Here is a 57,671-nt window from a genome sequence, read left to right on the forward strand (position 1 = left end):
CCCGGCCGCCAACAACCGAACCGGGACCATTCACCTCGGCTTAAACGCCACCCCCCACGCTCCCCGCCATTTCGCCGACCTCACACCGCGAGATGGGCTCCAGCCGCTCCCGCCATCCGAACAGCTCGGACAACGCGCGAATTCTCTCGCCGAGATCCACCCAACCGGCTTCGTTCTCTTCCCGAACCGCGGGCGCACAGCTCCATCCACGCGGCGTCGACCACAGCGTCAAAATGCACCGATTCCACCTCACCCGCCCCCAACGCCGCGGCTCGCTCAGCGCGATCCACTTTCCTGGTCCCAACGCCACGGCCCGCGCATGCCGGTAACGCCGACGCGCGGCATCGCCATCCGCGTGCAGGATCGGGAATCGGCGCAGGTCGGCAAAGCGAATCCGAGCATCGGTCGCCATCACGAAATGGGGCTGGCGATCGCGGGGATCGGGCAAATCCGGAAAGGCCACACAACGGAATCGAGGCCCTAGAACACGCAAGCAATCGCGCCGAAACCAGGCCAAACGATCGTTGGATGCAGCCAGAACCCAGGCTGCCCCCTCGAAATCGCCGAGTTCGTCCCGGAAGCGTCGCGCCAACGTCTGACGATTCTCTCTCAAGTCGTCCACCCGCAGTAGGTTCCATGGCGAAAGCAGACTCGGCTGAACCCATAGTTCGCCGGCCTCGCCATACCAACAGGTCACATTTGACGCCGTGGCCTGCAGCCGGGCCTTCATCCGCGCGGCCGGGTGAACCGACATGCCGCGATAGGCTTCCAAACAGTCGCCAATCTTCGTGGGTCGAGCCGGAAGCCAGTACAGCGGCTGCAGGCCGTCTCCCTCCCAGCAAAGCCCCGGAAAAGGGCTCGGACCCGCGAGACGCCGCAATGCCCGAATCGGTGGAGCTCGCTCGAACGGGGTCTGAAGGAACACCAACGGGCGGGACGGTTCGCGAATGCGAATCCGGTTCAGATCCTTCAAGTCGATACCGATTACCGGACGATGGGAACCGGGCCGAACATCCCTGCATCGCTTCAATACCGAAAGCCAGGATGGTGCCGAGCGGGAAGGCATCACCACCTCAAAGGCGTCGAGCCCCCAATCCCAGGGAAACAAAGGCACGCGCACATCGAGTTGAACCCAAGCGAAACGATGGAGCGCCAGCCGCATATCCAAAGGATTCATCAGGTCAGCGGCCATTGATCGACTCCTTGCGCGGCGCACCACAGATCGCGCGGTTCGGGGATCGACAGCGGGCGGGTGTCCCAGTCGGGTGGAATCGGCAGGCGATCGCAGGTATGGGCGTAGAAAAAGAAACAGCGATCCTTGCCGCGCTCGGCCATCGCACGCAGGTCCTGATCGGCCGTCACCGAACACGCGTAGAGGAAGAGCCGGTAGGCTGGCTCGAACCGCTTGATCTGGACGTAATACGCCGTTTGATCGGGAATCCACGAGCCACCGCGGATCAGGGCCGGCGTCCAGCGCGAAGCGAGGTATTTCCAGACCAACAGCCAACCACCGAGAGATCGCGCGCCGTAGGGCAAGCCGACCCTTCGGCCCTCGATGCGTGCTTTCGAGATGCCTTTCAACCAACGGCGCTCGGTCTCGCTCATGTCGCGACCCAGTATTTCCGCTTCGAAGGGCCAGTAGATCCAAGCGCCCGGGGCTACCCGATCGGTTTGAATGTCGCGACCGCGCAGTAGCGGTCGCAATCGGTCACGCGGCACCATCGCCGGAGGCCTTTCAAAGGTGAACAGGCGCTTGGCACCAGTCACGATCCCACGGCGGGCGCGAAACCCGAGTTCCCCGAGCGTCGGCCAGTGGCTCCTGCGGCAAAACCCTTCACGAGCCTCGGGTTCCAGGTGCCACATGCCGAATCGATCGCCCAACTCGCGCTGTGGAAGCGAAAACGAACGGGTGCTCGCCTTCTCGTGAAGCTCGACCGCAATCCGGTGACCGGCTTCCGCACCGCAGCGGCTGACCCCCAGCGCCAGCGGAAAGGTATCGGCGCGGAACACCACACCCTGATCCAAGCCGTAATCGAACAGGTACTCGATGCGACAACGATCTTGAAGATAGGCGCGCAAACCCGCGCCGTATTTGGCCTGAAGCATTTTGGACGGCAACAGGAAACCCAGGTGTCCCCGCGGCCCCAGCAGCCCCAGGCAGGCCGCGGCGAAGTACAGGCTGGCATCGGTCTGGCCTTCGAGCGAGAGCCCCGGAGGACAGGGAAGCCGCGCCACCATGGCCTGCTTGTCCGGCGTCTGCAGCTTGCCGGCGGCGACCCACGGCGGATTGCCGAAGATCAAGTCGAAACCACCCGCCAGCATCGCATCGCTGAACACGACGTGCAGCGATTTCTCCGGCTCGGGAACCGGTTTCGGCACACGGCGGCGCGCTCCGGGTTCCAAACCCGGCAACGATTTCTGGTCGAGCCGCGTCCGCATTCGCCGGCGCGCGTCGCGATGCCGGCACCCTACCAGAAAACCCGCCAGTTCCTGTTCCAATCGATGGATGTGCCTGAGCCTGGCGGTTCGCTGGAGTCCGTCACTGGCTGGGAAGGATGCCCGTAAACGCGCCAGTTGGCCGTACTTGGGCCATTTCTTCAGAACCTCCGGCGCGACCGGCAAGTGGGCGTTGAGGAAGTCGCCCGGGCGAAGGTGGTGTTGCAGGTTGGGCAACACGGGCGCAGCCGACGGTTCGGAGACCTCCAGGTCCTGAATCATGTTGAGCCAGAGGCGAACCTCGGTCAGCCGCACCGCCATCGGGTTGATGTCGATCCCGTAGAGATTGCGGGTGACGATGTCCCGCTTCAAGGCATAGAGCTTGCCGTTGTAGCGCTGATCCTGGGGCGCGAGATCCAACCGATGTCGCAGCAGCACCTGAAAGGCGGCCACGAGGTAGGTCCCACTCCCACAGCTCGGGTCCAACACGCGGACGGCCTTCAATACCTCGAGCCGAGAACCCGGATCGGACATCTCGGGCCGCATGGCCAGCCAGGCCGCGAATCCGGCCTCCACCTGCTTCTCCGCCAGGTGTCCTGGTGTGTAGAACGTGCCTTGGGCCTTACGATCCCGTTCCACGAGCAGGTTTTCGAATACCGCGCCCAACACTTCGGGGCTGATGCCCGCAATGCGGCGCTCGGCCCGCGCCTCGAACAGTGAAAAGGAGTATTGGGTCGCCAGCATGTCCATGAGAGCCGTACACCAATCGTTGGGAATGGCCGGCAAGGCCTCCGGATGAAAACGGAACAGGCCGCCACCCAACCGCGGCAGGCATCCCAAGGAAAACGCTTCCGCCACCCGCACCCCCTCGAGCCGGGCGAACAGGGGTTTGAGGAAGGCCTGCACGATCGAGAGCGACCTGACGCGACAGCGCGCCATGTGGGTTTCCAGATAAAAGGGATCGAAATTGAGCCAACCCTTGCGCTGCACGAACATCAGAAAGATCAGCTTCAGGACCAGATCGACCAGGGCCAGGTGCATCTGTCCGTTCGACGGCCGCAACTGTTGCAGGTAGTCGCGCAGGCTGCGAAAAAAGGAGGCCCCTTGGGTTTCGCGTTGCAGCAACAGGAACAGACGTTCGAGCGACGCGGAGCTGGGTCGGCGCAGGCAGCCCAACACGTCGCGATCGTAGCGACTCAAGTGGGAAAAGTTGAGTTCCAAATGGTGGAAGGCGGATGCTTCGGACTTTCCTTTCCGCCAGAAGACCAAATGGGCGTTGGCGCTGCGGTGATGTACGACATTGATCACCGCGCAAGTGAAATCACGATCGTTTCGAAGGGCCCGTATGCCTTTGGCCAAATGGGTGTAGGCATCCTTGGGGGTCTGCTCCGAAACCAAGATCTCGAACAGGACACACACCGGGGTAGGGCGAAAGAGAATCCGGAAAACCTGATCCGCCAAAAAACCGGGCAGTCGAAGCAAGCCAAAATCCTCGGGATCGAGGCTCAACCAGGGGTCGGTATCTTCACCAAACAAAAAACGGCTCTGAAGGCCGAGTTCCTTTTCTCGCATGTCATCACCATGCGAGGCCTGACCCTGGCATTCTAACAAAGAAAATCGATCAAAAAACTTTTTAATGACACCGTGCAAACCCAGAAGACTCGACAGTCCTAAACAAAAACATGAAAGCCATTGGTTCCAGCAAAGTACCAAACCACCACCTGACGATTCAGCCTCGCAACCTCTCACTTTTCTTCACAAAGCACGTTTCCGAAAAGCTCACAGACATCACCCAAGCGCCTTTTCCGGCGGACCCCGACGAATGTTGACCGCAAGACCAAATGGAGCGACAATGCGAAGGACGCGTTCTCTCCATATCTTCGCGCATCCCAATCAGGGGCCCCATACTCGCTACACGGAGACCCTTCCATGTGTCCCAAAATCAGATTCTTTGCCATTTTTCTAAGTCTTATCGCCGGCATCTCCCCCGCGTTTGCCGGACTCATTGTCCTAAAGAATGGGAAGAAAATCCCATGTAAGGGACCTTATGAAGTCGATGGTGCCTTTCTCGTCTACCAGGATCTCAAAGGCCAGCAATTCCGCATTCCCACCAAAATCGTGAATCTGGACGCCTCCGAGAGGGATTTCGAACCCGGAAAAAAGAAGGAAGAAGTCGGCGAGACCCTGTTCAAGGCGGAACCGCTGATCAAGGAACGGGAAGATGTCGATCTCTACGAAGCGGCGAAAAAATCCAATCGGGACCCGGTGAGCGAGGGCGGCCAGGACATGGTCATCGACGAAGCCAAAATGCGACAACAGTATTACAAGCGCGATCGCGGGTCGACCAGCCTGGTCGATCACTGGGCGATCGATCGCTTCTACTACGCGGTCAAGCACAACGACGTCAACGATGTGGCCTTCTTGTTGGGCGAGGGCGTTCCGCCGGACGGGCCGATCTACAAACAGCAGGGCAAGCTTCCTCCCTTGTTGATTGCGGCCCGCAAAGGGTACAAGACGATCGTGAAAATGCTTCTGGCGGCGGATGTCCGGCTCGAGGTCGCCGATGACGAGGGCAACACCCCACTGAACCTCGCCGCCCGGGAAATGACGCAGACCCACACCTCCATCTCGATGATGTTGTTGGCGAAGGGCGCCAAGGCCAACACCACCAACCGCGATTTGGAGACGCCGCTCTATTTCGCGCTGCACAGCAACAACAGCAGGTTGCTCTATGCGCTCACGCGCAACGGCGCGCCCATCGACGAACCCGACCACACGGGTATCTACCCCCTGATGCGTGCCATCAAGCACTTGGACGTGAAAGCCTCCAAGATCCTGCTCGACGCGGGTGCATCCATCAAGATTTCGGATTCCAAGGGCAACACGCCCTTCGTCGAGGCACTGCGGCTGGACAGCATTCCCATCATGGAGCTGTTGATCAAAGCCGGCGCCACCGAAAACTACAAAGCCGACCAGAGCAGGGAGCTCGTCAACCTGGCGTTGAGTGGGAACAGCGCCAACAGTGCCGCCTATCTCATGGAAAAACTGAACGTCAAAAATATCCCCAACAAAAACGAGCACCTTTCCCGAGCGGTGTCGAGCAATCGTTTGGAGATGGCTCTGTTTCTGATCGAAAAAGGTGCCCCGGCCTCGGGTACCGGCATTTCCGGAGAACCGCTGCTCATCGAGGCGGCACGTGCGGGTCACCTCAACATGGTCAAGCTGCTGATCGACAGGGGCGCCGATCCCTATGTCAAAAGCAAAAAGGGGGTCACGGCCTATACCGAAGCAGGCGGCACGCAGCGCGACGACATTCGCACCTTTCTGCGACAGGTTTACCAAAGCAAAACATCGGAGAAAAAATAACCGAGCGAATTTCACCACCGTCACAACGCCACGCGCCGATCCTCGTCGATCGGCACAACACCGCGGACCATATATATGTATTCACCGATCCATCGAACCAACTCAGGGGCCTCTGAAGTGCACATGCAGATAGCAGAGGTTCGCATTGACTGAAGCCTACGTCGTCTCTCCCCACTCGATCGCGGGGGCACGTTCGGAAAACCAGGACTGTTTCGCCCATTTCGAAACCCCGTACGGTTCGCTATTCATCGTCTGCGACGGATTCGGCGGGCCTCGGCGCGGCAGATTGGCCTCGATGGAGACGGTCGAGGCCTACCCCGAGCACCTCAAGCAGGCCCACGGCCACGGCATGATGGCCCTGGAAGCCCTGCAATGGGCGACCGCCGAGATCAACGAGAGGATTTTCGAAAAAAGCACCTCGGGCCTGACGGAATTCGAGGGCATGGGAACCACGGTGGTGCTGGGCCTGGAAACGGAAGCCGGCATTTGGATCGGCCATATCGGCGACAGCCGCGCCTATCATTGGACCGGTAGCCAGCTCGTGCCCCTCACGCGCGACCACAGTGAACTGGCCGATCTGATCTATTCCGGAGATCTGAACGTCGCCGGCGCGCTTCACCACCCGAGAGCCGGGGTACTGACCCAGGCGATCGGAGCGGAGGAAGACGGCGCCCTGGAGCTGGCCAAACAACCGATTCGATTGCGCGCGGGCGAAAGTCTCATGTTGTGTAGCGACGGCTTGTCGGGATTCGTGGAAGACGAGGTCATCGCCGGTGAAATGGCACAGATCACGGATCAGGGACAGGCCGCCCGGCACCTGGTTCGCCTGGCCCTGGCCCACGGCAGCGACGACAACATCACGGTCCTCTGCATTCACAATCCCGGTTCCAAGAAGCGAAGAAAGAGCGCCCTTCCCCACATAGACACCACACCCGACGACACATCCACGTCACCCTCGTGGAACGATTCCGACAGCTTCATCGCCAGCCAGGTCCAGGCGCGGGGATCGCGTGCCGCGTCGTCCGGCTCCCACCCGAGTGCCCACCCGTCACCGGAACCCGGTGACGCCGGCCGCGTGACCACGGTCTCCGCCAAACGAGCCGAGCCGATCGCGGAGGAGAAACCCAAGTGGCGCATTCCCTTGTGGGTCTACCCGACGGCCCTGTTGGTGGCCATGATCTTCACGGCCCTCCACTTTCGCAACATGGTGCAGATCAAGCCGTACGTACCGCCGCCCGAACCGGAGACCATCGCGGGTGAGCCGCCCACGGAGGTCGACGATCCCAAAAGCTACCCCTGGCAGGTGACGGAGTGCGAACGCGGTTTCGCCACCCAGGCGCGACAGATGCTCGGCGACGTGGAACAGGGTTTCCGCGATTCGGCGACGATGGCACTGTCAAGGGAGCTCGAATTGGGCGAACGGCTGGCCAAGCGCGCGGCCCAGGAATACGCGGGCCGGCTCGACACCGATGCGAACCTGGTCGCCTACGTGAACAAGCTGGGCACGTCCCTGGCCGCGGATCTCGGCGACCACCCCTACACCTTCGAGTTCCACGTGATCGACGACGAACGGCTCAACGCCTTCGCCCTGCCCGGTGGCCACATCTACCTCTTTACCGGTCTGCTGGAACACCTGGTGGAAAACGAGGCGCAACTGGCCTTCGTGCTCTGCCACGAGATGGTCCACATCCAAAAACGCCACACGGTGGCCCTGCTGCGCCTGTTCGAAAACCTGCCGGGTGAAGAAGACGGCGTGACGGCCTTTTTTCAATCGCTCCTCAACCTACCCTTTTCCATCACCCACGAGGCCGAGGCGGATCGTTACGCCCTGCTCACCCTGATTCGCGCCGATTATTCGCCCTACCAATCGGTTTTGCTGCTCGAGAAGTGGCAGCGACGGAATCAGGGCACGGCGTCGCAGAACCCATCTTCCTCCTCCAACATTCTGGACGTGCTCCTGCGTGAGGCCGGCGACCTTCTGGAAACCCACCCCGATCTCGACTTCCGCGCCTGCGAGCTGAGAAACCACACGCTGCAACTGCAAAAGCAGAATCGAACCAGCCTGAACTACGTGGGCCAGTCGAACTACCGCAATCGGATTCCCAAATCGGAGCTGATGTACTAGCCCCGAGAGACCTCGGCAGCAGAGCGCAGGATCGGGCGAACGAGGAACGGAACCTTTGGCCATCCGGAACCACCGAGCCGCGGAGAACGCGGAGCCGGGCCGACCGCCAAACCCCCACCAGCTTTCGTCCCGGAATTCGCCAAGATTTCCAGGGTCTACGCGGGATCGGGTATAATGAGCCACATTCACTTTTTCTCAATCTCTCAAAGTCGTCGATGGCTGCCACGACCTGGCCAGCCGACACGCAATCCGGAGGAAAACCATGACTTGGCTCGTTCCATGTTTCCATGTCCTACTACTATTTGGAGAGCCCACCATCTCGCTTCAGGGCAACCGCATCGTCGACCTGTCCCACGATTTCTCCGAGAAGACCCTGTATTGGCCTACCGCCCAGACCTTTACCCTCCAAGAAGATTTCAAGGGAACCACCGACAAGGGGTTCCACTACGAAGCCAACACCTTCAAGGCGGCCGAGCACGGCGGTACCCACCTGGATGCACCGAACCATTTCGCGGCCGGCCGTTGGAGTTCGGAACAGATTCCGCTCGACCGCCTGATCGGCGCGGCCGTGGTCATCGACGTGCGTGACAAATGCGCCGAAAACCGCGATTACCAGGTACAGACATCGGATTTCGAAGCCTGGGAAAAGAAGAACGGCCGCCTGCCGAAGGGCGTCATCGTGTTGCTCCATACCGGCATGGGCAAACATTGGCCCGATGCCGAGCGCTATCTGGGTACGGCCGAGCGCGGCCCGCAAGCCGTGCCCAAGCTCCACTTCCCCGGCCTGCACCCCCAGGCCGCCGAGTGGCTGGTGACACATCGATCGATTCACGCGATCGGGCTGGACACCCCCAGCATCGACTACGGCCAATCCACGTTGTTCGAAAGCCATCAAATCTTGTTCAAAGCCAACATTCCGGCGTTCGAAAACGTGGCCAACCTGGATCAACTACCTGCCAAGGGTGCATCGGTCATCGCACTGCCGATGAAAATCAAGGGTGGCTCGGGCGGTCCCCTGCGGATCATCGCCTTGCTCCCCTGATCGCGCGATATCTCCTGCCGCGTCTCGTGACCAAATCGTTCGGAACCCACCAATTCCTGGTGATTGGGGCCTGAATGATGTAGAGTGTTGAGCGGCCGTCACGAGACCGGCAGTCTTTCACGCGTCGTTAACGAGGTCTGATCAATGGTCGGCAAACGCCGAAAGCCCAATGTAAAAATCATTTTTCCCAGTACCCTGACCAGTTTTTCGATGGTGTTCGGTTTCATCGCGATCCTTCTGGCCGCCAACGACCAGATCGTCAAGGCCTGTTACATCATGATGCTTTCCATCCTGATGGATGGGCTGGACGGCAAGGTGGCGCGTATGACCAATACCGCCAGCGAGTTCGGAATCCAATACGATTCGCTCTCGGACCTCGTCGCATTCGGCGTGACGCCCTGTTTCATCTACGCGCGCTACTTTCTTCACGATCAGGGCTTCGACAAGCTGTTCTACCTGCTGCCGATGATGTTCCTGGTGTGTGGTGCCATTCGGTTGGCCCGCTTCAACATCACCGCCTCGATCTACGGCAAGACGCACTTCACCGGCCTGCCCATTCCGGCCGCGGCCTTCATGGTCGCCATGTGGCCGCCGTTCCTGAATTGGGTGCCCTCGTCGGAATTCCTGGCGGGTTTGGGCATGACGGAAAGGCTGACGCGCGAAAACCTGTTTCAATTCTCGATGGGCCTGATGATCGTACTCAGTTGGAGCATGATCTCGACCATCAAATTCGATACGCCAGGCGGGTTCTGGTTCCGTAAGTTCAAGACCAAATCGCTGAATTATCTGGTGATCATCGCATTTCTGGCCTTGATCCCCATGTTCCACTTCTCCTTTTTCTGCGTCGCAATCAGCGCTTATTATTTGACGTCCATGTTTGGCAGAGCGCTCTACGATCGAATCAGAAAAACCGAGGAAACGACGGCGATCATCGAATAAGCCGCCGCACGCGAGGCATGCGGCGCAAAGCATACCCTTTCCCCGACCGACCGCGGGGTTTCATCGAGAGGAGGATCTATGTCGGATTGGATTGCTGGCCAACGATGTGCGAGTCAAGGCGAGCCCACTCTCGGCCTGGGAATCGTCAAGGACGTCGGGGTTCGAAACATCACGGTACTGTTCCCCGCCACCTCGACCCAACGCATTTATGCCCGAAACAAGGCCCCGCTGAAGCGGGTCAGTTTCGAGCCGGGTGACGAGGTTCGCGACAACCAGGGCAACAGCTTTCTCGTTGCCGAGGTCAAAGAACAGAACGGGATCTTGTTCTACCTCGGCGCCGAACACGAGATCCTCCCCGAAACGGAACTGGATCACTCCCTGGTCTACAGCCGCCCCGACGAACAACTCCTCGCCGGCCAGATCTTCAAGCCCAAGGAATTCGACCTGCGCGTCAACGCCTGGGAGATCCGCAGCCGCAGCCTTTCCTCTCCATCGCGCGGCTTCATCGGCGCCCGCATCGAACTGGTACCGCACCAGCTCTACATCGCTCAGGAAGTGGCGCGCCGCTACAACCCGCGCGTCTTGCTTTCGGACGAAGTCGGACTGGGCAAGACGATCGAAGCCGGCCTGATCTTCCACCAGATGTGGATCACGGGCCGAGCTCGACGGGTGCTGTGCCTGGTGCCCAAGAACCTGGTCAACCAGTGGCTGACCGAGCTGTACCGCAAGTTCAACATTCTGTTCAACATCATGACGGCCGGCCACGCGCGGGAAATCGAAAAGACCCATCCGGGCATGAACCCCTACCTGACCCAGCAGTGCATCATTCAGAGCATCGACGAGGTCAGCAGCAAACCGCAGATGCAGGAACAGGTCACCCAGGCCGAGTGGGACCTGGTCATCGTCGACGAAGCCCATCATCTGTATTGGTCGCGCGACGTGGTTTCCGAAGAGTACAGCGTGGTTCAGTCGCTGTCCAAGAGCTGCGGGGCCCTGCTGTTGTTGACGGCCACGCCGCGTCAGCTGGGCCTGGAAAGCCACTTCGGCCGCCTGAAACTGCTGGATCACGACCGATTCGACAAATTCGAGGCATTTGCCGAAGAAGTGGATCTCTACACCGATCTGGCCGACATCGCCGATCACGTGCTGGAACACCGCCGCGAGGGCCTCACCCGACAAATCGAGGCGTTGTTCCCCCAGGATGCGGACCTGATCACCCAGGCCGAAGCCTGTGAACGGGAAGAGGCGGATGCCGACAAGGCCTTCCTGCAGTCGTTGATCGACCGCCACGGAACCGGCCGCATGGTGTTCCGCAACAAGCGCAAGGTGCTCAGCGGCTTTCCGGCGCGGTGCATCAACCCGATCGCGCTGGAGTCCAACCGCTACTACGAGGACTACATCGATGCGGTCCGCGACAAGGCCATCGACGTTTTCGAAGGGCAACGCATTCTGGCCGGAGCGCCCGCATTCCAATCGAACGAATTGGACACGGACCTGACCGATGCCGCCAACCTGCTGCAACGGGCCTGGCGCCAAGATCCGCGGGCGCAGTGGTTGATTTCCTTCCTGCGCCAACAGAGCGATGCCAAGTTCCTGTTGATCTGTTCGGACAAGATGGTGGTCCTGGCACTGCAAGAGATGCTGGCCCTGGCAAAGAACATCGAACTGGCCGTGTTCCACGAGGATCTGAGCCTGGTGGAGCGCGACCGGCAAGCGGCATGGTTCGCCAAGGACGACGGCGCCCAGGTACTGCTCTGCTCCGAAATCGGCAGCGAGGGCCGCAACTTCCAGTTCGCCCACAACCTGATTCTGTTCGATTTGCCGCTGAACCCCTCTCTCTTGGAACAACGCATCGGCCGCCTCGACCGCATCGGCCAGAGCGAGGACATCCAGATTTTCGTGCCCTACGTCAAGGGCTCGCCGATGGAGTATCTCTATCGCTGGTACCACGACGGCTTGGATGCCTTCGTCAACCACCTGATCGACGGCGATTTCATCTTCGAGCACCTCAAGCAGGAGATCTTCACGATCTTCGCACCGGTGGTCGATCCCGCGGTAATCGACGATTTCATCGAACAGAGCCGGGTCCTGGCCAACAAGGTCAAGGAGACCATCGAGCAGGGTCGCGACCGTTTGTTGGAATTGCACTCCTTCAACCAGGAGAAGGCCGAGGCCTTGATGGAGGAGATTCACGCGGTCGACGACGACCTGGAGCTGAAAGACTTCATGGATCGGGTCTTCGATCTCTTCGGCGTTTCGGTGACCGATTCGGGGCATGGCGACAACCAGATCGTGCGCCCCAGCCCGCACATGTTCGTGGAATCGTTCCCCGGCCTGGCCGAAGACGGCATGGAAATCACCTACGACCGCAACCAGGCCGTAACGCTCGAAGACCTCACCTTCATGAGCTACGACCATCCGATGGTGCAGGGCGCGATCGATTTACTGTTGGCCCTGCGTCGCGGTTCCACCAGCTTCTCGCTGTGGAAGAAGGCCCCGCAGCCCGGCATCCTGGTTCAGTGCCTGTTCGTGTTGGAATGCCCCAGCGCGCAGGGTTTGGCGTTGGAAGAGTACCTGGCCCCGTTGCCCATCCTGGTGGCGGTGGACCAGAACCAGCAACTGCGACCCGACCTGCTGGAAGCGCTCAAGGACGTCAAGCTGGACAAAGGCCCGATGGGTACGTTGCAGCAGCAACGCGGCGCCTTGGGCGAGATTCTCGAATCGCTGATTCAGATCGCCGAGGAGGAGGCGCGCACCGTCGCGGACAACTACCTCGAAGCGGCCGAAACCAAAGCGATGAACTCGCTCAAAGAGGAATACGACCGCCTGCGTTCGCTGCAGCAGATCAACCCCAGCATTCGCATGGAAGAGTTGGATTACATCGAAGACCAGCTCAACCTGATCGTGGAGAACCTGGAAGAATCACGCATGCGCCTGGACGCCCTGCGCATGATTTTGATGGTACCCGATCGCGGCTGATGCTCGGCGCCCCCGTGTCTCGAGCAAGACGCGGGGTGGACCTTACCGGAACAGGCCGTGGCGATGCAGCATCAACACCGTATCGTGGGCTTGGTCCTCGCGGGTCTCCGGGTGATCCACGTTGAAATGCAGGCCGCGGCTCTCCTTGCGTTCGGTGGCTGAACGAATCACCAGTTCGGCGATGATCGAGATGTTGCGCAACTCCACCAGATCCTTGCTGATGCGGAAATTCCAATAGGAATTCTCGATTTCCTGACGCAGGAACTCGATGCGGCGCATGGCCCGGTTCAAGCGCTTGTCGGTGCGCACGATGCCCACGTAGTTCCACATGAACTGGCGCACTTCCTTCCACAAGGGCGAGACCAGGGTCTCCTCGTAGGTGTCCGAATTCTCGTGGTAGAGCCAGGGCGCGATGTGGGTCGTGGGCCGCACCATCTCCTGCTCGCGATGGGTCACGATATATTCGAACGAGAGCTTGGCGTAGACCGCCGCCTCCAGCAGCGAGTTGCTCGCCAGGCGGTTGGCCCCGTGGAGCCCCGTGTAACTGCACTCGCCGCCCGAGTAGAGCCCCGGGCAGGCAGTGCGGCCGTAACCGTCCACCCGCAGACCGCCACAGGAATAGTGGGCCGCCGGAACCACCGGAATCGGCTGGGTCGCCACGTCGATGCCCAACTGATCGAGCGTCTGCACGATGTTGGGAAAGTGTTCCTCCATGTGCTTGCGCCCGAGGTGAGTCGTGTCCAGGAAAACGTGGTTGCCGCCGCTTTTCTTGATCTCTTTGTCGATCGCCCGGGCGACTACGTCGCGCGGCGCCAAGTCTTTCATTTCGTGGTAATCGGCCATGAAGGCGTGGCCGTCGAGGTTGCGCAGGATGCCGCCCTCGCCACGCACCGCCTCGGTGATGAGGAACCGGTTGACCTCGTGGTGGTAGAGGATCGTGGGGTGGAACTGGATGAACTCCATGTCGACCACCTCGATGCCGGCCCGGTACGCCATGGCGATGCCGTCGCCGGTGGCGGTCCTGGGGTTCGAGGTATAGGGGTACACCTTGCCGATCCCGCCCGTGGCCAGGTACACGATCGGGGCCACGAAGGCCTTGACCACGCCGGTGTCCGTTTCCAGCACGTAGGCCCCGACCGTGCGGCTGTGCTCGTTGATGGACTTGCTGCCCGGCTGGTACTGCAGGATCAGGTCGATGGCCATGTGGTTGCGGTGAATGTGGATGTTCTCGTGGTCCTTGACCGCCTCCACCAGCGCCCGCATGATCTCGGCGCCCGTCGCATCCTTTGCGTGGACCACGCGATTGTGGGCGTGGCCGCCTTCGCGGTGCAGGCTCAAGCCGCGCTCACCGCGGGTGAATCGCGTGCCCCATTGGATCAGGTCTTCGATCAGTTCGGGTCCCCGCTCCACGACCTGGGCCACCACCTCCGGATCGCAGAGACCGTAACCGCAGGTCAGGGTGTCCTCGGTGTGGGAGGCGAACGAATCTTCCTCCGAAAGCACCGCATTGATGCCGCCCTGCGCATATTGCGTCGAGGACTTTTCGTAATCGTCCTTCAACAGGACGTGCACATTTCCCAACGAAGCCGCTCGCAACGCGAACGACAGACCGGCGATACCGGCACCAATGACCAAAAATTCGGATTCGATGACTTCCATGGAGTGAGATCCCATTTCCTTATGCGATTGTGACCGGGTTCCCGATCGGGCCGGGCCGCGTGCCGTCCGGGCGGCGACCCCGCGATACCTTCGGCTCAGGAACGCGCCAACATTTCCAGCAACGGCTTTTCCGCACGTTGCCGCAGGTCTTCGGACATCTCGATCTCGGGCTGACCGGTCAGGAGCGCCTGATAGACCTTTTCGAGTGTGTTCAGCTTCATGAAGGGGCAGTTGTTGCAGTTGCAGTTCTCGTCGTCGTTCAGCGCCGGGATGAAGGTCTTTTCCGGCTCGTTCTTCTTCATCTGGTGGATGATGCCGGCCTCCGTCACCACGATGAAGGTGGTGGCGGGATCGTCGGAGACGAAATTGAGGATTTTGCGGGTGGACCCGATGAAATCCGCTTCGTCCAGAATGTGCGGCGGACATTCGGGGTGCGCCACCACCTTGGCCTCGGAATGGCGTACCTTCAACTGGACCAATCGCTTGTGGCTGAAGGTCTCGTGCACGATGCAACTGCCGTCCCACAGCACCATGTCCCGATTGGCGCGTTTCGAGACCCAGGCGCCCAGGTACCGGTCCGGCGCGAAGATGATCGGCTGATCGGCGGGAATCGAGTTGACGATGTCGACTGCGTTGGTGCTGGTGCAGATGATGTCGCTCAGCGCCTTGATCTCGGCGGTGCAATTGATGTAGGTGACCACCACGTGATCGGGATGTGCCGCTTTGAACTCGGCGAACGGGCCCGGCGGACAGGATTCGGCCAGACTGCAGCCGGCGGCCATGTCGGGAATCAGCACGGTCTTGGTCGGGTTCAGGATCTTGGCGGTCTCGGCCATGAAGTGAACCCCGGCGAACAAGATACGCTTGTGGGTCACGGCTTGGGCGCGGCGGGCGAGGTCGAGGCTGTCGCCGATGAAGTCGGCCACGTCCTGAATGTCGCCTTCCTGGTAGTAGTGGGCCAGTAAGATGGTGTCGGTCTCTTTCTTGAGGCGCTCGATTTCCTCGAAATAATCGATGCCGGGTCCGAGATCCACACTGGAACCGAAAGCGGTGGTGGTTGTCATAAGCTCAATCCTCGCTGATGAGAAGGCTGAGATCGGGCGCCTTGATCGAGTGGGTGATCGCACCGACGGAGATGCGATCGGGGCGTGGGGCACAATAGGCGCCGATCGTTTCCAAGTTGATGCCGCCGCTGACCTCGATGAGCGAGTCGCCGCGGTCATATTCACAGGCGCGGGCTACCATTTCCGGACTGAAATTGTCGAGCATGACGAGCGGGCATCGCGCCTCGATGGCCTGCACCAGTTGCTCGAGATCGGTCACTTCGATTTGGATGGGCACGTCTTTGGCCAGATTGCGGCGCACTTCCGCCAAAGCCTCGCGCACCCCGTGCAATCGGGCGATGTGGTTTTCCTTGATGAGGACCATGCTGCTGAGATCGAGACGATGGTTGGCGCCACCGCCGCAAAGCACGGCGTATTTGTCGAAATAGCGGTATCCTGGCAGGGTTTTGCGGGTGTCCAGGATTTGGGTGTGATCGTTGTAGCGACGCACCACGTCCACGAAAGCGCGCGTGGCGTTGGCGATGCCGATGCCCCGTCCCAGAAAATTGAGGAACGGCCGTTCCAGGGCGACGATGTGGGCCACGTCCCCTTCCCATTCGAACAGGGTGGTGCCGGCTTCGACGCGGCTACCGTCCTCGACGAGGCAACGCACGGTCAAATCCAACCCGCCGTGTATTTCGCGGAACACGTCCAAAAGGGTGTGATACCAGGCGGAGCCGCACATGGACACGGTTTCGCGACAAAACAGACGCGCCGTGGCGCGGCGGCCCGAGAGTTTCAGCACGTCGGCGGTCACGTCACCGTCCGGCATATCCGCATCGAAATCCATACGGGCGAGCGCGGCGACGTCTTCCCGCACGCGTTCCAGGTAAAAGCAGCTCGTGGTCAAAACGGCCCCTCCGGTCATTCGCCATCCGTGCGCGTCTCCCCCCCGGGTGGCGCGAAGTGGTTGTGATCGTGGGTCGACACCCGAACGAGAGGCCGGGAGGCGACCGGTGCGTGGACTCGATGCCGAAGCGATCGACCTTGAAAAATACCAGTCAGGACCCATCCACGCAATCCAAACATAACACAAAAAGGCTACTTTGGGGTGTTTTTACACTTTGACCTCGAACACCTCTGTATACAGGGAATTCAGGGCATCGCAACCGCCTGGACAACGGTTGCGACCCCCATCGATTCGCAACAGGTTCAATTGGTGGTGAAGTTCACCAGGAAGCGATCTTCATCGGACAGGACCGAGTCCACCAGGAAGACCAGCACCTTGCCGGCATACTGGCTCGCGTCGTCGATCGTGATGCTCGAGCGGAAGTTGGCGGCACTGATGTTGTCGTTACAGGCGATGAAACCCAGGTTGCCGTCGGCACACATTTGCGAGAGCTGGTCCGGTTCGGCCACGTAGGCTTCCAACACCGTGTCGAAGACGTAATTGTCGCCGCTGCCGGGCGGCACGGTGTCCACGGTGAAACCGACCGCATCCACATCCTCGGGGATGTAGATGGCCCACCAACTGTCGCGGTCATTGAACTGGGCCTTACACTGGGGATCGGCGGTATCGGTGTAACTGCTGCCGTCGACCTCGTCGGAAACGGCGGCATCGCCGGGCACCCAATCCAACAGACGCGCGCCGCTACAGGCATCGTTGTCGGCATCGGGCAGCACCCGGACGAACACCCGCGCTTCGACCGGTTCGCCTTGCGACCCGCCGGGGAACTCTTCCACGACGCGATAGGTGAAGAAGTCGAAACCGGCGGCATTGCCCGGTTCGTAGAGCAACTGCTGCGGATCGCCGGTCACGGTGACGGAGGCGCCCAGCAGCGAAGCGTTGCCGATATCGTCGAGCAGGGTCAGCGGATCGCCGTTGGTGTCGGTGTCGCCGTCGAGGACATCCAACAACTTGTCCGCATTGGAAAGCGGTTGTTGCAGGGTGAAGTAATCGTCGTCCAACTCGGGCGGGACGTTGCGGGTGAGGTGCGGCGCCGTCACGATTTCCACCAGGGTATCGATTTCGAGGCCGCGCACAAAGTCGGGACAGCCGTCGGGATCGGGCGGATTGCCGATGTCGATGTCGCAATCGATGATCGGCGTATCGGGCCACTCTTCCAAACGGGTGGAAAAATCACTCGGCATGATGAGCGCCACGCCGACCGTGTCCACGACCAGACCATGGGGATCGGTGACGCGCACGTCGAAGGGAAAGACGCCGTAGTCGTTGGGATCGGTGGAGCGCGGGTTGCCGGGAGCTGTCAACTCGAAGGTGGGCGCCACATCGGGCGGCGTGAAGAGCTGAACCGTGCCCAGCGCCGGCTGGGACTGAAGTTCGAAGGCATGCAGGCCCAGATCGTTGTCGTCGAGATCGAGCACCAGCGGATTGGCACTGCCCACGCTGCCCGGGCTCGCGATCACGTTCAGGCGAATTCCGGTGGGCGGGCGGTTGACCTCGACGAACCGCAGATCGGGAGTGGCGTCTTCGAAGTTGAACTCATCGCGAACGGTCAGGCTCACGCGGAATTGAAGGAACCCGACTTCGCGATTCCGATCGAAAGGCACCGCGCCGGGATTCTGCTGATCGGAGGTCCCCTGCGACGAGCCGCCGCCGAAATCCCAGTGAAAGGTCAGCGAACCGGGCGGCGGGTTGTCGGGATCGCTGCCGGCGGATTCGAAGGTAACGCTGTCGTTCAGGTTCACCAACAAGGATTCGTCGATCGGTTCCTGAATGACGCCGTTGGGCCGTTGATCGGCAATCACGGTCAGGTTCTCGACGGCCTGGGCGTCGAGACTGTCGGTAACGGTGAAGCTGACGGGATAGGAGCCCGGGTCCTGGAAGCGCAGCGGCGGAGGATCGGCCAGGGTGGAAGAGCCCAGCGTGCCGAAGTCCCAGCGCATGTCGAGGGTCAGGTCGGTTTCGGGAGGCAACCCGGAAGCCGTGTTGGGGTCGTCGGCGTTCACCGAAAAATCGACGTCGAAACCGGCCTCGACGACGACCACGCCGGCATCGGGCTCGGGCAGGAGGTTACTGATCACGGGCGGGTCGTTGACCGTAACCGTACGAGCGGCCGGGCTCGGGTCCAAGGAACCGAGGCTGTCGGCCACGCTGAAGGTGACGCGATAGACGCCGGGATCCGCGAAGACCACACCTGCGGGATCTTCCTCGGAACTACCGGGATGACCGGCGATGTCGAAATCCCAGGAAAGCTGCAGCGGTGTATCGCCGTCGGAATCGGCGGCTTCTCCGTCGAAATCCACCGACTCACCGGGATTGAGGATCAAATCGAGGGAGGGCGTGACGATCTGGCCGTCGGGAACCCCGTTGACCCGGAAGGACAGGGTCGGCGGATTGGGATCGACGGCGCCGCGATCATCGGTCACGCGGTAGGTGAGGACGTAGATGCCGGGAGTTTCGAAGGTGATCTGACCGGGGGCCGCGCCATGGAGGTTTTGCGGCACCGGACCTTGTATTTCCCAGGTGTGGGTGAAGGTCTCGTTGGTGCCCAGGCCCGAGTCCGTATTCAAATCGATCGCCAGGCCACTCAGGTTCAGGTCGAGTCCCTGGCTCAGCACGAGCTCACCGCCGTTGTCGATGAAGTCGCTCGGCGTGGGGCTGACCATGGTGCCCACCGGCGGGTCGTTGACGATGACGCGCGCGAGATCGGGCGTGAGGTCGTCGAGCCCCAGTTGATCGGTCACCGTGAAGGAAACCTGGTAGCGGCCCGGATCGGCAAACGCCACCTCACCCGGATCTTCGACCGTGCTGTCGTCGGCGCCACCTCCGAAATCCCAGAGGAAGGTGAAGGGCGTGTTGTTGTCTTGATCGCTGGCATCGGAACTGAAACTCACCGTTTCACCGGGATTGATGATCGTCTCCGAGGTCGGCGTGGTGATGGTGCCCACCGGGCGATGCGACACGCGCACGGTTCGAGTGGCAGGCGCGATGGATTCGATGCCGAAGCCGTCGGTCACGGACAGGGTGACGTCGAACTCGCCGATCGCGTCGAAGGTGACCGCGCCGGGATCTTCCAGGGAACTGTCGGGAGCGACCCCGTCGAAGTTCCAGAGGTAGGTCATGCCGGTACTGATGTGTTCGTCGGGATCGGTACCGGTCCCGTTGAAGACCACGGACTCGTCGATGCCGATGGTCACCGGGTTCTCGGCCGGGAAATCGATGCTCGCGGTGGGTCGATCCGTCACGCGGACCTGGCGCGTGGGCGGCGTGTCGTCGGGTACGCCGTGCGCGTCGGTCACGGTGAAGGCCACGTCGAAGACGCCCGGCGTGTTGAAAGCCACGGCGCCCGGGTTCTGGGTGGTCGCATCGGTGGCGCCACCGTTGAAGTTCCACAGGAAACTGAAGGGCTGGCTGTCGTCCGGGTCGGTCGCCGTCGCACTGAAGGTCACGGTCTGCCCGGTCACCAGCGTCACCTGGCTGTCGACCGGCTCGGCGATGGTGCCGTCCGGACGATCGGTGGCCACGACCTGGAGCGAAGGTACGTCCTGGTCCGGAACGCCGAAGCCGTCGGTCACGGTGAACGACACGTTGTAATTGCCGGAAGTTCCGAACAACACGGCACCGGGATTCAACTCGGTGCTGTTGGTCGCGCCGCCGCCGAAATCCCACAGGTAGGTGAGCGGCGTCGTGTCGTCCGCATCCGTGGCGTTGCCCTGGAAGGTCAGCGACTCACCGGTGACGACGACCGCGGGATCGTCGGTGGGTGCCATGATGGTGCCGTCCGGCGCATCGGTGACGCGTACCGTGATTTCGGGGCGCTCGATGTCGGAAAGGCCGAAGCTGTCACTGACGGTCAGGCCCACGGTAAAGACGCCGGAGGTGTCGAAGGTCACGGTGGGATTTTGTTCGAGCGTGGGCGTGGCGCCGCCGCCGAAATCCCAGAGATAGGCCAGCGGCAGGCTGTCGTCGGGATCGACACCGGAGGCTTGGAAGGAGATTTGGCCGCCGCGGATGATGGTGACCACCGGGGTCGCCGGAGAGACGATGGTGCCGTCCGGTCGGTCGGAAACCCGAACGCTGATGGAGGCCGGGGTGGGATCGGGAAAGCCGAGACTGTCGGTGGCGGTCATGGCCACGGTGAAGAGACCGTTGTTGGCGAAGGCCACGTCACCGGGATCCTCGACGTTTTGATTGGTCGCGCCACCGCCGAAATCCCAGGCGTAGGTGATCGGCAGGTTGCCGTCGGGATCGGTCGCGGAGGCCTGGAAGTTCAGTGACTCGGTGCGTCCGATGACCTGGTTGCCCACCGGCGAGACGATGGTCCCGTTAGGGGGGCCGGTCACGGTGAAGGTCACCAGGGCCGGCGTGGGATCGGAGATGCCCAAACTGTCGGTCACGGTCAGGGTGGCCGTGTAGATGCCGGTTTGGGTGAATTGGATGCCGATCGGGTTGGCCTCGGTGCGATCCCCGATGGCCTGGGGACCGGTGAACTGCCAGAGGTAGGTGAAATTCGTGTCGCCGTCGGCATCGGTCGCCATGCTCTGAAAATCCAGGAAGCCGTTCAGGGCCACCAAGGTGCCGTCGGCCGGCGCCACGATCGTGCCTTCCGGCGGCGTGGATACCGTGACATTGACGGTCGGGGGATTGAGATCCTCGGCCCCATCGTCATCCGTGACGGTCAGGGTGACATCGTAGCTTCCCGCGGCGGTGAACATCACGGAGCCGGGATTCTGGAGATTGCTGGCCGCCGCGCCCCCATCGAAATCCCAGGCGTAGGAGGCGATGGTGCCGTCGGTATCGGTGCCCTGCCCTTGGAAGTTCACCGACTGGTTGGGCGCGATGACGACATTGGAAACCGGCGCCACGATCGTGCCCACCGGTCGATCGTTCACGTTGACGGTCACCTGGGGCGGGGTGGGATCACTCAAGCCGGTGCTGTCGGTGACGGTCAGGGTCACCGTATAGACGCCGGGGTCGTTGAATTGCACGTTGCCCGGGTTCTGGACGGTCATGTCCTGATTCGCGGGACCGCGGAACTCCCAGAGGAACGAAGGAAAGTCACCGGCGTCGGGGTCGGAGACCCCCCCTTCGAAATCGAGGATTTCCCCTTCGTTGATGTCGAACACCGTATCGAAGGTGCCGTTGACGCGAATGGTGCCGTCGGGCACGGTGCTGACGATGATGCGGCGGGTCAGCGGATTGACGCCCGGATTGGCGGGCACCGCCGGTAAACCGTAGGAATCTTCGACTTCGAGCGCCACATCGTAGGTGCCGAGGGTATTGAAGGTCACGGGACCGGGATCTTCGACACTCGAGTTGGTCGCACCACCATCGAAATTCCAGTTGATCGTCAACGAATCGGGCACGGAGCCATCCACATCGACCTCGTTGTCGAACAGGGTGGATTCGAAGGTGACACTCTGACCGGGCTCGATGATTACGTCGGCGAGCTTGTCGGGATCGCTGTCGAAGGCAGGCGAATCGATGTTGGCGGTTGGGGCGCTGGCCACCGTGACGACGATGGTGGTCGAGGTCTGGTGCGGCAGGCCGCTGACGGTGTAGGAGGCGGTCACCTCGACGACGTATACGCCGACCTGGGTCATCTGGATCAGGCCCGGCGTCAGGCCGGAGAACGACCGCGTGTTCATGGGATCGTCATCTTCGGTGACGGTCCAATCGATGGTGTAGGGACCCGGGGTATCGCCGTCGGGATCGTTGATTTCGGCGGTGAAGTTGAAAAAGTCGTTCACTTCGATGGAATCGCTGTTGGCAGGGGAAGTGATGGTCAGTTCGGGCGGGGTTACGGCGATGACGGTGACCGAATCCATCCGCAAAAAGGAACCGGATCCGCGGTTGGCCGTCCAAAAGCGGACGAGGTAGGTACCTGCCGTGGGGAAGGTGTATTGCGGATTCGCCACAAACGCGTCGTCGTTGTCATCCTCGTCGAAATCCCACCAGTACCAGCAGCAGTTGAAGTAATTGTTGCCTTGCCCCAAAAAGTCGTAGGGCACACCGACGTCCACGACGATGTCGCTATCGGGCTCGACGATTTCGGCTTCGGCATTCGTTTGCCCCAAGGCCGACCCGTTTGTCAGCAATCCGAATAAAAAAATGCCTATCAGTGTGCGGAGCCATTGAAATCCCAACCTGCGACGTGTCATCGCGCAGCCTCCTCTAAAGCCCTCTCAGCGCAGAAACGCGCGCGCTCGCGAACCCGAACCGTTGCCTCGGACACGGATTTCAGAATGTTGGCAATGAATTGCGAACTACTGGCGCGCTTTGATCGACGCGCCGAATCGACGCCATAAAACATGGTCTACCATTCACATCGAGGCGCGGGCGAATAGGGCGCCGCGCGCCAAACCACAATATTGATTCACATTTTTTCGGGATTCCCGAGACTTGTCCTACACCATAGGTACGTTAGAACGCCCACTTTCTGGGAATCATAAAGTGGGTGGATTATAGCAAATTAACGAAGTGGAACGAGCCCTTTTTGATCGGAGCAAAGGGGATCCGCCCCGCTTTGGCGTCCAATAGCCGTCGCAACCCCGCCTCGAAGGCGGGAGTGGGGCGACAGATCCTTCGAAACCATGCCCACGGGCTCACACCGCACCGCGGCAAGGATCGAGATCCAAAAGTGGAAAGAAGGCCAGACGGGGCAACCGGTGCCACTCATTTCGAGCCGGATCTCTGGATTTCAGGCTGAAACATGACTGCAACCCATTCGAACAATCTTCTCCTAAAAAAGATGTTACCGATTTCAGCCAAAGTTTCACTTGCCGTTTCAAGCAGCCCCCCGGCCCAAGCGGCTAGGATGATGCAAAGCGTCATCGAACCAAAGGTTAAGCACAGCGATTCAACGAGCGCAGGGCATACCGCTTTCTCTCTCCTCGGTCCTGAGCCCCCGGTCGAAAGGTCCACGCGGCGGACAGGTACCCACCCGTCGCGATTTCGGCTCGGATGGCTCAGCCCGGAACGTGGCTCCCCGGCCTCCTGACGGGGATGGGTCCTCCCATCACGTGACGGGCACTCCTGATGAGGGGATCGGGTGCGGAGCACACCCGGGCCTCTCCTTCTATCCTTCTCCTCTACCATTCACCGCCGACGCGCTCAGGTTGGCGGTTTTTTTTCGATTGGCGGCGGGAACGACGACCGGTTCGACCGCCGTCTCGATCCCACACTGACGCTGGAACAAGGCGCCCCGATTGTGTTATGTCTTTAGGGGTTTACCACCGGGAGCCGTTTGTTTTCCCCATGGCCACCGTTCTCCCGAGCCCGCTCCCCTTCTCGAAGCAATGCGTTTTTCGGGAGCGTCACTTCTGGGACCGTCGATATGATGACCGCCCGTTTCACTCGGTATTTACCCTATTTACCTCGTTCCAGCCGATTCGCACCGTCCACCGGTTTTGGGCCCGTGCGGCGAACCCTTCCCGTGCTCGCACTGCTGGTGGCGACCCTGCTGGGCTGCTCGCGCGGCACGCGCGATTCGGCCGCGCAGGTCGCGGAGCCGCAATTTTTTCCGGTTTACAAGGTGCGGATTCCCCTGACCGGCAAACTGGAAGCCGCGGACTCCGCCGTCTATTCGTCTTCGATTCCCCACAAGTCGATGAAAATCACCTGGTTGGTGGACGAAGGCGTCTACGTCAATCCGGGCGACAGGCTCATCCGCTTCGACGACAGCGAATTGCGCGAGGAGCGGCGCACCCTGGAACGGAAGCGCGACGAAACGATGCGGGAACGGGACAAGGCCATCGAAGATTTCAAGATGGAGCGCCTGGCTTTCGAGGAGGCCTTGCAGCAAGCACGTTTCGACCGTCGACGCAGCACCAAGAAGCTCGAAACGTTCGTCAAGTTCAGCGGGCCTTCCCAGCTCAAGCAACTGGAACAGGAAGGCCATCTGGCGACGCTCAAGGTCCAGCGGCTCGAACGCGAGACCAAGGACATCGAGCTGCTGCACGAAAAGGGCTACGTCACGGGTTTCGAACTGGAAACCCACCGCGAGAACCTGCTGAAGGCCCGCTACGACAGGGAAAAGGCCGAGTACCAGTATCAGACCTACCAGAAACACGGCATGAACGACGAACGGGTGGCGCTCGAGTCCGAAGACCAACTGATCGCGACCAAGGTCAGCCAGCTCGAAGAGCGCTTCGTGCTTCTCAACGAGCAACACGACCAAAAGCTGAAGCGATTCGACCAGCGTTTGGCCCAACAGGAGCGAGAGCTCGAGGATCTGGAGTCGTACCTGGCCGATTGCACCCTGGCCGCCGACCACGCCGGTCTGGTGATCTACCGCAAGAGCTACCGCGATGGTCAGGACGTCAAGCCCTCGGTCGGCTTCGAATACCGCCGTGCCCAACCGATCCTCCACATCCAGAATACCGAGCGGCTCTATGTGTCGGCCCGTATCAACGAATTCCTGTTGAACAAGGTGGAAGTGGGCATGCCCGTCCTGCTGGTGGCCGACGCCCGTCAGGATCAGAGCTTCGACGGCCGCATCTCGTTCATCGGGCTGCTGGCCGAACGCAAGAACCACGACGCCGAAAAGGCTTTCGACATGAGTATCGAGGCCCTCGAACCGCCACCGGGTCTGCGACCGGGCATGAGCGTGCGCTGCGAAATCATCAGTGGTTCCTACGAGAAAATCTGGACGGTTCCCCGCGAGAGCCTGGCGCCGATGCGCGAACGCATGGCTTGCCGCGTGTTGCGCGACGGCAAACAGATGTGGTTGGATGTCGACGTGCTGGATTACGACCAACAGACGGCCATTTTGCAAGCGGAGTTCGCCCCACGTGACCGTGTCCTGCTCAACTGAGCCGCCGCTGATCCGTATCGAGAACCTTTGCTTCGGGTATCCCGGTCATACCGAGAAGGTTCTGGACGGCCTCGACCTTTTGATGGCGCCGGGCGAACGCATCGCGATCATGGGTCGGTCGGGCGTCGGCAAGAGCACCCTGCTCAACATCCTGGCACTCCTGCAGGATTTCGAAACGGGCGATTTCACCTTCAATCGCCGCAAGGTGAAACGCCAGGGTCGGCGTCAAAAGGAACAGATGCGCTCGGCTTGGATCGGCATGGTGTTTCAGGCCCACTACCTGATTCCCTATCTCACGGTACGGGAAAACGTCGATCTGGCCTTGGAGCTGGCGCCGCGGCGCGTTTCGTTCGGACGTGCCGAAGCGTTGATCGACGCGGTCGGCCTGAGTCATCGCGCCCATTTCCGGCCAAACCAGCTCTCGGGAGGTGAACAGCAGCGGGTGGGGCTGGCCCGTGCCCTGGCCAAGGAGCCCCTGTTGCTGCTTGCCGACGAGCCCACCGGCAATTTGGATGAAGAAACCGGGCTCCGCATTCTCGATCTGCTCTTGGATCGGGACATGTATCGCGGCGCGGTCATCACCGTGACCCACCAAAAACAGGTGGCCTCGCTGTTCACGCGGCGCTATCGATTGGCCAAAGGGCGCCTGCATCCATTGGCGGCTTCCAAATCGTCGGGCGTGACACCATGAAACGCGCCGGTGGCGCGTTCGCGGGATTCTGGCGCACCCGTCGCGGTCACTTTCTCCATGCCAGACGATATCTGGCCCGCCACCCGGCCCAGACCATTCTGTCGGGGATCGGCGTCTGTTTCAGCCTGGTGTTGCTCACGTTGACACACGCCTCGCGCCGCGGCACCCACGAAGCGATGATGGCCGAATTCGCCGGTTTGGGCAGCAACTCGGCGCTGGTCTACGTGCACGAATCGCGACCCTTGCCACGCCGTTTCTACGACGGCCTCGAAGACCTTTGCCGCGCGCGCGAATGGGCCTTCGTTCCCGTATTCGAAGAAACGCTGTTCGCCAACGTCTCGGGCAACCCGCAACACACCCGCGCGCTCTACACCACCGCGGCCTTCCTCGAACACTTTCGTCCCGTGCGCGCCTGGGGCCACGCCCTGCGAAGCGAAGACGCACGACTGGCACGCACCATGGTCGGCGACGATCTGGCGCGACGACTCCAGATCTCGCCCGAAAACCCCTACATCAAGCTGGACGAGGAGTGGTTCCAGGTCACCGGCACCGTGACCGGACTGAGCGCCGGAGGCAGCCAAATCCACCAGTTTTTGGACATCACCCTGGCGACCATCGTCACCCGACCGCTGGACCATTTGATTCAGGCCGAGCGTCCGCTGAAATTCATTTTGATTCGAACCGCCGATCGCGGGCAGATTCGCGATCTGCAACGCGCCTTTCCGGCTTTCCTCGAGGCCCAGCAATTGAGCGCATTGCGTCTCGATTTGCGCTTGCCGTTGCGGCAAGGCGCACTGCGAGCCCGATCGGAACAATTGCTCCTGGCCCATGGCGGACTGGTCACCGCCGTCTGTCTGGCGCTCAGTTGCCTGGGCATCCTGATCAGCTACCAATTGCAGGTCAGCTATCGCCACGAAGAGTTCGGTACCCTGGTCGCGTTGGGTGCCTCTCGGGGCCACATCGGCTGGAACCTGTTCTGTGAAGTGTTGTTGTTGACCATCACGAGCGGCGGGTCGGGATTGCTGATCGGCATCACGCTGGGCCTGGGCTGGTCGTGGTGGGGCTCGGCGGCCATGAGCATCCATCCCCTGGACCTGGCCCAAAGTCTAGCCGTCTTGACTTCGGTGGCCCTGGCGACGGGCTTGGTGCCGGCGCTGCTCGCATTGCGACTGAACCCGATCGACCTGCTCCGCTTGAACCGTTGACGACAGCGCAGGATGGGGCGGACGGGCCTCGCGACCCGCCCACCGGAAATCACACCAATCCCTGCGCCAACATGGCGTCGGCCACCTTGAGGAACCCGGCGAGGTTGGCACCGCGCACGTAGTCCACGTAACCGTTATCTACCCGTCCGTGCTCCACGCACTTGTCGTGAATGTCGCTCATAATGTCGCGCAGCTTCTCGTCGACGGTCTCGCGTGACCAGGTCAGGCCGAGCTTGTTTTGCGACATCTCCAGCCCGGAGGTTGCCACGCCACCCGCGTTGGATGCCTTGCCAGGAGCGAACATCGCTCGGTGCTCCCTGAAAAGGGTGATCGCGCCGGGCATGCACGGCATGTTGGCGCCCTCGAAGACGCCCTTGCAACCGTTGTCCAGCAAGGCTTTGGCATCGCGCTCGTCCAACTCGTTCTGGGTCGCCGAGGGATAGGCCAGGTCACAGCCGATTCGCCATGGCTTCTCGCCCTCGAAAAAGTCGCATCCGAACTCACGCGCGTACTCGCTGATGCGGCCGCGACGGTAGTTCTTGAGATCCATGACCCACTCGAGTTTTTCTGCGGTAACCCCTTGGGGATCGTGAATGAACCCCGAGGAATCCGAGAGCGTGACGACTTTGGCACCCAGGCCGATCAAGCGTTCGACCGTGAACTGGGCCACGTTGCCCGAACCGGAAACGACACAGGTTTTCCCTTCCAAACCGTCGCCGCGTTCCTTGAGCATCTCGCGCGAGAAGTAGACATTGCCGTAACCGGTCGCTTCCGGCCGAATCAGGCTGCCGCCATACTGCAGGCTCTTTCCGGTCAGTACACCCATGAAGTGATCTTTGATGCGCTTGTACTGGCCGAAAAGGAATCCGATTTCCCGCGATCCTACACCGATATCGCCCGCCGGCACATCGGTATAGGCGCCAATGTGTTTGGCGAGCTCGGTCATGAAGCTCTGGCAGAAACGCATGACCTCGTCATCCGACTTGCCCTTGGGGTCGAAGTCGGAACCGCCCTTACCGCCACCCAACGGAAGGGTGGTCAGGCTGTTCTTGAACACCTGCTCGAACGCCAGAAACTTCAGGACGCTCAGGTTCACGCTGGGGTGAAAGCGAAGCCCGCCCTTGTAGGGCCCGATCGCGTTGTTCATTTGGACGCGATAGCCTCGGTTGATTTGATAGTTCCCCTGGTCGTCCATCCAGGGCACCCGGAACATGAAAATTCGATCGGCCTCGGTCACTCGCTCCAATATTTTTGCATCCCGGTAGGCCTTGCCGGCGTCGGTTTGAAGAAAGGGCACGATGACTTCGGCAACTTCTTCGACCGCCTGGACGAACTCGGGCTCATTGGGATTCCGCTGCTTCACCCACGTCATGAAACGTTCGAAAGCATCCCGGTCTTGAATGGAAACAGACACTTTATCCCCCTAATTTGTGCTGGTTGGCAAAGGTCCCGTGGTTCCGTTTCACGGTGGGTCCTGCGCACGGAGGTGCTCAGGATGGCGATCCCGCGATCCCGTTCGACGACTCGATTTCGCGAGTTCGCCTGACCGAACGGGTCTCGAACCGAAGGATGTCGGTCGATACACGCGACCGCACCGTGCGAGCGACGGGAGAATGCAAACCTCCTTTTGATCGGGAACGGCGGCGACATGGGCGAACGAGGTGACGCTCCGTGAATGTCCCCCTACCGTTCCGGCCATGAATTCGAACGGTGTGCTCCCAATCGATGCGTTTCTGTCGAGATCCGGAATGCCAAAGCGGAGGAAAACGCGCGCCACCCATACCGGTAGCTCGATGTTTTCTTCCCCATCGCGTTCCGACGGATTTCGCCGGCGCACCGCCAGAAATCACGCCATTCGAGTCGAGTCCCCCCCGGGATTTGACCATCGTTCCCGAAACCAGAAATCCGGAGTCTGCTTAGTAAACGACCCGAATTTTTGCCACTATTCCAGGGGACCCGGCTCAGGTCAACCCCAGAAGTCGTAAAGAATGCGCCAAAGGAACGAGTTTCCCAACCCCCCTCGGGAGAATCACGGGATCGCACGCACCCGAGCGAGCGAGCGTGGCCGAAGAGACCAACAGGTGCAGGGGCTTCGAATACGGGACAAACGACGAGGAATCACCGCCTTACCGCAACGCGAAGGCGATGCCGCAAAGGCTGGCATCCAGAACAGTCACACCGATCCTTTCTTCGGTGAATGCCGCGCCCTTCATTCAGACGAACCCTGGGCGTGAAAGGCCCTTTTCAGAAAGTGGTCACTGGAATTCGTCCCCGAGCAAGCCGCTTTTCCCAGTCAGAGAGGGCGAAAAAGACGGTTCCAAATCAGAACTAAGCCCTATGGTTCAACCTATTTACAGACACCTGATTTTTTTGCTTTTTTCGTTTGGCAGACCTGTGATAGCTTAGTGTCTCAAGGTTTGAAACATCACTTTCAGTCGAGCTAAACCTTGAAATTCAACTTTCAGGATTTCGAGAGATGGTAGAAGTGCCTCCCAACACCGCACGTCTTGCCGATACCGTCTTGATGGTTCGGCCACACGATTTCGACTTCAACGAACAAACCGGCAAGGACAACGAATTTCAAAACCGCCCGCAGTTGGCGACCAACAGCATCAACGCCCAGGCCATGACCGAGTTCGAGGCCATGGTGGCCCGCCTGCGCCAAGAAGGCATCGAAGTACTGGTCCTGGAAAAAAGCGAGAACAAGTGGATCAAGACGCCCGATGCGGTATTCCCCAACAACTGGTTTTCCACCGAACACGACGGAACCATCGTGGCCTACCCGATGTTGACCGAGAATCGCCGTGCCGAACGGCGATTCGAAGACGTCGAGACGCTTCTCGATGAAAACGGCTTTTACATCCGCAACCTGATCAACGTGGGCCGGTTCACCGAAAAGACCTACATCCTCGAAGGGACGGGCAGCATGGTGATCGACCACGCCAACGAGCGGGTCTACGCCGCGGAGTCGCAGCGCTGCCACCCCCATCAGTTCCAGAACTTCGTGCGCCTGCGGGGCTACCGCGAAGGGGTCCTGTTCCGCACCGCCAGCTCCAACGGGTTACCCGTTTACCACACCAACGTGTTGATGAGTATCGGTGAGGCCTTCGCGGTCGTCTGCACGGAAGCGATCTACGATCCCACCGAACGGGCCCTGCTTCTCGACACGCTCGGGCAGACCCACGAGGTCATCGAGATCAGCAACTACCAGATGGAACGCCACTTCTGCGGCAACATCCTGCAGTTGCGCAATCATCTGGATCAACGCCTGATCGTCATGTCGCAAAACGCGTTCGAAGGGTTCAGCGACATTCAGAAGCAGCGTTTGTCGGCTCACGGAAAACTGGTGCCGGTCGACATCAACACGATCGAATCGGTCGGCGGCGGTAGTGCCCGCTGCATGATGGCCGAGGTTTTTTCACCCCGAGCGAATCACTCGCGCATCGCTTCCTGAGCGCGGCGATCCCCGAGAGAAAGCCCTTCGCCGAGTCAGGAACTCGGCGAAGTGCGCACCCGGGACCCTTTCGACTCGAGCTCACAGGGGGGCGGTACATCTCCCCTCGCCCGAATGGGCAGGCCTCAGAGTTGGGACGTGGAAACCGCGGCGGGATCCTGGAACACGGTGTCGGGCAGGGTGTCGAACACGGCGATATTGGTGAGCTGTGCCTTGCCGCGATCGCCGCAGAGCTTTATTTTGCCGTAGTCCTGCCATCCCTCCCAGGGCGTGGTGAATCGGGGATTCTCGTCATCCGCCTTGGAAAAGAAGGCCCACTGACGGACCAGCGAATTCTCCTTGTCGATGAACACTTCGTATTTGTTTTCCGGGGTGACCCCCACTGAATCGAAGGTCATCGTCAGGACGTGCGCCGGACGGCCGTTTTCCATGGTGTCCTCGCGCGCGTAGCTCAGGGTGACGCCGGGATCGCGCAACTTGTAAGGCATGACCAGCCAGTAGGAATCGTTGATCCACACCTCGTAGCCCCACTGAAGCTTGTCCGCGACCAGCTTTTCGTCGGTGACGGGCTCGCCGTTCTGCCAAACCTTTCCTTTTTTGTCATGGATATTCATGAGAACCAGGAAGCCTTCCTTGTGATCCTCGATTCGCGCCCTTCCGGTCCACTTGTCCCAGTAATGGGTGCGACTCCCGAAGAAATTCCAGGTCAGGAAACGCGTCTTGTCGTAATTTTCATGACCACCCATGGCGACCATGACCTTTTTCGCCAATTCGGCGGATTTCTCGTCGGCCTGCCCCTGCTCGCCTGCGACCAGCAGCCCCGAACACAGTACCAGCAGCGCCAGAAGCCACTTGGCTCCGGCCATGGAATCATTGCATGTGACCTTCACTTGCCGCTCCTCCAGGTCGCGTGGACCTGTCATCTCTCAACTATGGATCTCGATGAACAAAATCCCCGCTCCCACACGCGGATCCGGGGATCGCGGCGATGTCGAAGTCGGGGATTGCTTGTGTTTGGAAATATAACGTAGCAGGGAAGTCGGTTTCCCCCAAGTGATTTACTTGGAGAGCAAACCCGGCCAATTCTTGTCGGCGGCCTTGATGAACCCGGGAATGTCCTCTTCCCACTGCTTCTGGATTTTTTTGCTGTAATTCAGGTAGAGCTTGCCGTCGACGATCTTCCAGGCATCGGGATCGATCCCGGCGGTGGAGTTTTGGCTGACGGCCCAGGCGCAGTAGCCGCCGTATTGGGGCGCGTACTGATCGGGGCTCTGTTTGAACTTGTCCAGGTTGGCCTGGTTGGAAAAGTGCCAAGTGGCGCCCTGCCACTCGTGCTTGAATTGCTTGTTGCCTTTGACCGGCTTGCTATCGGTGAAATAGGCGACGGGGTCGTAACCCTTGATGGCCACGCCAAAGAAGGTTTGGTTCACCGGGTCCAGAGCCATCAGCGGCGCCGCCAGAAAAGCGCCGAGCATGACCAGAAGCGGGAGCCTCCGCAGGCGAGAGCCCACCTTGGCGGTAATGGGGTGTGCGACAAAACCGTTCATGATAAACCTCCGAGAGAAGTACGTGTTCATTTCGGGGGAGAATACAAAACCAGGCCCGAATCCATTCCAGAGCTGGCGCCTCGATCCGGACAAAATGGAATATAGATCACCGAAATTTTGCCGGAGGATCAGCGGGCAGGATATGCGTTCGGCGATTGACCCAAGAGGGAAATACTGGAAGTAAAAAACTTATCCGCCATGTGCACCACCGAGACCTCGCGAATCTCGAAGGTCACGGAAACGGTCACGATATTTTTCAAATGATAGAGATTGTAATTGGCGCCGAAGATGAACGCAGGCAGGCTGATGCCGTCGAAGCGCCAAGGGGTGCTGTGAAGAATCGTGTGGAACTTGCCCGCGACCATGTTGCCCACTTCGCAGATGGCGTCGATGGTTTCCTCGTTCATCTCGGTGATCTGGGTGCCCAGCAGTTCACTGGCCAGGAACATGGCGGTCCGCTTACTGAGATTGAGCGTCATGTTGCCGTTGCGCTTTCCGTGCAGCCCGACGATGACCGAAAGCTCTTTGGACGCGGTGGTAAAGCGCGAAACGCCGATCGCCTCGGGCCGAATGCCCGTCATCGCCAGCCCCGCGATGGTCCCCTCGATGACGCAATTCATCAATACCGGATTCACATTGAGTTTGCTCATCGGATCCAAGGCAACCTCCATCGGGTGGATGATCGGCATACCGAGCACTGTGAGAAGATGTGAGTCCAGATGCTGAGCGGCCGAGAAACATGGGTTTTACAGGTTGTTCGCTGATCGTATTAAACCGATTCCCTCAAACGGGCGCAACCTTTTTCTAAGGGTCGACGCCGCCCGATCGAACCGGAACCGGTGAAGCGGAACAGGCGGGTCACGGGTAAGGGTTCACTTCAGGGTGCGCAGAAAATTGACCAGATTCCAACGATCGTCCTCGGGGAGAATGAGCTGCCACGACACCATGGGGCCGCGTCCGTTGGAAATCTTCCAGAACAGTTCCCCGTCGGCCTGATTTTGGACCCGGGCGGAAGTCAGATTGGCGGGTTTGGGGGTCAGTGCCTTCCCGCCAGGCCCATCGCCCTTGCCGTGGGATCCGTGGCATACGGTGCAGCGCTGTTGGAAGACTTTTTTTCCCTTGGCCGCCGAAGCCTGGCGATCGCCGGCCTTGGGGTTTTGGATCGTTTTGGCGCTGGCGGGCGCCACCCAGGCGTCCTGGGCGGTCAGGGGCAGGCAGGGGCCGATGAAGGAAACCACGCCCAGGCACACCACGGCAAAAAGTGGCGCAACCCTTCTCCTGCGGCGTTTGGTCGAGTCGATCGGGCCTCGCCCGTTGCGTGGGGTCATCTCAACATCTCCTGCTCGAGTACGTTACCCTCCAATGCATCTTCACGCATTCCCAGGTAAAACACAAGTCCCGCGCTTCCCGCTGCCCAAACGACCGCTTTCCTGCTAGGGTATTGGCAAAGCGCCTGATTGAAGTGGTTGCGATTTGACAAGTTGTCGGGCCCTTGCGCCGACGCTTGCAGATCCACATGCGAGGCCCCTCGTGCCCGAGCCGGTCTCGTATTCGCCGGTTGGACTGCCGACCCGGTCACGCGCTTCCCGCGCCCCGCACAAGTGTGCACGCCACGCGCTCCCGTTTCGCCTTCCGGCTGTGAACGCGAACCGGTTTTCTATCTCGCGAGCGCGTATCGGTGCGGCATTCGCCCACCGACCGTGCCTGCGATCGGGCGACGTTTTTCGATGGGAAAGGAGCACGAATGCCCGAACACACCAAAATGCCAACCGCTTGGAAGATCTCGAAAGGAAAGAAGCGCCGGCGCACGATCGAACTGGAACTGGCGCGTTTCAACGGAGACCTCGCGGAAGACGATTGCACCGAGAAATACGGTCGCATGTCCGATTCGCCCTTCGCCTTTTACCGCGGTACCGCCCACCTCTTTTATCGCGATCTCGCCGCCGCGAGGCTCCTTTCCCGAAGTGAATTCACCGCTGCCACCACCCAGACCTGGATTCAAGGCGATTTGCACATCAACAATTTCGGCGCCTTCGAAGATGCGGAAAGAGACGTGGTCTACGACCTCAACGACTTCGACGAGTCATGGGTCGCCTGTTACCTGTTCGACGTGTGGCGCGGAGCCACCTCCCTCTATCTCCAGGGTTACGCCAACGGTTTCAAACGCAAGCAGATCCTGAGCTTCATCGACGAATTCACCCACGAATACATCAACGAACTGGACAAGGCGCGCGGCAAGGAAGGCCGCAATCTGGACAAGGTTACGCTGGACAAAGCCCACGGACCGCTGAAGAAATTCCTCAAACGGGCCACCCAAAAAAACAGTCGCGAGGCCATGCTGAACGATTGGACCGTCGTTCAAGGCAACGAGCGCCGTTTCAATCTGGAGGATCCCTTGTTGGCGGCGGTCACCAGCGACGACCGGCGCCTGTTGGCCTCGGCGATCGATTGCTACAAGGATCACCTCACTTCCGATTTGCGCGGCAACGCTGCCTACTTCCAGGTCCAGGACGCCGCCCAGCGGTTGGGCGCCGGCATCGGCTCCCTGGGGACGCCCCGTTATTACGTCCTGATCCGCGGTGAAGACGACGACCCGCACACCTGCCGCATTTTGGACGTGAAGCAACAGGGCATGCCGTCGTTCTTCCCCTATCTCGAGCGCGAGGAACGAGAGCGCCTGCTGGCGGCCTTCGACGAGACCCGCGCCGGCCATCGCGTGGCCCAGGCCCAAAAGGCGATGTTGATGGACGCCGGCAAGCACCTGGGCGCCATCACCATTCTCGGCCGTTCCTTCTCGGTACGCGAACGCTCGCCGTTCAAGAAGTCGTTCAAGCTGGAAAAACTGCGCAAATACGCCGATTTCCACGATATGGCCCACCACTGGGGCACCATCCTGGCCGGAGGCCACGCCCGGGCCGATCGCGACTTCGACGATACGCTGGTCAGCCATACCTTCGAGGAGGAGGCCTGGCACCTGATCGACCGGCAACGCGATCGGTTCCACCACGAGGTCCACGCCTTCGCGGAAACCTATGCGAAGCAGGTCATGATCGATTTCGGCCTGTTCCGCGAGCTTCGCGACGACGCCACCATCTTCTGAGCCCACGCATGGAATAGGGAGCGATCTCTCGCTCCCGTGTCGCTGTTCAGGCCGACACAGGCATTCCGGCCACTGGGTCTCGGGATAGAAACCAATCGAAGCGAATCGCATGGGCATATCCGTATGAACAAGAGCGGCGGCCATGCCCAAGGGCTCGACCGAGCCACGGACGATGTATGTTAGATCGATTTTTCGGCATTTCGGACGCGCACTCCACGGTCCATCGCGAAATCAGGGCGGGGATGACCACCTTCCTGACGATGGCCTACATTCTCTTTCTGAACCCTTCGATCCTCGGCCAAGCCATTTCACTGCCGAATGGCGATGCCGGACCGCAACTCCTGACGGCGACCGCCCTGGCGGCGGCATTCGGTTCGCTCGTCATGGGTCTCGCCGCCCGCCGTCCCTACGCGCTGGCACCCGGCATGGGCCTGAACGCCTACTTCGCCTTCAGCGTGGTTTTGGGCATGGGCATCCCCTGGCAGACCGCGCTCGGTGCCGTGTTCCTCAGCGGTCTCGCCTTTATCGTCATCAGCTTCAGCGGCCTGCGCCACCTGTTGATCGCCGCCATACCCAAATCGCTCAAATTGGCGATCAGTGCCGGTATCGGCGCCTTCCTCGCGATGATCGGGTTCGTCAACGCCAAACTGGTGACCGATCATCCGGTAACCCTGGTCAGCATGGGCGACTGGATGAAACCGGAAACCCTGATCGCCATGGCGGGGCTGATCCTGGTGGCCGCACTGCTGGTGCTTTCCGTGCGCGGCGCCCTGTTCCTGGCCATCGTCGGCACGTCGGTCCTGGCCATCGCCACCGGGGCCCCGGTCTTCGACGGTGCCTCGTTCGGCGGTTTTACCCAGGGATTGCTGCACCTTCCGGCCTGGCCCAGCGACCTGTTTCTGGCCATGGACCTCGCCGGCGCCCTGGAAATGGGCGCCCTGAGCATCTGCTTCACCTTTTTGATCGTCGATTTCTTTGATACGACCGGCACCCTGGTCGCCCTGTCCCACAAGGCCGGATTCGCCGCGGACCTGGACAAACCGGCGGGACCCACCTCCAAAACCATGCGCTTCGCCTTCGGTACCGATGCCCTCGCCACCTGCTTCGGCGCCCTGTTCGGCACCAGCAGCACCACGACGTACATCGAGTCGGCCGCGGGCATCGAAGAAGGCGGCAAGACGGGCCTGACGGCGGTCACGGTCGCGCTGTTGTTCCTGGCGAGCTTGTTTTTGTGGCCTCTGGCGTCCGCGGTTCCCGCGGCGGCCACCGCGCCGGCCCTGATCGCCATCGGCGCCATGATGTTCTTCAACGTGACCCACATCGAATGGAAGGATCCGGCGGAATCACTGCCAGCCTTGCTCACGATCCTCGGCATGCCGATGACCTACAGCATCACCAACGGCATCACCCTCGGCCTGGTCAGCTACTCGTTGATCCATCTTTTCACTGGACGCGCCGCCCGAGTGCCGATCCTGTGTCATTTCCTGTCGGGCCTCTTGCTGGCGCGCATGTTGTGGCTCGGCGCGGCATAAAAAAAGCCGCCCTGATCGGCGGCTTTTTAGGTAATCGTGTTCGATGGGGGTGTGAAAAGAGCGGGCTGGGGATTAGCGCCCCAATTGGTTCAACAGGTCGGTCACGTCCTGGCCCTGACCCCAACCGGACACCGATTGGCGGTAGTTCACGTCGCGTACCTGGCCGAGAACACCCAGGGGATTGGAAGTCGCGTCCGGCAGGACGGCGCCGGCATCGAGGGCCGCCATTTGCGGCATGACAGGCCCCGCGGGATCGGTTGCAGGCGGCTCTTGGAAGTAGGGAAACATGGCCATGACCATCACGGCGGCGACGCCGATCACGTATCGCAGCGGGATTCGTTTCTTCGGCGCGGGCTCGGCTTCCTTTTCGGGTGCCGTCACCTGCGTCATTTCCACATCCAGCTCGTTCAGGATGCGAAAACGCTTGCTGCAAAGGTCGCAATCCAAAATGTGGTCGACCCATTCGCCGCGCTCTTCCGGAGAGGCTTGCTGTCGTATCAGCAAGTTGAGTTGTTCGAGTTCCAAATGCATCAGGTCCCTCCCATCGCGGCCAACTTTTTCTTGATGCGCGAAATCAAGTTGCGCACCCGACCTTCGGAACAGCCCAGCAAAACCGCGATTTCCTGGTTGTTGAAACCCTTGATGTAGGCGCGAATCATGCGCGCGTCATCGGATTTCAACTGCCCGAGAAATCGCTCCAACTGCATGCGATCCAGAAGGCGAGGTTCATCTTCTTGGCGACCCAATTCGGTGTGATCCTCGATCGGGTCCTGAGTCCCCTCTTTTTCCAGGGCGCGAACCGCATCCCACATCGTGGTTTGGACGGTTCTGTACAAGTAGGACTTGAAGTTGACCACATTATTCTCATTCTTTTTGAATTGTTCCCACAATTTGGTCCAAACGTCCTGGGCCAGGTCGTCGGCTTTGTGGCTGAGCCGCCCACCGTAGTAGCGATGGATCAGCGAGAGCACGAGTTTGTGGTACTGGGCGACGAGGTCTTCGAATGATGGGTTCATGGGGGATCCGCGGCAAGATTGGCGACGCGATCGAGAAAGCTGTCGCGCCACGAGTGAGGGTCGGAAAAAGCCGACCGAAAAAAGAGGTCAGGTCGTGATCACGAGCCGGCCTCACCATGGGCCCGAAACGGGGTCACCGAGGGAAAGGCCTGTCGTGCGCGTCATTTGTACCATCTTTCGAAGTGCTTTGGCTCCCCCCACGAGTCACGGAAGGACCATTCACGCCGATCGCCACGCGTGGCATAATGCCTGCTGTCTTACCTCATTGAATTCAAACGAATGGCCCTGGCCCCCAGGCGGACGGCGACCCATTCCCGAACCGCCGCGGGCACTGCCACGGCCCGACCCGTTCATTCAAGGAGCTTTCGATGACACACTCGATCTCGATGAATTCACCCGATCGCGCGAAGGCCATCTCTCTCGCGCCTCGAGGCACCATGTCACGGCACCCCCTGCCCGTACTTTTCTCCCTGGCTCTCTTTTTGTGTTCTCCCACTTTCGCCCAACCGGATTCACCTGCGCGACTGGTCTACCCCTGGCTCTCCTTCTCGACCCAATTCGAGAGCACGCTGGTCGCCAACAACTACGGCGAGACCGAAGCGCTCATCGAGTTGGTGGCCCGCCGCGCCGACGGCACCCAGTGGGTTTCCAATCGAACCCTGCCGCCCGGAGGTTTCCTGCGCGAGTCCAGCCAGCAATTGTTCCCCGACCTGCAGGAGGGCGCCGGGTTTTCGGTAGTCCTTCACTCGGAAGCCGCTTCCCTGAGCGGGCGCTGGATCACCTACAACCGCGAAGGCACCAGTGGCAAATCGCCCGCCCAAGGCGTGGCCATCGGTACCGACGAGGTTGACGGCACCAAAGGCGTGCGCCTGGGTCGCACGGTGGAATACGGATTCCTGCCGACCGACCCCGATTTCTTTGCGGCACCCGTCGTGATCAACCTGGGCGACGCGGCCACCGACGTCACGCTGTACGTCTACAACCAAAGCGGCACATTGCTCCTGGAAGACCGGGACTCGTTGAAAGACCTGGAGCCCATGCGGCCCTTCGCGGTCACCCTCTCCGAATTGTTGCCCCAAATCGACGAAGACGTCACCGTGGTGGCCCAATCCACCGACCAAACCCTGTCGGGGGTGACCTTTGTCTTCAATCAGAATCGCGAACCCGCCATCGGCAATGTGAGCGGCCTGAGCGCCACACCCGGACAGCGAAAACTCTCCTACGACTTCTCCCAGGGTGATCTGGGCTGGCAGATGGATTTCGCCGACTATCCGGTGGGCGAATCCAATTTTTACGAGCTGAGTTCGGGCCTCGAGCAGCTTCCCGCCGAATTGGGCGCCGCGCGGACCGCGCTCTACCTGAACGGTAACAATCACAGCGACGACCTGTTCATGTTCGCCAAGCGCGAGGTAACCGGCCTGAAGCCGAGCCAAAGCTATCGGGTTCACCTTTCGGTCACGATCGCCAGCAACGCGGGCAGCGAATGTGCCGGTATCGGCGGCGCGCCGGGCGGCTCGGTCTATTTCAAGGCCGGCGCCTCCCAAAAAGAGCCGCTTCCCGTGGCAACCGACGGCCAACTGTTGATGAACATCGACAAGGGCAACCAAAGCACCAGCGGCTCGGACATGCAGGCGATCGGCGATATCGGCGTCGACACCGATTGCCTCGACGGCGAATACCGATTCAAACGGCTCGATGCGACCAGGTTGGAAGTGACGGCGCAGACGAACGAAGCCGGCACGCTGTGGTTGATCGTGGGCACGGACAGCGGTTTCGAAGGAACGACCCGCATCTACCTGACCGGTGTGGACGCCCTCTTGACACCGGTCGATTGAACGCGCCCCTCGCGATTCCCGCTTTCGTGCCAGGGACCTTCCCGCACGATCGCGGGAACTCCCGGGGCGAATCGACATCGAGGGGAAGCGCCAACCCATCCACCCCAAACCCGATCCTTTCACTCGACCGGTTTAACCCTTAGAATCCAAAATGAACGACCGGTTCGAGTGGAAAGGATTGTGTTTATGACTCGGGTATGCCCTGAATGTATGCATCGAAATCCGCCGCAAGCGCGATTTTGCGAGGCCTGCGGCGGCGAGCTGGCATCTACGGATGCGGAAAAGGCACGGGGTCGCCTGAAGCTCCCCATTCGCGAGGTTTCGGTAGGGCGTGGCGAGGAAAACGACCTGGTCCTCGATATGCCGATGGTCTCGACCCACCACGTCCGCCTGACACGCCGTCAAAACCAGGCGACGAGCTGGTGGGCCGACGATCTGAACGCCACCAACGGAACCGCGCTGAACCAGCCCGATCGACGCATCGGGCACGTCGAGGTCGACGATCGCGATGTGCTCTACCTGGGTTCCCTGCCCGTACCGATTGCACGGATCCTCCGCGCGGCCAATCCCTATCTGAGCCGGGATTTTGAACTTATCCAGCCGTCCGGCGACCTCGTCACGGTCGGCACCCGCGAGGATAACACCATTTCCGTGCCATCGGCCCCGGGGCTGCGTCCCCATCACGCGGAGTTCCATCGCCAGGACGGAACCTGGACCCTCCATCCGATCGGGGTCGTCAAGGGTGTCGCCACCGAAATCTACCGCAACGGCAGACCGGTGGACCAGCCGGTCGGCCTGAGCCACGGCGACCTGATCTACTGCGGCGGAATGGCGATCTGGTTGGACACCGAAGGTTTTTTCACGGTCCGGAGCTGGCAGCGCATCAGTCTCGAAGCACGCGAGATCAGCGTCGTGGTACACGGCCGCGACCCCAAGCGCAGGAAGCTGTTGCTGGACGATATTTCGCTGACCCTCTATCCGGGGGAGCTCTGCGGCTTGATGGGCCTCGCCGGGGCGGGAAAAACGACATTGCTGCGCACCCTCAACGGGCACCGTCCCCCCAGTTCCGGTCGCGTTCTGATCAACGGCCAGGACCTTTACCAGCACTTCAGTCGTTTTCGCACGTCGCTGGGCTACGTCCCCCAAGAGGACATCTTCCACAAGGACCTGACCGTGGAACAGGCGTTGCGATTCGCCGCCGAAATGCGGATCGCCCCAACCCCCTCCCGCAAGGAAGTCAGTGATTTGATCGACCGCGTGCTGGTCAAACTGGGCCTCTTCAGCGCGAATGCACAGATTCGCAGTACCCGAATTTCCAATATCAGCGGCGGTCAGCGGCGCCGGCTCAACCTGGCCATCGAGCTGCTCACGGATCCGGCCCTGTTCTTCCTCGACGAACCGACTTCCGGCCTTTCCTCCGAAGATGCCCTGGTCGTGGTCGATCTCTTGCGCAAGATGGCCCACGAGGGGAAGACGATTCTCCTGACCATCCACCAGCCGAGTGCCGAACTCTATGCCGCGCTGGACAACGTCGTCTACCTGCACCAGGGCGGCCGGCTGGCGTTCTACGGGCCCGCCGTTCCCGATTCGATCATGTTCACCAACCCCGACAAGGCGCCGGCCGAGGCGGTCATTCCGGAGCTGGTGTTGCGCGAACTGGGTAAGGAATCCCCCGAGGAATGGCAGCAACGCTACCGTGATTCCGCCTTCGCCGAAGAAATGATCCGCAACCGCCGCAAGACCCTGCAACGCCTTCCCGTGCCGCCACCCCCGAAACCCTCGCAAACGGTTTCCGGGCTGCGTCAAGGCTGGGTGGTTTTGCGTCGCAGCCTACGCGCCAAGCTCCAGGATTTCGGCAACGCCGCCATCCTTCTGGCCCAGGCACCGATCATCGCCATCCTGATCGCCCTGGTCTTTTCACCCGACAACCCCGGCGAATCCTATCGCGACGCGGCCAATGTCCACTTTCTGATGGTGGTGGCGGCGATTTGGTTCGGCTGCTCCAACAGCGCGCGCGACATCTGCGGGGAGTGGGCGATCTTCAGTCGCGAACGCATGTTCAACCTGAAGTGCTCGCCCTACATCCTCGCCAAGTGGATCGTGGGCGGCCTGATCAGCCTGATCCAATGCGGCGTGCTGACGGCCGTGGTCACCAACGCGACCTACGTCAAGGCACCCGGCGCGCTGATCTTCGTGTTTCTGTGGTTGACGGCCATGACCGGCAACAGTCTCGGCCTCCTGATCTCGGCCGTGGCCTCGCCCTTCAAGAAAAACAACGAGATCGCCATCGGCCTGGTCCCGATCGTGTTGCTGCCCATGGTCATTCTGGGCGGCCTGATCCAACCCTACAAGGAAATGAACGCGGCGGTCCGGGTCATCGCCGATACGATGCCCACGCGCTGGTGCCTGGAGGCCGTACTGCAATTGGAGGCGGAGCGCACCTCGGGCGAGGTGTCGGAAGAAACGGACTGGGGCGAGGTGCGCATGAAGCGGCGGGAGTTCATCCTGGCGCCTTTCTTCGTGGAACCGGAGGATGCCGACCCCTGGCCCCTGATCTTCAACGAATTATGGATGAGCCTGATTCTACTCACGTTGACCTGGCTATACCTGATTCGCCGCCCAAGTGGATGATGCCGCGCCAACGTCGTGCAGAGGCCCCCTGCTCGCGGTCTCGTCCATCCCGATGCCTACGTCGTACATCTCGTTCCACGACTGTACTTTTGTCGCCGCTCCGGGTTACCTTAGAGCGGTACCCAAATTCCGGCTGACGCGACGGCCATTCCCGGTTGCCTTGTCATGAAATACCTGAAGATCGCCTTGGTGATCCTGATCGCCGCCACGCTCGTCCAACCGATCATCCTCAATCCGAGTACCTTGGAAAGGCGGGGCCTGCTCGATTACGTCTGGGAGGCGGCCGATCTGGGTGCGCCGGAACCCATCGCCGCCACGTTCGGATCCCGCGAGAAGGCGTTGTTCGACGCCGCCGACGCGCGCAACATGAGCGGGGTCCGCAAGGCCATGGAAGACGGCGCCAATCCCGCGCTCACCAACGACGACGGCCAATCGATCTACGAGATCGCGGTGACGCGGCGCCAACGAGAGCTGGTGAACTACCTGCTCGACGAAAAGGTGGCCCTCACGGGCGGAGACGCCTTCCACCTGGCGATCGTGTCCGAACAGCGCGACTTGCTGAAAACCATGCTGGACGGCGGACTGGACCCGAACCAACGCGAACGGGACGGCACCACGCCACTGATCAGCGCCATCAATTGGGGCGATCCCGAGTTGGTCGAACTGCTGCTGAAATACGGGGCCGATTCCGATTTGGCCACGGAATCCAGCGAGGCACCATCGGAATACGTCGCCAAGAAACACAACTACGGCCACTTCCCCGACGTGGACTACAATTACGACAAGATCCTCGAGTTGTTGAACGATCCGGCATTCAAGGTCGACAAGTTGGAAAGGTAGCACTGGCTTCATGGCAACGCAGCAGGTTCGCGACTATCGCATCATTCGCAAAATCGGTCAGGGTGGCATGGGCCAGGTTTGGCTCGCCCAACACATCCACCTGGATCGCCAGGTCGCCATCAAGATTCTCAGCCCCGAATGGCGCGCGGACCCTCGCTTTTTGGAGCAGCTCCGGAACGAGGCCCAACTCCAGGCCTCTCTGGAACACCCCAACATCATTCCCGTTCGCGACTTTTTCGTGGAAAACGGTCAACCCTTCATGGTGAGCAATTTTTTTCCGGGCACCTCGCTGGAACGCCTGATCGCCCAACGCGGTGCGTTTCCCTCCGCGGTGGCGCTGCGCATCATCCGACCGGTTCTCGAAGCCTTGAACCACGCCCACCTTCGCGGCATTCTGCATCGCGACATCAAGCCCGGCAACATTCTGGTGACGCCCCAATGGGACGTGCGGGTGACCGATTTCGGGTTGGCCCGAGCCTTGGTTCGGAAACGTCATCCCAACGCGCCGAAGCTGTTCGGCACGCCCCAGTACATGAGTCCCGAAGCGATTCAGAACCCAACCGGCACCGACCATCTCGCGGACGTCTACGCGGCGGGCATGGTGCTCTACGAAATGCTGACGGGCACCCTGCCCTTCGACGGTGACTCGGTAGAAGTGATTTGCAACCAGCAGGTGACCCAACCGGTTCCCGATCCCGGCCGAACCCATTCGAACGTGGATCCCGCCTTGAGCGGCATCGTCATGACGGCCCTCGAAAAGGATCCGAGCAATCGCTTCGCCGGATGCGGGCAGTTCCTCGAATACATCGATCACTACCTCGAGGAACCGCAGGAAACCCAACCGCAGGTCGCGGAGCCCACCTTCGACTACCGATCGACCCGCGACGAGAGCCGCTACGTCTCACCCAATCAAGGACCGCCCGTCCCGCGAGCCGACGCCGCGGCCGAGCGCCCCGTCCGTAGTGGCGCGCCGCATCCCGAGCCGGCCACCCACCGCGAGGCACCGCCACCCGGGCCACCGGAACCCCAGCCACCGGCGTTGATCGCCTGGATCCTGGCCTGGCCCTGGCGACGCTGGCACCACGCTCTGACTCATTTACCCTGGCTTCAGTACGCGATTTTGGTGTTGATCGCGGCCCTCGCGGTCACTTCGCCCATCGGTCGCCTGTTCAGTTCGTCCTGGTCGCTCGTCCCGCTGGCGGGCCGGCCCCTGCAATCGATTTTTCTCTACGGTATCCCGGCTCAGGTTTGGCCTCAATTGTTCGGCTTCTCGCTCTTCGCCGGATATGCCTGGCTATTGCGATTTCGGGCGCACCAACCGACCGACCACCCCAATGCGGCCATGGCATGGTTTCTCATGTTTCCCGCCACCGCGGTCGCCATCGGCCTGCTGTGGTTCGTCGCCCTCCCCGGTTGGCTCGCCTGGTTGATGCGGGCCGGTGCGGTGACGCTGATGCAGGACGGCGGTCTCGCTCACGCGGGCGACGGCGTCCTCGCGATCTGTGCCGCGCTGTGGTACCTGATTCTCGCCGCCACCTTCGCCGGTGCCGCGGTAATGGGCGAGATGCTGTGGTCGCACTACGTCCCCAAGCACTGATCCGCCCGAAAAACGTAGCAGGTCAATGGACGGGTTCATCGTACCCGAACGGCGCATCCAGGCTCGCGGGTCCGCCGGGCCGTCGTATTCGGGTTTGTATCGCGAAAACGATATCAGCGGGGCATCTCGAGGGTGATCACACCACTCAAGGGAACGCCTACCTGCCACGCCCCCATGCGGTACCAAGCCGTTCCTTCCAGAAGGGACACCGGTTTGTCGCGCAGCAGGTCGGGAACGTCCTCCATGGGTATTTTGAGGGAAAACGGCAGATACAACCGCGATTCCCGGTCTTTGGCCAACACGATCGCATCGCGATCTCGCCAGATCCCGTCGGCAAAGACGTCGCCGTCGATCACCAACCGATACTCGAGTTCGGTCAGGGTCCAAGCCCATCCCGTATGGTTCTCGATGCGTACCTCGGCCAGGAGGTTCTCACCCGTGAATTCGGTCCGGTCCCACGAAAACATTTCCGAAAGTTCGTTCGCCAGTTTTCGTCCCAGCACCCGGCCGCGGCTGAAACTCTCCAAAGGGCGACCATCTTCGCTGTAGAGACCCACCACGTGATAGGAAAAACCACCGGCGATGCGGTAGGGATACACATTGATGACAATCAGCGCCAACACGCCGATCAGGCAGGATCCCTTCAATACGAAACCAGCGACCTGACCCATCTCGCCCCCGCTACGCCAACGGCTGACGCTTGGAGGGATCCGGGCTGACGACCGGTGAGAAACGCAACAGGGTATCGCCGACCTGAATGTGGTCTCCGCGCTGTAATCTCGCTTTTTCCTCCAGCATCCGCCCATTGTGGAAGGTGCCGTTGGTGCTGAGGCTGTCGTCGATCCAAACCTCGTCGGAACGCACGAGAATCACCGCGTGCTTGCCCGAGACCTTGTCGTCGGGAATCCGTATGTCGGCGGTGGGATCGGAACCGATGGCGTTGCGTCCGGCTCGAACGGCATACACGGCGCCGGTCGTGTCGCGCGATTCGCCGACGAGGACCGCGACGACCGGCTTGGCATCGGCCGCTGGGCGAGGCCGCACCACTTGGGTCCGGCGGGACGGCTTGACTTCGGGAACCGAAGCTCTGGCCGCGATCGGCATCGGCTCGGTGCGCGGTGAACTGGGAGCTGGAGAAGGTGAACTGGGGGCTGGGGGCGGTGAGCCGACCGGCTCCCGCGGCGCGGGGGCCTTCGCGGGCGTCCGCCGTTCCACCATGGTGGTCCGCTGTTGGCGTCCGTTTTTGACCGCAACGCTTCCATCGGGCAGGCTGTGGGCGTTGCCGACGGCGTCGTCGTCCATGGCCTTGCAGAAGGGACATTGATCCCAACTGGGATCCAACCGGTGCCCTCGCGCGCAGACACTCGAAGCGCGGCGAACCAGAGGGTGGCGACACATGACGCAAAACTTGGCCGTCGAACGGTTTTCAGCCCCGCACTTGGGACATCCTATATTGGCCATGAGCCCACCTTTCACGCGGCGATCGCGGGAATCCTCACGGTCTCCCCAATCTTCATTCTGGCATGTTTGACGACAGAAGCAAATCGAGGCCAAAACCCAAATCGAGCGTTTCCTGGCGACACCAGCGCACGCTTTGGGAAAAACGTTCGAGAACGGATCGCTTCGGCAGTTCGCGAGCAGGCCGAAAAATGGCGAACCTCAAAGTTTGTAGGCGTGAACGATGTAGCGACCACTGGAGCCCTCGGGCGGTTTTTCCAATACGAACGCCGACCCGTCGTGGGAACCCAGGAGAATGCCGTCCGTGAGGACCTTGTGGCCCTTGCGGTTGCCTTTCATATCGATACGCTGCAGCACCAAGCGCCCGAAAACGGTTTCGTCCGGCAAACTGTAGCCGATCAGCAGGTCTTTCCCAAGCGGGTACAGCCCCTTGACTCGGGAGAAAGACGAAATCCATTTCAAGTGCTGTTCCCGCGACGAGAAGATTTCCTCGAAGTTGGGCGGCTTGGGCGGGACCCGATCCTCCATCATCAGGGGAATCTCGCGAACCAACCGGATCAGGCCGTCCTCGACATTTTTCCCTTTTTCGGGCCCGTATTCCTGCATGGTGGTCGACAGCTCGTCCACCACGAAAAAGTGTTTGGAGAACTCGCGCTGAACGATCCAGTGCTGCTTGAACTTGTAGTTGTAGTTCTTGAGCTGCTGGCGAATGGGATAGGACAAGGGTCCGACCCGTTCGATCCGCGCACCTTCCTTCGGAATTTTGACCTCGAGCAATTGGAAGACCTTGGGCAACCCGGGATAGCGTCGTGTCAACGAGGCCACATCCATGGCGAAGATGCGGCTACCGCAGGGGATCAAGCGCCGGTACAGCACCGATTCCGGATCTTCCGCATCCGGCGGAACCGACCAATCAGAGCCCAGCAGGTTGCCGCTTCGGTCGAAGAAAAAAACCTGGTTTTCGTAGAAATCCACGACCCAGTACATTTCTTCGTTGGCCGCGTAGGCAAAGGTGATGATGCCGCGAATATCGGCCTTGTTGGGGACCGGCTCGATCACGCGAATCAAGTTGCCTTCGAGGTCCCAATGGAAAAGTTTGGGGCCCTCCGCCATCAGGATCGAGCCATCGGCCGCCACCTGGACGTTGTAGGCGTCTCCTAACCGGAAGTTCTCAGACCGCTCTAGTTCGAAGGAATGGTGCTGAGGCGTGGTAAACAGGATCAACACCAAAAGGAGTGACATCAAAGCAACCTCACCCTTCAGCCAGTCTTGGCCAAGTGGCGCATTCTACGCGGTTTCGACGAGGCTCGGGAGATGCAGAATCCGAGGAAGTCAAATAAAAATTTTAGCCCATTGAAAGGGGCTTGGCTAGCCTCCTGGCAATAAATAATTTGAGCAAGCCCGTAAGCATATGGCAGTTCAAAAAATCACCTCGAATACACAAAAATACCACTACTTAAAAGAAATCCAAGGCGTCATGCCGCATAAAATTCTCCAAAGATCAACTATAGTACCGTAATGATAAACAAGTTAGCCGGCACGCAAAAAACACCCCGTCGCCAGGGCCACGAAAAGTCACTCTTTCAGGTATTACCAAGGAAATAAATTTTTTTATTCATTTATATTGAAGCGCCCACCGGAGACCTTCCACCTCGTTCCCGGCTCACGGTCCCCTCTCCCCCCCGCCTCGATTGATCCACCGGGGACCTGTTGTTATGATAGGGGGCTCGGCAGGGTTGTCGGGAGCTCGGCAGGTAGGCCTCGGAGAGTGAAACGAATGAGCAAGAAAATCACCCTTTGCAAACCCAACGGCTTTTGCGCGGGGGTGGAACGCGCCATCAAGATCGTCGACCTGGCGCTCGATGCCTACGGAGCACCGATCTACGTGAACCACGAGATCGTTCACAACCAGTACGTGGTCGACACCCTTGCCCGCAAGGGCGCGGTGTTCGTGGACGACCTGAACGAGGTTCCCGTCGGCGCGCGCCTGATCTATTCGGCACACGGCGTGGCTCCGGGCGTTCGCGAAAAGGCCAAATCTCGCGAATTGCGCGAGCTGGACGCCACCTGCCCGTTGGTCACCAAGGTCCACATGGAAGCGATCCGCTTCGCACGCAAGGGCTACCACATCCTTTTGATCGGACATGCCGACCACGTCGAGGTGGTCGGAACCTACGGCGAAGTCCCCGAGCACATCACCATCGTGGAACCCGTCCGTGGCGAGGCCTTGACCGACCTGGTCGCCCAATTGCCGGAACCGCCCACGGACCGCCTCATTTATTTAACCCAGACGACCCTGAACGTGGGCGACTGCATGAACGTGGTGGCCGCGCTCAAGCGCCGGTTCCCGACCCTGATCGGACCGCCGAAGGACGACATCTGCTACGCCACCTCCAACCGCCAGGATGCAGTCAAAGCGACGGCACCCCATGTGGATTTCTTCATCGTGGTGGGCTCTCCCACCTCCAGCAATTCCAAGCGCCTGGTCGAAGTGGCCCGCGAAAGCGGTTGCCGCGCGGGGCTCTTCCCCGACGAAACCCACTTGCGCGAATTGGACCTGGACGGCATCGGCCATATCGGCATCACCGCGGGTGCTTCGACTCCCGATGTCCTCGTTCAGACGATCATCGCCAGGCTCCGTGAATCCGGGTTTACCGAGGTCGAGGAATACCATCACGTCAACGAGAACATCAGCTTCTCGATCCCCAACCATTTCCGCAAAGATTTGATCGAGAAAGGTGTGCCCGTCTGATGTCATCCGGTCGGCTGCTTCAGCAAATTCCCGAGTTTTCGGCAACGGGCGGCATTCGATTGGCGCCGGGCAACGCCTCGATTCCCGTCACGAAACGCCTGCTGAAAATCATCGACAGTCCCGCACTGCAACGGCTGCGGCGCATTCGACAACTCAGTTTGGCCGATCGGGTCTATCCCTCGGCGACCCATACGCGATTCGCCCACGCGCTGGGGGTGTACGGCAACATCCTGGACTACCTCCGCAAGTTGGACCGCTTTCCCGAGTTTTTTCGGGCCTTCGAAGAAAAGGACTATTTGGCGATCATGCTGGCCGGCTTGCTCCACGATCTGGGCCATTACCCCTGTTCGCACCAACTCGATCACTTGGAGGAGTTTCCGGAGCACGAACTGTTGACGATCGGCCTGCTCAAGGGCGAGTTGGTCCTGGACGGCGTCAACCTGGGCGAACTCATTTGGGACGAGTTTCGCGTGGAACCGGATCACATCGCGGCGCTCCTGGGTCCGGCCCGAGACCTGCCCCCCCGCCTTCAATTGTTGAAGCAGATCATCGACTCTCCACTCGACGCCGACAAGTGCGACTACCTCGCCCGCGACAGCTTTTTCTGTGGGATCGACCACGGCAGCAACTTCGATCGCGAGCGCTTCATCGCCAACCTGACCCCCAGCTACGACGGTCGTTATCTGTGCATCCACGAAAAGGGATTGGTCAGTGCGGAGCGGTTCCAACTGGCCCGCTACTGGATGTATCGCTCGGTGTATTGGAGTCATACGGTGCGCTCGTTCATCACGATGCTGTCGACGGCCTGCAGGTACCTGGAGCCAGGTGCCGTGGAAACCGGCGAGGACTGGTGGCAACGCCTGCTGGCCTTCAACGACCACAATTTCATGGAATGGCTGCACGGCCGCGTCAGCGCGCCCGGGCAGGAATTGATCGAAATGGCCTACCTCAGCCGTCGCCCCTACAAGCGGCTGTACACCGTGAGCTTCAACCACGAGCCCAAGACCTATCACCTGCTTCAGGACGAACGCGTTCGCCAGCCGATTACCGATCACTTCTTCGCCTGGGCCCGCCGCAAGGGTGTGGAACTGGAACCCCACCACTTGATCTGGGATGTGCCGCCGATCTACAAGACCCGCAACTGGGAGACCTTTCCCATCAAGCTGGCCACCGGTATCGAGCGCCCCATTCACCAGGAGAGCCCCGTCACCGAGGCGTTGGGCCCGGCCTTCCAGCAGGGGGTCCGAAAAATCCGGCTGTTTTCCCATCCCAAACTGGCGCAACTCGCCGCGGCCCATCCCGACGAGCGACCGCTGTTGAAAGAGCTGATGTAACCAGGCCCCGGTTTCGCGGCAAGCATGACTCGAAGCCGCAACGACGCACGATGACCGGCAGGCCGAATCAGGAGACACTTTCGATGATCTACTTCGACAACAACGCCACCACGCCGATTTCGGAGGACGTCCGGCAGGCCATGATGCCGTACCTGACGGAGGCTTACGGCAATCCGAACTCGATCCACGAGGCCGGAAACCGGACGCGGGTGGCGATCGAGAAGGCCCGCAACCAGGTGGCGCGAGCGATCGGGGCCACGGCATCGGAAATCACCTTTACCGGCTCGGGCTCGGAGTCCAACAACCACGCCATCTTGGGCGTCCTGCAGGCGCACTGGAAAAAGGAACGATCGGCGGCGGGGAAGAACCTGGTCATTTCGGCGATCGAGCACCCATCGGTCAAGGCCACGGCGGAATGGGCCGCCAAGATGTTCGGCTACGAGCTGCGCATCGCCCGCTTCGCCACCAAGGACGGCATTGTCGATCTGGCCCCGTTCGAGGAAGCCATCGACGACGCGACGATCCTGGTCAGCACCATGGTCGCCAACAACGAGACCGGAACCCTGCTTCCCGTGGCCGAGATTTTCGAACTGGCGCGCGCCAAGGGGGCCTTGTGCCACTGCGACGGCGTTCAGGCCTTGGGCAAAATCAAGGTAAACGTGGCTGAACTGGGTTGCGACCTGTTTTCGATGGCGGCGCACAAGCTACACGGCCCCAAAGGGGTCGGCGCGTTGTTCACACGACGGGGCGTCAAGATCGAGGTCTTGGTCCACGGCGGCGCCCAGGAGAGCGGTCGTCGCGCGGGTACGGAGAACGTGGCGTACATCGCGGGTGCGGGTGTGGCCGCGGAACAAGCGGCCGCGGTGGATCTGGCGGCGATCGCGGCGATACGGGATCATTTCGAATCGAAGTTGAGGGAGCGCTTCGACAAGGCGATCCACATCAATTTCGCCGATTTGCCGCGCACACCCAACGTCAGTTCGGTCCAGTTCAAGGGTCAGGACGGCAACCTGTTGCTGATCAAACTGGATCGCAAGGAGTTGTGTGCCTCGACCGGCTCCGCGTGCAGCTCGGGATCGCTCTCTGTGAGCGGCACCCTGCTCGCCATGGGCCTCACCGAAGCACAGGCCCGCGCGACCCTGCGTTTTTCGCTTTCGAAATTCACCACGGAGGCCGAGGTCGCCGAGGCCATCGACCGCATCGCCGAGGTCTTCAAACCCGGCCGCCGCTGATCTGGCAGCCCTGCGCGAAGCGAGCCAGTTTGGCGTGCCCGTATGTGCGCAAGCGGCGTAACGCTTGTAGGTGAGGGGGCCGCCCAGGCCAGCTTGCTCAACCAATCGAAGCGATTTATGCAGCAGCCATCGATAACGCCTATGAGCGAAGCGCGGATAATTTCCGGTGACGCCTCACCGAAGCCGTGAAGTCCAAAGTTCCCGCATCAGGGCAGGGGCGTTACGCCTGTAGGTTGAACAGCCTGTTCAACCAGTCGGAGCGATGACTGTTCCGAAGAAAGGCCAACTTCAGGAGCGAAGCCCCCGAGTTTGCAAATCGCCCTTCCACGGAAGGGATTGGCTTCGCTCTTTCATAAAGTTCGAACGACAATCTTGGATCGCTTCGATTGGTGGAGCAGGCTGCCTGCGCGGCCCGGCTCACCTACAGGCGCGACGCATCTCTCGAAGATACGGGCACCCCCAAAGGGCTCGCGTCGAAGGGTTTCGGAGGCGAAATCCTCGGATCCGCGAGATCAATAATCTCGGTGACGGACGTACTGGGCGATTTCGGCCAGCAGCTCGGCGTCCACCTCGAGATCCTTCAAGGCGGCCAGGGCTTCTTCCAACAGACCGTCGGCAAACGCGTGAGCCTTTTCGCTGCCCAACAGCTTGGGGAAGGTCGCCTTGTCCTGGCCGGCGTCCTTGCCGGCCGTCTTGCCCAGCGTGTCGCTGCTGGACTCCTCGTCCAGCAAATCGTCCACGACCTGGAACATCAGGCCAAGGGCCTCGGCATAGCGGGTCAGCGCCGCCAGCTCGGGTTCACGGACCCCCGCGAGATGACCACCCAATCGCACGCAAAACCGCAGTAACGCACCCGTCTTGCGGCGGTGCATCAGTTTCAGGCGCTCCAGATCGTAGTCCTGGCCCTCTTGGGCGAGGTCCATCACCTGACCGGCCACCATGCCGCGCCGCCCCACCGCCTCGCACAACTCGAGAATGACGGTTTGGCGCGTTTCCGCCGTAAAGCCGGGATACGTCGAAGAAACCAGTAGCTGAAAGGCCTCGCAATGCAGGGCGTCGCCGGCGAGAATCGCGTTGGCCTCGCCGAAGACGACGTGGTTGGTCGGCTTGCCGCGCCGCATGTCGTCGTCGTCCATACAGGGCAGGTCGTCGTGGATCAGGCTGTAGGTGTGCAGGAACTCCGAGGCCAGTGCAAAGGGAATCGCCGCCTCCGGATCCTTGTCGTATGCGGCGCACACCACCATGGACAGCAGTGGCCGCAAACGCTTGCCACCCGCCAACAACGTGTATTCCATGGCGCGATCCAACGGATTGCAGGTCATGTCCTTGTTCGCGAAGTAACGCACCAGTTCGGTGTCGACGCGGTCAATCCAATGCTGTAACTGTTCATTATCGATCATGTCGTTCCAATTCCCTTTCACTCAGATCCCGGATGGGCGACTGCCCCCGATGTGTCCGTCAATCGGCATCGCGCGCCCGGCCCCATGCCGGGATCTTCGCGTGCGGTCAGGCTTGGCAGTCGCCTTCGTCGAAGGACTCGGTCTCGATTCCCTCGGGCCCCGCCTGAGTCAGAATTTCGATTTTGCGTTGGGCCTGATCCAGGGTCTTGTGAAGCTTGAGGCTCAATTTCACACCTTGCTCGTAACAGGCAATCGCTTCTTCCAGCGGTACGTCCACCGCATCCAATTTTTGGACGATCTCTTCCAATTGCGCCAATTGGGCTTCGAAGGAAAGCTCCTGCTCCGCGGATTTGGCGGTTTTTGCGGCTTTTTTCGTTGTCATGGTTCCTCCGCGCGGATACCTCACCCGGTTGGTCGGCTGACGCGCACGTCGACCCTCCATGCCGGACGAGCGCGCACGCTACCGGGAGGGGAGCCAACCGGGGAACCGTATATCTTTGCACAAAGAGGGAGCCTACACCACCGGGAAACCCAATCGAAACGGACCCGCTCGACATGCGCGAATCAGGATTCGAAGAGCGATTCCTGCACGGCTTCCACCGGTCGTTCGATCACGCGGGCCGTCATCTCGCCATCGCGCAGGCGAATGTTCACCACGGAGCCGATGCGGACGTCCTCGGGGCGGGCGACCACGCGCCGCCGCTCGTCGCGCACCAACGCGTAACCGCGGCCCAACACCTTGAGCGGCGAGAGATCGTCGAGCCGGGACACCCAATGCTCGAGTCGGTTGGTGCCCTGCTCCAGGCGATCCTTCACGCGGCGCGGCATTTCGCGATCTGCGGCGGCGAGACGTTGGGCCAGAAGGGCCACACGACCGCGCAACACGTCGGGTCGCACGCGTTCGGTGGCGCGTTGCAGACGGCGTTCGCGATCGCGCAACAGTTGAGTCAGGCGACGACGAAGCTCGTAATCCAGCTCGGCGACAGACCGTTGGGCCACGTTGAGCCGCGAACGCACCCGCACGAAGATCGGGTGGGATTCGGAGACGTTGATGCGGTTTTTGTAGTAGAGCAGGCGTTGCTGCATCGAGCGCGCCATGGTCTGGCGCAGAATGTCCAGGGTCTTTTTGTATTCCGTATGGCTGCGAACGACCAGCTCGGCGGCGTTGGAAGGGGTTGCCGCACGCACGTCGGCGACGAAATCGGCAATGGTGAAATCCACCTCGTGGCCCACGGCGGAGACGATCGGCGTGGCGGCGGCGTGAATGGCGCGCGCCACCACTTCCTCGTTGAAGCTCCACAGATCTTCTTCGGAACCGCCGCCCCGCCCGATGATCAGTACGTCGCATGCACCCCAGCGGTCGAGACACTCGATGCCCGCGGCGATCTCCTCCGCAGCACCCTGGCCTTGGACCCGCGCCGGATAGATCAGCACGTGCAGGCCCTCGAGACGGGCCTGAAGGACCCGCAACATGTCGCGAATGGCCGCACCGGTGGGCGAGGTGACGATGCCGATCTTGCGCGGCAACAGCGGCAAGGCCTGCTTGTTGGCCTCATCGAACAGGCCTTCCTGCTTCAGTTTGGCCTTCAATCGTTCGAACTCCGCCCGCAGACGGCCGACACCCACCTGCTCGATGCGGTCGACCACGATGCTGTACTCGCCGCGCGGCGGATAGACGCTGAGTTGCCCGCTGACCAGAACCTCCATCCCGTCGCGCGGCCGAAAAGAGACGCGCTGGGCGGCGGAGCGCCACATGTTGGCTCGGATTTGAGATTGATTGTCCTTGAGACTGAAATACCAATGGCCGGAGCCCGCGGCCTTGAAATTGGAAATCTCACCGACCAACCAGATACGCGGCACGCTTTCGATGACGCCGCGAATGCGCTGGGTGAGCTGGGATACGGTGAGCGGATGGGTTCGTGAGGTGACGCTTCCTTGATTCATGGCGCCATCATAGCGGTTCACCGACGCCAGCGAAAGCGATCGGGCGCCGACGTCCCCGAAAAAACAAAAGAAGCCAACTCGGTCCCAAGTCCGAGTCGGCTTACATTTGAAGATTATCGATGAGGATTTCGAAGCCATTCAACCGGATGAGGTGGCCGGTCTGTCATCCCCCCTGTTGCCGAGTGGGGAGCCGCGGGCTCATCGCAGCCGGAGCGGCGAAAAACAATACGTTTCCTGTCCGTCGTGGGTAATGGGCAAAAAAGACGGGAATCGCATGATTGGCTTCCTATAAAGATCTGCGCAAAACGCGCTTCGATCGGCTCACCAAAATGAAATAAATTTTCACAAAACTGATCGGCTCCGTTTTTTCCCAGACCACACAATCCCTTCGAATTCTCGGCCCTCCGGCTCCACGACCCAATCCTCCGATTGGTGACGATTCTCCTCTTGCCCCCGACTGGAATAGGGGTTATGGTGCTGTTGTAATTTCCCTTATCCCCTTTCCACTCGCCACCAATCCGCCGGCTTTCCCCACCGCTCATTTCCTCCCCGAGGTCATCACCTCGCAACGCCGCATACAACCAGATGAGGTTGCCCACATGGATGCTCCGGTTGCCGTGCTCGCCGCCCGACGTGCCGATATTTTGCGTCACTACCGTCACCCGTGGGTCTTTTCCCAAGGGGTTTTGAATACCGACCGGCTACGTGAGGAATGCACGGTCCAGGTGAAGTCCGAACAGGGCGACCACCTCGGCTGGGCCTTCTACCATCCCGAAAATGCCATCTGCCTGCGCATGATCACGTTCGACAACGCGCCCATGGATGCCACGGCATGGAAGAAGCGCATCGCCGACACTCTCGAAATGCGACGCGCACTGCTGGGCTCCGGCGTGGAGGGCTATCGCCTGATTCACGGGGAAAACGATGGATTTCCCGGACTCAAAGTCGACATCTACCGCGACTTGATCGTGGCCCAACTGATGTGTGCCGGTATGGAACACCTGCGCCCCCAGATGGCCCAGTGGTTGGTGGAAGTCACCGGCTGTAAGGCGGTCTACGAGCGAAGCGAAGGTCACGCCCGCAAACAGGAAGGACTCAAGCCCGCCCAGGGATTCATCCACGAGGAGTGCCCGCTGCCCTCGCGATTCAAGGAAGACGAACTCGAGTTCATGGTCGATCCGTCCGGCCCCCACAAAACCGCCTTCTATTTGGACCACCGTGCCCAGCGACGCTGGCTACGCGCGCGATCCCACGGCAAGCGGGTCTTGGACCTGTGTAGCTACAGCGGCGGTTTCACGCTCGCGGCCCTTCAGGGCGGCGCGTCCTTCGTACATTCGATCGACACCTCCGCCCATTACCTGGGCATGTTGGCCGAGCACCTAAACATCAACGGCCTGCCCGCCGACCGCCAGAAAAGTACCCGTGCCGATATCTTCGATTTCCTCAAGGGTAAACCGGACGAGCGCTACGACCTCGTGGTGTTGGACATGCCTTCACTGGCGCGCTCGGCGCGAGCCAAGCCCTCGGCCCTGCGCACCTACCGCAAACTCCATCAGGCGGTTTCCGGGTGGGTCCGCCCCGGCGGGATTCTGGTTTCATTTTCCTGTTCGAAGGTCGTGGACCGGGGTGATTTTCGCCAAAGCATATTTCTGGGGCTGCGCGACTGCAACCGCGAAGGCCTGCTCATCGAAACGTTCGACTCGGGCCCAGACCACCCCATTCACCTCCATTTCCCCGAGGGCGAGTACCTCAAGGGTTACGCCATCTACCTCAAGTGAGCCCGTCGCAACCGCGATTCGAACAGACACGGGGCCCACTTCGATCAGGGATGCGCCGGTCTCGCCAAGACCGCCGACCACGCTTGCATCGACCGAGATTCCTTGGCACAATCAGACGCTTCTGTTTGTGGATTTGCATCGGAGAACTCGCGGGGAAGATTCATGTCGGCTGATTTCAAATTTGAAAGGGAAGATTATCTGTTCGAGCTGCCGCCCGAGCGGATCGCGCAGACGCCGGCCGCACGGCGCGACGCCTCGAAATTGTTGGTCGCCGGCGCAGCGGGCCCGCTCGAACACCGAACCTTCGCGCAAATCGGCGGCTATTTGCGGCGCGGCGACGTGCTGGTCATCAACCAAACGAAGGTCATGAACGCGCGCTGTTTCGCGGTGAAGGAAAACGGTGTCAAGATCGAGATTTTCGTGCTCGGCATTCCGGCCGACCCCGCCGAGACCCAGGTCCTGGCCAAGCCGGCCAAGCGCCTGAAGCCCGACATCGATATCCTGTTCCCCCATTCGGGAGTTCGGGCCCGCGTCGTCGCCAAGCACGATCAGGGTCGCCACACTTTGGCGTTCGAGAGCCTGGACGCGCTGAGCGCCGTGCTGGCCCAAGACGGCGAGCTGCCGTTACCGCCCTATATCAAACGCGAGCAAGGACCCAGCGAAACGGATGGCGATCGCTACCAAACGGTATTTGCTCGCGAGTTGGGCGCGGTCGCCGCGCCCACGGCAGGCCTCCATTTCACGGAAGGCCTGCTCGCGGAGTTGGCCGCGGCCGGCGTGGAAATACTGCGCGTCACCCATCACGTGGGCATCGGTACCTTCAAACCCCTGGTGGCCGAAGACATCCGCGACCACCTCATGGAAAGCGAATCCTATTTCATCGACGAAGGAACCGTCACCCGGCTCGATGTCGCCAAGTCCGAAGGCCGGCGCATCATCGCGGTAGGCACCACTTCC

General features: G+C 60.8%; 40 protein-coding genes (1 of these 40 running past the window's edge). 21 read left to right on the plus strand and 19 right to left on the minus strand.

Translation table 11 applies throughout. The features are described from left to right. Positions 1-40: 40 nt before the first annotated feature. Together J3U87_RS11670 and J3U87_RS11675 are read right to left on the minus strand one after the other, a co-directional pair. Positions 41-1,192, minus strand: coding sequence for a hypothetical protein (locus J3U87_RS11670; RefSeq protein WP_237383214.1), 1,152 nt, complete (start codon positions 1,190-1,192; stop codon positions 41-43). Beyond that, on the minus strand, positions 1,177-3,636 hold the full coding sequence (locus tag J3U87_RS11675) for an Eco57I restriction-modification methylase domain-containing protein (RefSeq protein WP_237383215.1): 2,460 nt from the start codon (positions 3,634-3,636) through the stop codon (positions 1,177-1,179). The genes J3U87_RS11670 and J3U87_RS11675 overlap by 16 nt, the downstream gene beginning before the upstream one ends. 21 nt (positions 3,637-3,657) lie before the next feature. Here J3U87_RS11675 and J3U87_RS11680 point away from each other — a divergent pair, with 21 nt between their 5' ends. From J3U87_RS11680 to rapA, 6 genes are all read left to right on the plus strand, one after another. After that, complete coding sequence (locus tag J3U87_RS11680) at positions 3,658-4,044, plus strand: hypothetical protein (RefSeq protein ID WP_237383216.1); 387 nt, start codon at positions 3,658-3,660, stop codon at positions 4,042-4,044. 321 nt (positions 4,045-4,365) lie between these two features. Further along, positions 4,366-5,802: an ankyrin repeat domain-containing protein gene (locus J3U87_RS11685; RefSeq protein WP_237383217.1), complete on the plus strand. Its 1,437-nt coding sequence runs from the start codon at positions 4,366-4,368 to the stop codon at positions 5,800-5,802. A gap of 145 nt (positions 5,803-5,947) precedes the next feature. Beyond that, positions 5,948-7,927, plus strand: coding sequence for a M48 family metalloprotease (locus J3U87_RS11690; protein WP_237383218.1), 1,980 nt, complete (start codon positions 5,948-5,950; stop codon positions 7,925-7,927). A 262-nt stretch (positions 7,928-8,189) separates the two neighbouring features. Then, positions 8,190-8,969 carry a cyclase family protein gene (locus tag J3U87_RS11695; RefSeq protein ID WP_237383219.1) on the plus strand — a complete coding sequence of 260 codons (780 nt, stop codon included), beginning with the start codon at positions 8,190-8,192 and terminating at the stop codon, positions 8,967-8,969. A 144-nt stretch (positions 8,970-9,113) separates the two neighbouring features. Then, entirely contained in the window at positions 9,114-9,908 is a 795-nt protein-coding gene (gene pssA, locus J3U87_RS11700; protein ID WP_237383220.1) for a CDP-diacylglycerol--serine O-phosphatidyltransferase, read from the plus strand. 78 nt (positions 9,909-9,986) lie between these two features. Continuing rightward, positions 9,987-12,887, plus strand: a complete 2,901-nt coding sequence (gene rapA / locus J3U87_RS11705) for an RNA polymerase-associated protein RapA (RefSeq protein ID WP_237383221.1) — start codon at positions 9,987-9,989, stop codon at positions 12,885-12,887. Positions 12,888-12,929: 42 nt separating this feature from the next. Here the strand turns inward: rapA and nadB are convergent, their stop codons facing one another. The 4 genes from nadB to J3U87_RS11725 form a co-directional block, all read right to left on the minus strand. Then, complete coding sequence (gene nadB / locus J3U87_RS11710) at positions 12,930-14,546, minus strand: L-aspartate oxidase (RefSeq protein ID WP_237383222.1); 1,617 nt, start codon at positions 14,544-14,546, stop codon at positions 12,930-12,932. A gap of 95 nt (positions 14,547-14,641) precedes the next feature. Beyond that, positions 14,642-15,610 (minus strand): quinolinate synthase NadA, encoded by a 969-nt coding sequence (gene nadA / locus J3U87_RS11715; RefSeq protein ID WP_237383223.1) that lies wholly within the window; start codon positions 15,608-15,610, stop codon positions 14,642-14,644. A gap of 4 nt (positions 15,611-15,614) precedes the next feature. Further along, positions 15,615-16,499, minus strand: a complete 885-nt coding sequence (nadC, locus tag J3U87_RS11720; RefSeq protein ID WP_237383224.1) for a carboxylating nicotinate-nucleotide diphosphorylase — start codon at positions 16,497-16,499, stop codon at positions 15,615-15,617. A gap of 302 nt (positions 16,500-16,801) precedes the next feature. Next, positions 16,802-22,714, minus strand: a complete 5,913-nt coding sequence (locus J3U87_RS11725; RefSeq protein WP_237383225.1) for a PKD domain-containing protein — start codon at positions 22,712-22,714, stop codon at positions 16,802-16,804. Between the two features lie 1,256 nt (positions 22,715-23,970). Here J3U87_RS11725 and J3U87_RS11730 point away from each other — a divergent pair. Genes J3U87_RS11730 through J3U87_RS11740 form a run of 3 tightly spaced genes read left to right on the plus strand, consistent with a single transcriptional unit; the run spans position 23,971 to position 27,264 of the window. Further along, the gene (locus J3U87_RS11730) at positions 23,971-25,368 is read left to right on the plus strand and encodes an HlyD family secretion protein (protein ID WP_237383226.1); all 1,398 of its coding nucleotides are present in this window, start codon (positions 23,971-23,973) and stop codon (positions 25,366-25,368) included. Next, entirely contained in the window at positions 25,346-26,059 is a 714-nt protein-coding gene (locus J3U87_RS11735; RefSeq protein WP_237383227.1) for an ABC transporter ATP-binding protein, read from the plus strand. Before J3U87_RS11730 ends, J3U87_RS11735 begins: the two co-directional genes overlap by 23 nt. After that, positions 26,056-27,264 carry an ABC transporter permease gene (locus J3U87_RS11740; protein ID WP_237383228.1) on the plus strand — a complete coding sequence of 403 codons (1,209 nt, stop codon included), beginning with the start codon at positions 26,056-26,058 and terminating at the stop codon, positions 27,262-27,264. Before J3U87_RS11735 ends, J3U87_RS11740 begins: the two co-directional genes overlap by 4 nt. Positions 27,265-27,313: 49 nt before the next feature. Here the strand turns inward: J3U87_RS11740 and gdhA are convergent, their stop codons facing one another. Continuing rightward, on the minus strand, positions 27,314-28,678 hold the full coding sequence (gdhA, locus tag J3U87_RS11745; RefSeq protein ID WP_337249561.1) for an NADP-specific glutamate dehydrogenase: 1,365 nt from the start codon (positions 28,676-28,678) through the stop codon (positions 27,314-27,316). A gap of 1,062 nt (positions 28,679-29,740) precedes the next feature. Here gdhA and ctlX point away from each other — a divergent pair. After that, positions 29,741-30,718: a citrulline utilization hydrolase CtlX gene (gene ctlX / locus J3U87_RS11750; RefSeq protein WP_237383230.1), complete on the plus strand. Its 978-nt coding sequence runs from the start codon at positions 29,741-29,743 to the stop codon at positions 30,716-30,718. Positions 30,719-30,843: 125 nt separating this feature from the next. Here ctlX and J3U87_RS11755 read toward each other — a convergent pair whose 3' ends face one another. The 4 genes from J3U87_RS11755 to J3U87_RS11770 form a co-directional block, all read right to left on the minus strand. Next, positions 30,844-31,608: a hypothetical protein gene (locus tag J3U87_RS11755; protein WP_237383231.1), complete on the minus strand. Its 765-nt coding sequence runs from the start codon at positions 31,606-31,608 to the stop codon at positions 30,844-30,846. Positions 31,609-31,776: 168 nt separating this feature from the next. Further along, positions 31,777-32,193 (minus strand): YHS domain-containing (seleno)protein, encoded by a 417-nt coding sequence (locus J3U87_RS11760; RefSeq protein WP_337249572.1) that lies wholly within the window; start codon positions 32,191-32,193, stop codon positions 31,777-31,779. 200 nt (positions 32,194-32,393) lie between these two features. Then, the gene (locus J3U87_RS11765) at positions 32,394-32,915 is read right to left on the minus strand and encodes a chemotaxis protein CheX (RefSeq protein ID WP_237383233.1); all 522 of its coding nucleotides are present in this window, start codon (positions 32,913-32,915) and stop codon (positions 32,394-32,396) included. Between the two features lie 222 nt (positions 32,916-33,137). After that, the gene (locus tag J3U87_RS11770; RefSeq protein WP_237383234.1) at positions 33,138-33,593 is read right to left on the minus strand and encodes a c-type cytochrome; all 456 of its coding nucleotides are present in this window, start codon (positions 33,591-33,593) and stop codon (positions 33,138-33,140) included. A 416-nt stretch (positions 33,594-34,009) separates the two neighbouring features. Here J3U87_RS11770 and J3U87_RS11775 point away from each other — a divergent pair, with 416 nt between their 5' ends. Together J3U87_RS11775 and J3U87_RS11780 are read left to right on the plus strand one after the other, a co-directional pair. After that, positions 34,010-35,365, plus strand: a complete 1,356-nt coding sequence (locus J3U87_RS11775; RefSeq protein WP_237383235.1) for a DUF2252 domain-containing protein — start codon at positions 34,010-34,012, stop codon at positions 35,363-35,365. Between the two features lie 176 nt (positions 35,366-35,541). Then, positions 35,542-36,897 carry an NCS2 family permease gene (locus J3U87_RS11780; protein ID WP_237383236.1) on the plus strand — a complete coding sequence of 452 codons (1,356 nt, stop codon included), beginning with the start codon at positions 35,542-35,544 and terminating at the stop codon, positions 36,895-36,897. Positions 36,898-36,969: 72 nt separating this feature from the next. On the opposite strand, the gene J3U87_RS11785 is transcribed toward J3U87_RS11780, so the two are convergent. Continuing rightward, positions 36,970-37,428, minus strand: coding sequence for a hypothetical protein (locus tag J3U87_RS11785; protein ID WP_237383237.1), 459 nt, complete (start codon positions 37,426-37,428; stop codon positions 36,970-36,972). Beyond that, a complete protein-coding gene (locus J3U87_RS11790; RefSeq protein ID WP_237383238.1) occupies positions 37,428-37,913 on the minus strand; it encodes an RNA polymerase sigma factor in 486 nt (161 codons plus the stop codon). Before J3U87_RS11790 ends, J3U87_RS11785 begins: the two co-directional genes overlap by 1 nt. Positions 37,914-38,350: 437 nt before the next feature. Here J3U87_RS11790 and J3U87_RS11795 point away from each other — a divergent pair, with 437 nt between their 5' ends. The 4 genes from J3U87_RS11795 (at position 38,351) to J3U87_RS11810 (ending at position 44,816) form a co-directional block, all read left to right on the plus strand. Continuing rightward, complete coding sequence (locus J3U87_RS11795; RefSeq protein WP_237383239.1) at positions 38,351-39,748, plus strand: hypothetical protein; 1,398 nt, start codon at positions 38,351-38,353, stop codon at positions 39,746-39,748. Between the two features lie 186 nt (positions 39,749-39,934). Beyond that, positions 39,935-42,379 (plus strand): ATP-binding cassette domain-containing protein, encoded by a 2,445-nt coding sequence (locus J3U87_RS11800; RefSeq protein WP_237383240.1) that lies wholly within the window; start codon positions 39,935-39,937, stop codon positions 42,377-42,379. 165 nt (positions 42,380-42,544) lie between these two features. Continuing rightward, on the plus strand, positions 42,545-43,219 hold the full coding sequence (locus J3U87_RS11805; protein WP_237383241.1) for an ankyrin repeat domain-containing protein: 675 nt from the start codon (positions 42,545-42,547) through the stop codon (positions 43,217-43,219). Between the two features lie 10 nt (positions 43,220-43,229). Beyond that, positions 43,230-44,816, plus strand: coding sequence for a serine/threonine protein kinase (locus J3U87_RS11810; protein WP_237383242.1), 1,587 nt, complete (start codon positions 43,230-43,232; stop codon positions 44,814-44,816). A gap of 113 nt (positions 44,817-44,929) precedes the next feature. Here J3U87_RS11810 and J3U87_RS11815 read toward each other — a convergent pair whose 3' ends face one another. The 3 genes from J3U87_RS11815 to J3U87_RS11825 form a co-directional block, all read right to left on the minus strand. Next, entirely contained in the window at positions 44,930-45,487 is a 558-nt protein-coding gene (locus tag J3U87_RS11815; protein WP_237383243.1) for a hypothetical protein, read from the minus strand. 10 nt (positions 45,488-45,497) lie between these two features. Continuing rightward, positions 45,498-46,277, minus strand: a complete 780-nt coding sequence (locus J3U87_RS11820; protein WP_237383244.1) for an FHA domain-containing protein — start codon at positions 46,275-46,277, stop codon at positions 45,498-45,500. 198 nt (positions 46,278-46,475) lie between these two features. Further along, the gene (locus J3U87_RS11825) at positions 46,476-47,516 is read right to left on the minus strand and encodes a hypothetical protein (RefSeq protein WP_237383245.1); all 1,041 of its coding nucleotides are present in this window, start codon (positions 47,514-47,516) and stop codon (positions 46,476-46,478) included. Between the two features lie 535 nt (positions 47,517-48,051). Here J3U87_RS11825 and ispH point away from each other — a divergent pair. The 3 genes from ispH (at position 48,052) to J3U87_RS11840 (ending at position 51,592) form a co-directional block, all read left to right on the plus strand. Continuing rightward, entirely contained in the window at positions 48,052-49,026 is a 975-nt protein-coding gene (gene ispH / locus J3U87_RS11830) for a 4-hydroxy-3-methylbut-2-enyl diphosphate reductase (protein ID WP_237383246.1), read from the plus strand. Further along, positions 49,026-50,360, plus strand: a complete 1,335-nt coding sequence (locus J3U87_RS11835; RefSeq protein ID WP_237383247.1) for an HD domain-containing protein — start codon at positions 49,026-49,028, stop codon at positions 50,358-50,360. Before ispH ends, J3U87_RS11835 begins: the two co-directional genes overlap by 1 nt. An 83-nt stretch (positions 50,361-50,443) precedes the next feature. Further along, positions 50,444-51,592 (plus strand): cysteine desulfurase family protein, encoded by a 1,149-nt coding sequence (locus tag J3U87_RS11840; protein WP_237383248.1) that lies wholly within the window; start codon positions 50,444-50,446, stop codon positions 51,590-51,592. Between the two features lie 512 nt (positions 51,593-52,104). On the opposite strand, the gene J3U87_RS11845 is transcribed toward J3U87_RS11840, so the two are convergent. From J3U87_RS11845 to xseA, 3 genes are all read right to left on the minus strand, one after another. Next, a complete protein-coding gene (locus J3U87_RS11845) occupies positions 52,105-52,992 on the minus strand; it encodes a polyprenyl synthetase family protein (RefSeq protein ID WP_237383249.1) in 888 nt (295 codons plus the stop codon). Between the two features lie 106 nt (positions 52,993-53,098). Beyond that, positions 53,099-53,374: an exodeoxyribonuclease VII small subunit gene (gene xseB / locus J3U87_RS11850; RefSeq protein WP_237383250.1), complete on the minus strand. Its 276-nt coding sequence runs from the start codon at positions 53,372-53,374 to the stop codon at positions 53,099-53,101. A gap of 182 nt (positions 53,375-53,556) precedes the next feature. Next, entirely contained in the window at positions 53,557-54,936 is a 1,380-nt protein-coding gene (gene xseA / locus J3U87_RS11855) for an exodeoxyribonuclease VII large subunit (RefSeq protein WP_237383251.1), read from the minus strand. Between the two features lie 599 nt (positions 54,937-55,535). Between xseA and J3U87_RS11860 the strand changes: the two genes are divergently transcribed. After that, entirely contained in the window at positions 55,536-56,714 is a 1,179-nt protein-coding gene (locus J3U87_RS11860; protein WP_237383252.1) for a class I SAM-dependent rRNA methyltransferase, read from the plus strand. 162 nt (positions 56,715-56,876) lie between these two features. Next, positions 56,877-57,671: the 5' portion of a tRNA preQ1(34) S-adenosylmethionine ribosyltransferase-isomerase QueA gene (gene queA, locus J3U87_RS11865; RefSeq protein WP_237383253.1), read on the plus strand. The gene runs 276 nt beyond the window's last position; the window shows 795 of its 1,071 coding nt (coding positions 1-795); the start codon lies at positions 56,877-56,879; the stop codon falls past the right edge of the window.

It is taken from the genome of Sulfidibacter corallicola, assembly GCF_017498545.1.
GTDB classification, from domain to species: Bacteria; Acidobacteriota; Holophagae; order Acanthopleuribacterales; family Acanthopleuribacteraceae; genus Sulfidibacter; species Sulfidibacter corallicola.

Bases quoted from the DNA above. Each gene is read 5' to 3' on its own strand.
- J3U87_RS11670 (WP_237383214.1), bottom strand. From the start codon at position 1,192: ATGGCCGCTGACCTGATGAATCCTTTGGATATGCGGCTGGCGCTCCAT.
- J3U87_RS11680 (WP_237383216.1), top strand. From the start codon at position 3,658: ATGGTGGAAGGCGGATGCTTCGGACTTTCCTTTCCGCCAGAAGACCAA.
- J3U87_RS11685 (WP_237383217.1), top strand. From the start codon at position 4,366: ATGTGTCCCAAAATCAGATTCTTTGCCATTTTTCTAAGTCTTATCGCC.
- J3U87_RS11695 (WP_237383219.1), top strand. From the start codon at position 8,190: ATGACTTGGCTCGTTCCATGTTTCCATGTCCTACTACTATTTGGAGAG.
- pssA (WP_237383220.1), top strand. From the start codon at position 9,114: ATGGTCGGCAAACGCCGAAAGCCCAATGTAAAAATCATTTTTCCCAGT.
- rapA (WP_237383221.1), top strand. From the start codon at position 9,987: ATGTCGGATTGGATTGCTGGCCAACGATGTGCGAGTCAAGGCGAGCCC.
- nadB (WP_237383222.1), bottom strand. From the start codon at position 14,546: ATGGAAGTCATCGAATCCGAATTTTTGGTCATTGGTGCCGGTATCGCC.
- nadA (WP_237383223.1), bottom strand. From the start codon at position 15,610: ATGACAACCACCACCGCTTTCGGTTCCAGTGTGGATCTCGGACCCGGC.
- J3U87_RS11725 (WP_237383225.1), bottom strand. From the start codon at position 22,714: ATGACACGTCGCAGGTTGGGATTTCAATGGCTCCGCACACTGATAGGC.
- J3U87_RS11740 (WP_237383228.1), top strand. From the start codon at position 26,056: ATGAAACGCGCCGGTGGCGCGTTCGCGGGATTCTGGCGCACCCGTCGC.
- ctlX (WP_237383230.1), top strand. From the start codon at position 29,741: ATGGTAGAAGTGCCTCCCAACACCGCACGTCTTGCCGATACCGTCTTG.
- J3U87_RS11760 (WP_337249572.1), bottom strand. From the start codon at position 32,193: ATGCTCGGCGCTTTTCTGGCGGCGCCGCTGATGGCTCTGGACCCGGTG.
- J3U87_RS11765 (WP_237383233.1), bottom strand. From the start codon at position 32,915: ATGAGCAAACTCAATGTGAATCCGGTATTGATGAATTGCGTCATCGAG.
- J3U87_RS11770 (WP_237383234.1), bottom strand. From the start codon at position 33,593: ATGACCCCACGCAACGGGCGAGGCCCGATCGACTCGACCAAACGCCGC.
- J3U87_RS11775 (WP_237383235.1), top strand. From the start codon at position 34,010: ATGCCCGAACACACCAAAATGCCAACCGCTTGGAAGATCTCGAAAGGA.
- J3U87_RS11780 (WP_237383236.1), top strand. From the start codon at position 35,542: ATGTTAGATCGATTTTTCGGCATTTCGGACGCGCACTCCACGGTCCAT.
- J3U87_RS11785 (WP_237383237.1), bottom strand. From the start codon at position 37,428: ATGCATTTGGAACTCGAACAACTCAACTTGCTGATACGACAGCAAGCC.
- J3U87_RS11790 (WP_237383238.1), bottom strand. From the start codon at position 37,913: ATGAACCCATCATTCGAAGACCTCGTCGCCCAGTACCACAAACTCGTG.
- J3U87_RS11795 (WP_237383239.1), top strand. From the start codon at position 38,351: ATGTCACGGCACCCCCTGCCCGTACTTTTCTCCCTGGCTCTCTTTTTG.
- J3U87_RS11800 (WP_237383240.1), top strand. From the start codon at position 39,935: ATGACTCGGGTATGCCCTGAATGTATGCATCGAAATCCGCCGCAAGCG.
- J3U87_RS11805 (WP_237383241.1), top strand. From the start codon at position 42,545: ATGAAATACCTGAAGATCGCCTTGGTGATCCTGATCGCCGCCACGCTC.
- J3U87_RS11810 (WP_237383242.1), top strand. From the start codon at position 43,230: ATGGCAACGCAGCAGGTTCGCGACTATCGCATCATTCGCAAAATCGGT.
- J3U87_RS11815 (WP_237383243.1), bottom strand. From the start codon at position 45,487: ATGGGTCAGGTCGCTGGTTTCGTATTGAAGGGATCCTGCCTGATCGGC.
- J3U87_RS11820 (WP_237383244.1), bottom strand. From the start codon at position 46,277: ATGGCCAATATAGGATGTCCCAAGTGCGGGGCTGAAAACCGTTCGACG.
- J3U87_RS11825 (WP_237383245.1), bottom strand. From the start codon at position 47,516: ATGTCACTCCTTTTGGTGTTGATCCTGTTTACCACGCCTCAGCACCAT.
- ispH (WP_237383246.1), top strand. From the start codon at position 48,052: ATGAGCAAGAAAATCACCCTTTGCAAACCCAACGGCTTTTGCGCGGGG.
- J3U87_RS11835 (WP_237383247.1), top strand. From the start codon at position 49,026: ATGTCATCCGGTCGGCTGCTTCAGCAAATTCCCGAGTTTTCGGCAACG.
- J3U87_RS11840 (WP_237383248.1), top strand. From the start codon at position 50,444: ATGATCTACTTCGACAACAACGCCACCACGCCGATTTCGGAGGACGTC.
- J3U87_RS11845 (WP_237383249.1), bottom strand. From the start codon at position 52,992: ATGATCGATAATGAACAGTTACAGCATTGGATTGACCGCGTCGACACC.
- xseB (WP_237383250.1), bottom strand. From the start codon at position 53,374: ATGACAACGAAAAAAGCCGCAAAAACCGCCAAATCCGCGGAGCAGGAG.
- xseA (WP_237383251.1), bottom strand. From the start codon at position 54,936: ATGAATCAAGGAAGCGTCACCTCACGAACCCATCCGCTCACCGTATCC.
- J3U87_RS11860 (WP_237383252.1), top strand. From the start codon at position 55,536: ATGGATGCTCCGGTTGCCGTGCTCGCCGCCCGACGTGCCGATATTTTG.